Here is a 57,671-nt window from a genome sequence, read left to right on the forward strand (position 1 = left end):
CACAAAAACTAGCGTCTCTGCTTCTAAGTCTCCCACCTATCCTACACATGTAGGTTCAATGTTCAGTGCCAAGCTGTAGTAAAGGTTCACGGGGTCTTTCCGTCTAGCCGCGGGTACACAGCATCTTCACTGCGATTTCAATTTCACTGAGTCTCGGGTGGAGACAGCGTGGCCATGGTTACACCATTCGTGCAGGTCGGAACTTACCCGACAAGGAATTTCGCTACCTTAGGACCGTTATAGTTACGGCCGCCGTTTACCGGGGCTTCGATCAAGAGCTTCGTCCGAAAACTAACCCCATCAATTAACCTTCCGGCACCGGGCAGGTGTCACACCGTATACGTCATCTTGCGATTTTGCACAGTGCTGTGTTTTTAATAAACAGTCCCAGCCACCTGGTCACTGCGGCTCCCGTCCGCTTAGAGAGCAAGTCTCATCACAGATAGGAGCGTACCTTCTCCCGAAGTTACGGTACGATTTTGCCTAGTTCCTTCACCCGAGTTCTCTCAAGCGCCTTAGTATTCTCTACCTGACCACCTGTGTCGGTTTGGGGTACGATTCGGTATAATCTGAAGCTTAGAGGCTTTTCCTGGAAGTATGGCATCAGCAACTTCATCACCTTGGTGACTCGTCTCGTGTCTCAGCCTAACAGCAACCCGGATTTACCTAAGTCGCTAGCCTACTCACTTTCACATGGACAACCATCGCCATGCTTGCTTAGCCTTCTCCGTCCCCCCATCGCAATTATACCAAGTACGGAAATATTAATCCGTTTCCCATCGACTACGCCTTTCGGCCTCGCCTTAGGGGTCGACTTACCCTACCCTGATTAACATGGGATAGGAACCCTTGGTCTTCCGGCGTGCGGGTTTTTCACCCGCATTATCGTTACTCATGTCAGCATTCGCACTTCTGATACCTCCAGCAACCCTCCCGGGTCACCTTCAACGGCTTACAGAACGCTCCCCTACCACTCATCCTAAGATGAATCCGCAGCTTCGGTGCATAGTTTAGCCCCGTTACATCTTCCGCGCAGACCGACTCGACCAGTGAGCTATTACGCTTTCTTTAAAGGATGGCTGCTTCTAAGCCAACCTCCTGGCTGTCTGGGCCTTTCCACATCGTTTCCCACTTAACTATGACTTTGGGACCTTAGCTGGCGGTCTGGGTTGTTTCCCTCTTCACGACGGACGTTAGCACCCGCCGTGTGTCTCCCGGATAGTACTTTACGGTATTCGGAGTTTGCAAAGGGTTGGTAAGTCGGGATGACCCCCTAGCCTTAACAGTGCTCTACCCCCGTAAGTATTCGTCCGAGGCTCTACCTAAATAGATTTCGGGGAGAACCAGCTATCTCCCGGTTTGATTAGCCTTTCACTCCTAGCCACAGGTCATCCCCTAACTTTTCAACGTTAGTGGGTTCGGTCCTCCAGTTGATGTTACTCAACCTTCAACCTGCCCATGGCTAGATCACCGGGTTTCGGGTCTATACCTTGCAACTATTCGCCCAGTTAAGACTCGGTTTCCCTACGGCTACCCTAAACGGTTAACCTCGCTACAAAATATAAGTCGCTGACCCATTATACAAAAGGTACGCAGTCACCTAACAAGTAGGCTCCTACTGCTTGTACGTACACGGTTTCAGGTTCTATTTCACTCCCCTCACAGGGGTTCTTTTCGCCTTTCCCTCACGGTACTGGTTCACTATCGGTCAGTTGGGAGTATTTAGCCTTAGATGATGGTCCACCTATATTCAGTCAAAGTTTCACGTGCTCCGACCTACTCGATTTCACTCAAAATGCGTTTTCATGTACGGGACTATCACCCTGTATCGTGGCACTTTCCAGAGCCTTCCATTAACACATAATCAGCTTAAGGGCTGTTCCGATTTCGCTCGCCGCTACTATCGGAATCTCGGTTGATTTCTTTTCCTACGGGTACTTAGATGTTTCAGTTCTCCGCGTTCGCCTCGTTAACCTATGTATTCAGTTAACGATACCTGCAAGCAGGTGGGTTTCCCCATTCGGAAATCCTAGTCTCAAGCGCTTTTTACTAGCTTGACTAGGCTTATCGCAAGTTAATACGTCCTTCATCGCCTCCAACTGCCAAGGCATCCACCGTGTACGCTTAGTCACTTAACCATACAACCCAAACGGGTCTTTGTTATGTGACAGTTTAACTTCGCCAGAAGTTAATATTGAATACTAAAGTAGATACCAATTAATCATTCGATTGAATAATCAATGGCATTTTTTACTTTTGAAAACTCTTGATAAATATAAATATTTATCAGAATTTTATTATCAGCTTTTCCAAATTTTTAAAGAGCATATTAATTAGTTAAGCCAGTGGCTTAGCTAACTAACAATCATCTGTGTGGACACTACGAACAAATAAGTTCTAAATCGTATAAGGAGGTGATCCAGCCCCAGGTTCCCCTAGGGCTACCTTGTTACGACTTCACCCCAGTCATGAATCACTCCGTGGTAAACGTCCTCCCGAGGGTTAGACTATCTACTTCTGGAGCAACCCACTCCCATGGTGTGACGGGCGGTGTGTACAAGGCCCGGGAACGTATTCACCGCGTCATTCTGATACGCGATTACTAGCGATTCCGACTTCATGGAGTCGAGTTGCAGACTCCAATCCGGACTACGACGCACTTTAAGTGATTCGCTTACTCTCGCGAGTTCGCAGCACTCTGTATGCGCCATTGTAGCACGTGTGTAGCCCTACACGTAAGGGCCATGATGACTTGACGTCGTCCCCACCTTCCTCCGGTTTATCACCGGCAGTCTCCTTAGAGTTCTCAGCATTACCTGCTAGCAACTAAGGATAGGGGTTGCGCTCGTTGCGGGACTTAACCCAACATCTCACAACACGAGCTGACGACAGCCATGCAGCACCTGTATCAGAGTTCCCGAAGGCACCAAACCATCTCTGGTAAGTTCTCTGTATGTCAAGTGTAGGTAAGGTTCTTCGCGTTGCATCGAATTAAACCACATGCTCCACCGCTTGTGCGGGCCCCCGTCAATTCATTTGAGTTTTAACCTTGCGGCCGTACTCCCCAGGCGGTCTACTTAATGCGTTAGCTTTGAAAAACAGAACCGAGGTTCCGAGCTTCTAGTAGACATCGTTTACGGCGTGGACTACCAGGGTATCTAATCCTGTTTGCTCCCCACGCTTTCGTACATGAGCGTCAGTGTTGACCCAGGTGGCTGCCTTCGCCATCGGTATTCCTTCAGATCTCTACGCATTTCACCGCTACACCTGAAATTCTACCACCCTCTATCACACTCTAGTTTGCCAGTTCGAAATGCAGTTCCCAGGTTGAGCCCGGGGCTTTCACATCTCGCTTAACAAACCGCCTGCGTACGCTTTACGCCCAGTAATTCCGATTAACGCTCGCACCCTCCGTATTACCGCGGCTGCTGGCACGGAGTTAGCCGGTGCTTCTTCTGTCAGTAACGTCACAGCTAGCAGGTATTAACTACTAACCTTTCCTCCTGACTGAAAGTGCTTTACAACCCGAAGGCCTTCTTCACACACGCGGCATGGCTGCATCAGGCTTGCGCCCATTGTGCAATATTCCCCACTGCTGCCTCCCGTAGGAGTCTGGGCCGTGTCTCAGTCCCAGTGTGGCTGATCATCCTCTCAAACCAGCTAGGGATCGTCGCCTTGGTGAGCCATTACCTCACCAACTAGCTAATCCCACTTGGGCCAATCTAAAGGCGAGAGCCGAAGCCCCCTTTGGTCCGTAGACATTATGCGGTATTAGCAGTCGTTTCCAACTGTTGTCCCCCACCTCAAGGCATGTTCCCAAGCATTACTCACCCGTCCGCCGCTCGTCATCTTCTAGCAAGCTAGAAATGTTACCGCTCGACTTGCATGTGTTAGGCCTGCCGCCAGCGTTCAATCTGAGCCATGATCAAACTCTTCAATTAAAAAGTTTTTATGTTCCGAAGAACAGCTCAATGAATTCTGAATTTATTTAATATCTTTCGATATTGAATTGACTGTGCTGCAATTCTTTTCTTAAGTAAAACCTAAGTAAGTTATTGCTGTTGGTCACTCAGCTTCAATTGAGACTCTAAATTTGTTTGCCTCACTACCTAAGTAGCTTGGCTGTTAGAACTCAACCTGTACGAGTGCCCACACAGATGATTGCTTTATATTGTTAAAGAACGTTGCGATTAAAGCGTTAAACTTTATCTCGCTAGGGCTGCGCATCTTACGCTTTCCTATTTTTTTGTCAACACTTAATTTTGTTAAACTTAAAAGTTTTTAAAACTAAGTTTTACTCGACTCACTGATTGACTCTTGCCTCGCTAAGCGTTGCTGTCTGCCGTCTCAGTGGGGTCGCATTATAGGGAGATCCGAAAACAGATCAACCCTTTTTTGAAGAAAACTTGAAATAAATGACTGTTCGCTGAGTATTTGAGCTAAACGCTCAAAAACCCTACTAAAAGCAGACTTAAACCGGCTAAATAAGCGAGTTAAAGTTAAATATCTTTGTGTGATTGGCAAGTTTGCTTTATTACTATCTAAATTATACTGGACACTATAAAGCCTGAGGCATGTGTTACACATCTTATACGCTCAACTTATAGCGCTAGCGCTTTATTAGGCTTTTTAAAAATGCAGACTTTATAACTACATTAGCTTAATTAAGTCGGTTTAACAGAATAAGGTAATAGGTAATAGGTAATAGGTAATAGGTAATAGGTAATAGGTAATAGGTAATAATTAAGTAACTATTTGGAGGGATGTCAAATTTTAGGCATTAAAAAGCCGAGCATTGAGCTCGGCTTTTTGGTGTCTCTTTAAAGACTTACTCTGCAGACTGCGCGTCTTCTTGAACTTCTTCGTTAGTCGCTGGGCGACCTACTAGTTCAATATAAGCCATTGGTGCATTATCACCAGCACGGAAGCCACACTTAAGAATACGAGTGTAACCACCTGGACGGTCTGTATTACGAGGACCGATTTCGCTGAACAATTTACCAACTACTTCATTATCACGCGTGCGAGCAAACGCTAAACGGCGATTTGCTACACTGTCAGTCTTAGCCAGTGTGATTAAAGGTTCAATTACACGGCGTAACTCTTTCGCTTTAGGCAAAGTAGTTTTGATGATTTCATGTTTCACCAAAGAACCTGCCATATTGCTGAACATCGCTTTACGATGGCTACTGTTACGGTTTAATTGACGACCACTCTTACGATGGCGCATGACCCTATCCTTCTAACTAAACTAATATAGTGATTTAGATTATTCAGCTAGGCTTGCAGGCGGCCAATTTTCTAGGCGCATACCTAGAGAAAGACCACGTGAAGCTAGCACGTCTTTTATTTCAGTTAGAGACTTCTTGCCTAGGTTAGGCGTTTTAAGAAGCTCAACTTCAGTGCGCTGCACTAAATCACCGATATATTGAATTTGCTCGGCTTTCAAACAGTTTGCTGAACGTACTGTTAGTTCAAGATCATCAACTGGACGAAGTAGAATAGGATCGAATTCTGGCTTCTCTTCTTTCTCTTCTGGCTCAGTTACATCACGTAAATCTACGAATGCATCTAATTGCTCAGCTAAGATAGTAGACGCACGGCGGATCGCTTCTTCAGGATCTAAAGTGCCGTTTGTTTCCATATCAATGATTAACTTGTCTAAGTCTGTACGTTGCTCAACACGGGCTGATTCAACCGAGTACGCAATACGTTCAACTGGGCTGAATGATGCATCAAGCAGCAATCGACCAATTGGACGCTCATCGTCATCAGAGGATAAACGACTAGATGCCGGCACATAACCACGACCACGCTCAACACGAATACGCATGCTGATCTCGCTGCTATCTGTCGTTAAATGACAAATAACGTGATCTGGATTAGCAATTGTTACATCGCCATCGTGCTGAATATCAGCCGCAGTCACAGGGCCTACACCAGATTTAGTCAGGGTCAGAAAAACTTCATCTTTGCCTTCTAACGTTACTGCTAGACCTTTTAGGTTTAGTAGTATTTCAATGATGTCTTCTTGTACGCCTTCTTTCGCGCTGTACTCATGCAATACACCGTCGATTTCAACTTCAGTTACTGCGCATCCAGGCATAGATGATAGCAGTATACGGCGTAAGGCATTACCCAGAGTATGACCAAAGCCACGCTCTAGTGGTTCTAAAACTACTTTAGAACGCGTTGGGTTGATAGCGTCGATATCGACTAACCTTGGTTTTAGAAATTCTGTAACAGAACCCTGCATTTTATCCTCTCTTAACTCTTAACTTTACTTAGAGTAAAGTTCGACGATTAGTTGTTCATTAATGTCCGCAGACAGATCTGAACGCTCAGGTAGGCGCTTAAAGCTACCTTCCAATTTCTTACCGTCAACTTCAACCCAAGTCGGCTTTTCACGTTGCTCAGCCAACTCTAGAGCAGCGATGATACGTGCTTGTGTTTTAGACTTCTCACGGATTACTACAGTATCTTCTGGAGTAATTACGTATGAAGGAATGTTCACAACACGACCATTAACTAAAATCGCTTTGTGGCTTACTAACTGACGTGCTTCAGCGCGTGTGCTAGCAAAACCCATGCGATATACAACATTGTCTAAACGTTGCTCTAAAAGCTGTAACAAGTTTTCACCTGTATTACCTTTAAGGCGAGCAGCTTCTTTGTAGTAATTACGGAATTGCTTTTCTAATACACCGTAGATACGACGTACTTTTTGCTTTTCACGTAATTGTAAACCGTAATCAGATAAGCGACCTTTACGAGCGCCGTGCTGACCAGGTGCAGTCTCAAGTTTACACTTAGAGTCGATAGCTCTTACGCCGCTCTTAAGGAACAGGTCAGTACCTTCACGACGACTCAGCTTGAGCTTAGGGCCCAAATATCTTGCCATGTTATTTCTCCTAACCTATTGTTAAACGCGACGTTTCTTCGGTGGACGACAACCATTGTGTGGTATTGGCGTCACGTCAGTAATGTTGGTAATACGGTAACCAGCAGCATTCAAAGCACGTACAGCAGATTCACGACCTGGACCTGGACCTTTAATGAAAACTTCTAGATTTTTTAAACCGTATTCTTGAGCAGCAGTACCTGCACGCTCTGCAGCAACCTGAGCAGCAAATGGTGTAGATTTACGTGAACCACGGAAACCTGAACCACCGGCAGTAGCCCATGATAGTGCATTACCTTGACGGTCGGTAATTGTTACAATAGTGTTGTTGAAAGACGCATGAACATGAGCCATACCATCAGCAACTTGCTTTTTAACCTTTTTACGACGAATTGGTGTCTTAGCCATAATACTATCCCCTTATCGCTTAATAGGCTTACGAGGACCCTTACGGGTACGCGCGTTAGTCTTTGTTCTTTGACCACGTAGTGGTAAAGAGCGACGGTGACGTAGGCCACGGAAACAACCAAGGTCCATAAGGCGCTTGATATTTAGAGTAACTTCACGACGAAGGTCACCTTCTACAGTGTACTTGCCAACTGCATCACGCAGTACGTCAAGAGTTTCGTCTGAAAGTTCACCGATTTTTGTGGTCTCGGCGATACCAGTCGCTTCTAAGATAGCCTTAGAGCGAGTCTTACCTATGCCATAAATAGCTGTTAAACCAATAACTGCATGTTTATGATCAGGGACGTTAATGCCAGCGATACGGGCCACTAACACATCTCCTATATTTGAATTTGGTAATCAAAAGTTTGAAAAGCCCGTAAGGATACTCAAACGAAGACCAAATCACAACTAAAAACACAGGCCGAGAAACCTCAGCCTGCACGACTGTTTACTTAGCCTTGCCTTTGCTTATGCTTAGGCTCACTGCAAATTACGCGTACTACACCAGCACGTTTAATAACTTTACAGTTACGGCATATTTTCTTAACGGAAGCACGTACTTTCATTGCTCAACTCCGTAAACTGACCTTATCGACCGTAGCCTTTAAGGTTCGCTTTTTTCAGCACAGAATCATACTGATGTGACATCAGGTGAGTCTGTACTTGTGCCATAAAGTCCATGATTACTACAACGATAATCAAAATTGATGTACCGCCGAAATAGAATGGCGTTTGCCATGCCATAGTCATGAATTCGGGCACCAGACAGATAAAGGTTATATACAAAGCACCTGCCAATGTCAGGCGTGTCATCACTTTATCAATGTATTTAGATGTCTGCTCACCTGGACGAATACCTGGGATAAATGCGCCAGATTTCTTCAGGTTGTCTGCTGTCTCACGAGGGTTGAAAACCAACGCTGTGTAGAAAAAGCAGAAGAAGATGATAGCTGCTGCTAATACCATCGCATACAAAGGTTGACCTGGAGTCAACGTTGTTGCAATAGCTTGTAGTACATCAGCGACCGGACCTTCACCCTGGCCGAACCAGCTTGCAATTGTACCAGGGAACAGAATTATACTGCTAGCAAAGATTGGTGGAATAACACCCGCCATATTTACTTTTAGTGGTAAATGCGTGCTTTGAGCAGCAAATACTTGACGACCTTGTTGGCGTTTAGCGTAGTTAACAACAATACGACGTTGCCCACGTTCGAAAAACACTACAAGATAAGTAACAGCGAATACTATAACCGCAACCATCAACAGTACAAAAACATTCAAATCACCTTGGCGCGCCATTTCGGCTGTCGAACCAATAGCAGACGGCAGGTTAGCTACAATACCAACAAATATTAGAACTGAGATACCGTTACCGATACCGCGCTCAGTTATTTGCTCGCCCAACCACATTAGGAACATAGTACCCGTTACTAAACTCACCACTGCGGTGAAGTAGAAACCGATACCAGGGTTAACAACTAACCCTTCCATCATGCCCGGTAAGCTAGTTGCAATACCGATTGATTGGATAGTAGCAAGCACAAGCGTGCCGTAGCGTGTATACTGGCTAATTTTTTTACGCCCTTGCTCACCTTCTTTCTTAAGCTCTATAAACGGAGGATACATATGCGTTAATAGTTGCGTAATAATCGAAGCCGAGATATACGGCATAATACCCAGTGCTAACACTGAAGCTCGCTCAAGCGCACCACCGCTAAACATGTTGAACATCTCAACAATGGTGCCCTTTTGTTGCTCGAAGAAATCGGCAAGTACAGCGGCGTCAATCCCAGGGATTGGCACAAATGAACCTAGACGGTAAATAATGATAGCACCTAAAACAAATAGTAATCGACGCTTCAATTCCGAAAGTCCACTTTGTGCACTTTGTGTATCTTGACCTGGTTTAGCCATTAGTACTTCCTTAGTCTTCTACCTTGCCTCCGGCAGCTTCAATAGCTTCGCGAGCACCTTTAGAAGCCTTAAGGCCTTTAACGGTAACAGCGCGTGAAACTTCGCCAGATTTAACAACTTTAACGAACAGAACGTTCTTTTTAACTAGACCAGCTGCTTGTAACGCGTTTAGGTCTACCACATCGCCTTCAACTTTAGCGATTTCAAAAAGGTTTACTTCTGCAGATACTAACGATTTGCGTGAAGTGAAACCAAATTTAGGTAGACGACGTTGCATAGGCATTTGACCGCCTTCAAAACCAACGCGTACTTTACCGCCAGAACGTGATTTTTGACCTTTGTGACCACGGCCACCAGTCTTACCAAGACCAGAACCGATACCACGACCAACACGTTTTGGAGCAGTTTTAGAACCTGCAGCAGGTGAAAGTGTATTCAAATGCATGAAATTAACCCTCTACCTTTACCATGTAAGAAACTCGGTTGATCATACCACGTACACATGCTGTGTCTTCTAACTCAACAGTGTGGTTGATACGACGTAAACCAAGACCGCGTAATGTAGCTTTATGCTTCGGTAAACGACCGATAGAGCTCTTTACTTGTGTTACTTTTACAGTTTTATTTGCCATGGTTACCCCAGAATTTCGTCTACGCGCAGACCACGTTTAGCAGCGATTGACTCAGGAGAGTTCATGTTCTCTAGAGCTTGAATCGTTGCACGTACTACGTTGATCGGGTTGGTAGAACCGTAACATTTAGAAAGTACGTTCTGCACACCAGTAACTTCTAGTACTGCACGCATAGCACCACCTGCGATGATACCAGTACCTTCAGATGCTGGTTTCATGAACACTTGTGAGCCAGCATGACGTCCTTTAACAGGATGCTGTAATGTGTTGCCATTTAGGTCTACATTGATCATGTTGCGACGTGCTTTTTCCATTGCTTTTTGAATAGCAGCTGGAACTTCACGAGCTTTACCATAACCAAAACCTACTTTACCTGCGCCATCACCAACTACAGTTAGTGCAGTGAAGCTAAAGATACGACCACCTTTAACTACTTTAGACACACGGTTTACCGCGATTAGCTTTTCAGCTAAATCAGGCTGTTGTTGCTTTGCTTCTACGTTAGCCATTGTCTACTCCTAGAATTGCAAACCGGCTTCACGCGCAGCATCAGCTAGCGCCTTCACACGGCCGTGATATTTAAAGCCACTGCGATCAAAAGCAATCTTTTCGATGCCTTTGTCAGCCGCACGTTCTGCAACCGCTTTACCAACTGCTTGTGCAGCTGAAACGTTGCCTGTGCCTTTAACTGTTTCGCTAATAGCTTTCTCAACAGTAGAAGCAGCAGCCAGTACAGTACCCTCAGCATTAACTACTTGAGCGTAAATGTGACGTGGCGTGCGGTGGATAACAAGACGCGTTGTGCCTTGTTCAATATAATTTCTACGAGTGCGTTTAGCACGACGTAGACGAGCTGTTTTTTTATCCATCGTCTTACCTTACTTCTTCTTAGCCTCTTTACGGCGTACATTCTCATCTGCGTAACGAACACCTTTACCTTTATATGGCTCTGGTTTGCGGTATGCACGAATGTTAGCAGCTGTTTGACCAACTAACTGCTTATCTACGCCCTTAACTAGAACTTCTGTTTGGCTTGGAGTTTCAATCGTAATTCCTTCAGGAACTTCGAAATTAACTGGGTGCGAGAAACCAAGTGTTAAGTCTAAAACTTTACCCTTAGCTGCAGCACGGTAACCAACACCTACTAACTGAAGTTTCTTCTCGTAACCTTCATGCGTACCAACAACCATGTTGTTGATAAGAGCGCGAGCAGTACCTGCTTGTGCCCATGCATTAGCTACGCCTTCACGAGGTAAAGTTGTAATAACGTTGTCATTAAGTTGTACTTCAACTGCATCGTTGATAGTACGCGTTAATTCACCGTTTTTGCCTTTAACTGTGATGTCCTGGCCTTTTAATGTAACTTCTACACCGGCAGGAACATTGATTGGTGCCTTTGCTATGCGAGACATAGTTCCCCTCCGATTAAGCTACAAAGCCAATGATTTCACCACCAACACCAGCACTACGTGCTGCGCGGTCTGTCATTAGGCCTTTAGAAGTTGATACGATAGCGATACCAAGACCACCCATTACCTTCGGTAATTCGTCACGTTTCTTATAGATACGTAGACCAGGGCGGCTAACACGCTGGATATTTTCAATTACAGCTTTGCCTTCGAAGTATTTCAACTCGATAGAAAGCTCAGGTTTCGCTTCGCTGTTTACTGCGAAATCTGCGATGTAACCTTCGTCTTTTAATACTTTAGCTACTGCTACTTTCAGCTTTGAAGTTGGCATCGTTACAGATACTTTCTTCGCTGATTGACCGTTACGGATACGTGTGAACAAATCCGCGATAGGATCTTGCAAGCTCATAGTCTTACTCCCGTGATACTATTACCAGCTAGCCTTTTTAAGGCCAGGAATTTCACCGCGCATAGCTGCTTCGCGAACTTTAATACGGCTCATGCCGAATTTGCGAAGGAAACCATGTGGGCGGCCCGTAATGTTACAACGATTACGTTGACGTGCAGGGCTAGAATCACGTGGTAAAGCTTGAAGCTTAAGTACCGCGTCCCAACGATCATCTTCTGATGCGTTAACATCGCTGATGATAGCTTTTAGTGCTGCACGCTTTTCAGCGTACTGAGCAACTAGTTTAGTGCGCTTTGCTTCGCGCGCTTTCATAGAATTCTTTGCCATAACCCTACCCTTATTTCTTGAATGGGAAGTTAAACGCTTCTAACAACGCACGGCCTTCCTCATCAGATTTCGCAGAAGTTGTGATTGTGATATCCATACCGCGTACACGGTCTACTTTATCGTAATCAATTTCTGGGAAGATGATTTGTTCACGTACGCCCATGCTGTAGTTACCACGTCCATCAAAAGACTTAGCACTCACACCACGGAAGTCACGGATACGTGGGATAGCGATTGATACCAAACGCTCAAAAAAGTCCCACATACGCTCGCCGCGTAAGGTTACTTTACAGCCAATTGGGTAGCCTTCACGCACTTTGAAGCCTGCAACAGATTTGCGAGCTTTAGTGATTAAAGGTTTCTGACCAGAGATAGCTTCTAGATCCGCAACAGCGTTATCTAAAATCTTCTTGTCAGCTAGGGCTTCGCCCACGCCCATATTTAATGTGATCTTTTCGATCTGAGGGACTTGCATGACAGAGCTGAAACCAAACTTCTCTTGAAGCTCAGCAACTACTTTGTCTTTATATACTTCATGCAGTTTCGCCATCATTCTACTCCAACTATTAGATAGTTTTACCAGTAGATTTAAAGATACGTAATTTCTTACCATCTTCAATCTTGAAACCTACACGATCTGCTTTACTCGTTTCCGAGTTGTAGATCGCAACGTTTGATACGTCGATAGACGCTTCTTTCTCAACAATGCCGCCAGCTTGGTTCAATTGTGGAACCGGCTTTTGGTGTTTCTTGATTAAGTTAATGCCTTCGACAAATACTCGACCAGACTCAGTAACAACTGAAAGCACTTTGCCGCGCTTACCTTTGTCTTTACCTGCTAGTACGATTACTTCGTCATCACGACGGATTTTTGCTGCCATGATAGACTCCTTACAGTACTTCTGGGGCTAGTGAAACAATTTTCATGAACTTGTCATTACGAAGTTCACGAGTCACAGGGCCGAAGATACGAGTACCAATTGGCTGCAAGTTATCATTTAAGATAACAGCCGCATTGCTATCGAAACGGATCAGAGAACCGTCCGGACGACGAACGCCTTTTTTGGTACGCACAACTACCGCGTTTTTAACATCACCTTTCTTCACTTTACCGCGAGGAATAGCTTCTTTTACAGAAACTTTAATGATATCGCCAACTGCCGCATAGCGACGGTGTGAACCACCAAGGACTTTTATACACTGCACTTTGCGAGCGCCGCTGTTATCAGCAACTTCCAGCTGAGTTTGCATTTGGATCATGTTAATGACCTCCGGTGTAGTAATTACAACTTGCCTTAAATTTGTTTAAAATCAAGACACTTCGATTAAATCCCACTCAAAAAACAACAGTGTTGTCTCTTAAGGGCGGGCAATTGTACCAGCATTGGCTAGTGAGTGGTAGGTTATTTTTTAATTAATTTAATAGAGGAGCAGATTAAAACTGAGTAAAAACCGCTATGTAGCTATTTTACAAGTGGTTATAAAACAAACAAGGCGCAATTAGCGCCCTGTTTCTTTTTTCTGGAGTAAATGGCTTTAGCCAAATAGCCCTTTTAATTTATCTTTTACTTTGTCTTTGGCTTTCTCTTTTGCCTTTTCTTTGGTGTCATCGAGTTTTTGTTTTGCTTCATCTTTAAGTGCATTGCTTACATCTAGCTTAAAGCCAACGTCATGGAATGGGCCTTTTATTCGCAGTGGGATTTTAAAGCCCGTGCTATCATCTGTTGTACCTTGCCCTTCAATTGAATCAACAATACCTGTTACTAACCGATAATCAACACTGGTTTTGGGTAAATCTACATCGCCCTCACCTGTAATACGAATAAGTGGGCTCATCAGGGATAGATCATTATTATGTCCCACGCCATTCGTAAAATTAAAGCTACCAGTGAGCGCAGAAAAGTCAGTTTGCTCAGATTCTTCAAAGCCCGTATCTAAGCCCTCACTTACAGCGCCAAGATTACCGGAAATAAGCTCTTTGCCTTTACGAACCATTTCAGCGATGTTTGCGCCCTTGACTGCCCCATCAGTAAATTCAAAGCCAATCTTGCCGTTTAAAGCATCAATAAAGGTTTTTTGACTCTGGCCGGTCGTGGTTAAGTTCCAATTTAATGACCCTTTACCCATAAGTTTATCAAAGCCAGCCGCATCAGTGAGTAACGGTTGCGCGTCTATGTCGGCTAAATCAAAATTTGTGCTTATTTTATACGGTGTTTGCTGCGCATTTATATTAATGACCCCTTTACCAGTGCCCTCATAGGCTTTAAAGCTATCTAAGCTTAATTTAGCAACGCTGTTGTTTAAGTCGACTGTAAATTGATTAGCACCTAGCTCAATATCATTCGCTTTTAAACCGCTTGAGCGAATAACTACATTTGCATCTAGTGCATTTAACGCACTTAAATCGATTTTAGTGTCATCCCAAACAATAGGCTGTGCTGCTTTAGGTTCTTCACTCTGGGGCTCTTCTTGCTTCGCTACTGTCTCTGGTAGATATGGGTTTAAATCGAGCATACCTAAGTCAATATCAGCGTTTACAACTAAGCGATTACCTAGGTTAAGCTCACTTTTACCTTTTATCTCTAGCTCATCTAACGTAGCAATTAACTTTTCAAGATTAAATGTTTCACCCGCTAGGTGCATTTTACCGTTAACACTAAAGGCATTAAACGCGTTTTGTTTAGCATTTAAGTCTACGCCCTGCCAAGCTGCTAGATCTTTAACAGAGTCGCCACTTAGCGCTAACTCGCCTTTTATATCTTTACCTTGGCGAGCAATACTGCCGTTAAAAGTAAGATCGACCAAGCGAGAGTCTACGCTTTGAGTAACCTCAAACGTCGCCCCTTCAATTGCTTTTGCTGGCGTATCTAGTTTTACATCAAGCTCAAAGCGCTCTTGCATATATGTAATGCCGCCTTTGATCTCTAGTGTTTTACGTAGTGAAGGAAGTAAAATAGCCAATTCCAAATCACTAATTTGTTGTTTAGCGCCTGTTTGCCCATCTAGGTAAGTAAACGTACCACCGTAAATAGCCACTTCACCTAACTCTATATCAAAGTTCTCTGGTAGTTTAACAGCCTCACCTGATTGAGTTTGCTCTTGCGGCTGCTCTGCTACAGCATCAAACAACTGCCAGTTAGCTTTACCGTTTTTATCAGTTTCTAATAAAATATTGGGCTCGTTAATAACAAACTTATCTAGTTTGAATTCGCCGCCAAATAACGATAACCAGGGTATATGCACAGCTAATTGCTCCATACTTGCCATGTCGTCGCGCGAGCCTGTCTGCATGTTTGCAAAGTGCACATCGTTAAGCTCTAACTTTAATGCAGGAAATACACTAAGCGTTTTATCACCTTTAATAGTAAGTGTGCGCCCTGTTGTTTTTTCAACCTGCTCAGATACTTTATTAAAAATAGTATCGGTTGGGATTAAAAACGGAGCGGCAATAATTAACGCAATACAAAGTAAGAGTATTACACCAACAATTTTGAGTAAGGTCTTCATGATCATCCTTTCAAACGTGCAAATAATGTTCTTATCATAGCGAGTGTTAGCTTTAAAATCATTGTCGTTGTGACAAAAAAGCTGTTTATTGTAATTTATTTGATTTGAAATGAATTTATGCTTAAAAGTAAACTTTGCGAAATTGGTAACTAAAAGTAAAGCTCATCAAGTTTAAATCTAATCAAGTATTAAACCCTACAACATTGCATCCCTTGAATTGTTAGGTATGATGCACGGCCCTGTTGCTATTGGCGTATTTGCGCTAAAATAAAGCAGCTAAAAAATGTATCTACTCGGAGACTCTACAAGGCATGAAAAAACTGCTAATTTCACCGTCAAAAATGGCGCTAGGCGAACAAGAAAGTCAAATTTACCAAAACATCTTGAAGCAAGCTTCAGAACTAAGCCTAAACCTAATGGCCGTGAAAGTAGAAAACCACCCAGAGGATTTTTTAGGCTGGTGTTATGAGCTGCTAAGTGCAAGTAAAGACCGTATAAATTACGATTTACTAGAGCCACAACAACTCCCCGTTTTAAAAAAGCTGCACGACCAGCTAACCTCAGCAATTAGCTTTTTACAGCTTAAAACACTACGTGTAGCACCTTGGCCTGTTATTAGTATGTTTGTAGAGCAACATAAAGAAGTTATTGCACTGGAAGAACAGCTTCGCCTTACCACGTATTTGCACACTATTCGTGAGCAAGCATTAAAAGATATGATCCCAGAGGATTTACTGGCATTTAGTGGTAAACACACTGCCACGCTCGACCCGAGCACCTATACCTTTGATGTTGAGTGGTTTGCATCAACAAAAAGTGCAAAGGGTTTTCATCAAATGCTAGCCGACTTACCTGGTGCGTTTGACGATGCTCTTGCCAACATCCCGCTTGAAGGTGATGTGAGCCAAGATGATTACCAACAGTTTGTTGTTGCTTATTTACTTGCCTTTAACGGCAGTGATGAAAAACCAACCCTTGCCCCTGCTACCCGTTTATTAGCAATGCGCCGCCCCGATGTATTTACACCAATTAGTAATAGCCGTCTTGATGCATTATGCGCAGCTTTAGGTATTACAAAACTAAACAATCGCGACTTTGAGCGCTACTGGCAAGATATAGTACAAAGCATTCATGCTATGTCGTGGTTTAAAATGGCTAATGGCAGCAATGAACTAGAAGAGCAACTGGTCAGTATAAAAGCATTACTACCGTGCTTTTTTTACTATGCAGATGCCAGCACGGCCGACAATTCAAATTATATTAAGTTATTAAACAAACCTAAACGCAGCACAACAAGTGCGGGAAAACCACAACGTAGAGGCAAAGAGTCAGCCGAAATACTTGTAGACCGCGCACTTGCAGCCGATGACATTCCCGAGCATATTCGTAGCAAACGCGACTCTATTATTAGCGAAGTACAAAAAGGCCGCGGAGTAAACGAAACAATTAGTCTTATGCGCACTATATTTGGCTAAATTTACCTAACCTAACTGTATTTTTCTGGTGCAGTTAGGTTAATTTATGCACCAGCAGTGTGCGTTTTTTTATTAACCCTCTCAATCATTCCCTCTTCTAAAACTTCTCAACATATTGTTTTATAAAAATAAAAAAACAGTTTTATAAAAATTATTTTAAGCTGGCACATACAGTGCAATTGCATTCCCAGTTAAACAATAAAACACCGCCAGTCAAAGGGTTGCCAATAAGAGAATAAAAACCTAGGCGATAAAAATCATATAACGGGAAATGGACATGCTAAAACTAAAAAAAACCATCGCTATCAGCGCAATAGCATTAATGGGTGCTACATCTTTAACATCAACAGCCGTACATGCTGAGGTAACAGCAAACGCAGCGGCTACGTCTAACTACTTATGGCGTGGTCAAGAGCAAACTGGGGGCGATGCTGCTATTTCTGGCGGTATTGATTACGCTGATGAATCGGGCTTTTATGTAGGTACTTGGGCATCAAATGCTTCATGGGCCGATGAAATGACTTACGAACTTGATGTTTACGCGGGTTTTGGTGGCGATATTAACGACACTTTTAGCTACGATGTAGGCTATATTTATTACGCTTACCCAGATGCAGCTTCTGAGGCAGATGCAGATTTCTCTGAGATTTACGGTAGCATCAGCACAGGAGGTTTCACCTTTGGTGCGGCAATCCTTGCCACTTCAGCCGCAGATGGTGATGGCACCGACTTTGGCGATTCACTCTACCTAAATGCCGATTACAGCTTTGCTGTTGGCAGTAATGGTACTGAGGTTGCGCTGCACTTAGGTCACTACTCTGGCGACTTTATTGGCGATGACAATATTATTGATTACGGTATTTCTGTATCAAAAGATGGTTTTACTTTTGGCGTATCTGACACCGACATGGATGAGTCAGATGTTAAAGTTTACGTAGGCTACGCGGTAGACTTTACGCTTTAAAACAAAATGTGTTACTTGCTGCAACACTAAGGGCCTTTTGGCCCTTTTCTCGTTTTTAGGGCAGCCTAATACTCATAACGTCCTGTGAGGTTAGCAGCTAATACGCTCTACCATGCGCCTCAGTTAATCAATCACTATCTCCTTGCTATTAAATCATTTACCCGCAATGCCAACTCGCTTAATTTACTAATCTATTTTGAGGCAAGAGAAACGTGGCGAAACCTAGCCGAAAATTCGCTATTTAGTTGTTCTAAACCAGAGGCTTTAACGCAGCCAGCTGCTACGTTTAGCTCTGAAGTGATTAAGTATTATTGAGAGCTAGTGTTATACACATTAGCTAAAACAAAAAAGGCCGCACTAAATGCAGCCTTTCAGCTAGGGCCTGTTGACCTTTCAGGATTTAAATTTGTTCTATCTAGGGGCTATTTAATCGCGGCGCGAGGTTTGTAACCTAGTGGGCTAAGTAAAAACCGAACAACAAAGAGTAAATAGCCCCTAGGACGAACCCAACGGGCAGCGCGTGTTTGGTATTTATACTACGTTATCGCCTATTTATGGGGAATAACCACACTACATAAGCTCTGCCTTGCCTAAATACCAAACACACTGCTGCAAATTCAACCTCGAAAGATAAACAGGCCCTAGTAGCTAATCATTAAAACTTAGCTAAATTATTTTTATTGTCTTTATCGACCAGCTTAATGTAAGGGTCTACCCCTGCGTACACTGGCTTTTCTTTTACTTTTAGCTCAATAGTATTAGTACCAGAGACTATTTGATGCTTTTGCGAGTAAATAACAAAGTCTTCAGCGAGTAAGTTTTCAGGATCATCGCTAAATAATGCAATATCAATTAGCTCATCGAGTGGTTGCTCAGTTTCTTCACCTTGTCCATCGGCATGCTGCTTAGTTGCTTCAACGTTCAGCATTACTGTATAAAAACCTTCGCTATCAACATCATCTGTAACCGACACTGCTTTCATTTCAAGCTCATAAAGCGTTATATATTTAAACTGATCATCAATAAAACGTTGTTCAGCTTGTGTTGCATCTCGCTTTAAATAACTAAGTAAATCAAGTGTGGTTGGGTATGGCGTTGCTTGGTATTTAAACTCATTCAAAAACGCTTTAAGTGCGGCATTTAAGCGCTCTTCACCTAATCTGTCATACAAAGCCATCATTGCAACTGAGCCTTTATTATAGTGAAGATACAGCTGAGACTGCGTTTTATACAGCGGCATCTCTTCGAAGGCTTCACCTGTGCGGCCCATTAAGTATTTGTCTAACTCGTACTTTAAGAATTTACGAAGCTTCTCGGCGCCAAAGCGCTTTTTTAGCACCATAAGCGCACTGTACTGGGAAAGTGTTTCAGAAATAACAGCACTACCCTCTACATTAGCTCCCGATACTTGATGCCCCCACCATTGGTGCGCAATTTCATGTGCGGTTACATAGTAAGGTAGGTCAACTTTACTCTCATCTCTTAGGTCTGTAATAAAGCCAATACTTTCTGAGTAAGGCACCGTATTGGCAAAACTTTGCGCAAACGAGCGGTACTTAGGAAACTCAATAATACGTAACTGCTTATGCTGATATGGCCCAAAGGCTTGCGTGTAGTAATCTAGAGAGTCTTGTACCGACTCAATCATACGGTCAACATTCCATGCATGATCTTTATGGTAGTACACCTCAATATTTATACCGTTATGCTCAACCTTTTTGCTTTCAAGCTCTGCCGAAAGCACAGAATAAAAGTTTAAAATGGGGGCATCCATTTCATAAACAAAAGTACGTCGTCCGTCTTTTACACTCTCACTTTTTAAGTAGCCTGGTGTAATAGCAAATTGCGACTCATCGGTGGTTACCGTTGCCTTGTAGTTTATAAACCCATTAGCAGGACCAAACTCATTTTGCGTATAAAAACGGCTATCTTCTAGTTTATGTGCACGTTCAAGTTCGGGTAAGTCGTGCTTACGGCGCTCATATTTGTCGGCAATTTGAAAATACTTTTGATAACCAAAATTTGGCAATAATTCTCCATTATTTACAAATGTACCGTTATGCACGAGCTGAGTATCTGAATTCCTATCAACAAAACCGTTATGCTCACGGGAGACTAAAAGCTCACCTTCGCGCACTTCATTAGGCATTAGTGGTTGTTCAAACTCAAACCATACCATGCCAAAATCGGTTAAACGCTCTACTATTTTTCCGCCTGCCATTTTTACATCCCAGCTTTTAGACTGGCTAGGCTCGTTAATTAACACACGGGTTATTGGCTCGTTTGCGGTATTGGTAAACTTAATTTTAGCCACAGCGTTTAAAGCACGCTTTTTAGGGTAAAGATCAATGTGTAAGTCAACATCGGTTATTATAGGCAGTGGCAAATCTTTGTATTGTGAAAACTCTTGCTCATACCTTACTTGTAGTGCTTCGGTCTCATCACTTGTTACAAACTCATTGATTACACGGGTGTTGTAATAAATGTTATAGCCCGCGCCCACAAATACCAATAAACTTATAACCGCTGCAATCTGGCCTTTTAAAGACATGTTGTAACGCACTAAAGATAAACGAGTACGCAATGTTTGCGATGGGCCGCGATGCCATAAAGCAAACCCAACAATAGCTAAAAACACACTCAATGCACCCCAATATAGGGTATACCAATGTGCGCCTTGTAAAAAATGCCCGTAACCGTTTATATCAGAATACGGTACGCTACTGCTTTGCGAAAAATGATACATATGATGCTCAAACCCGTAAGCACCCATTACCATTTGGGCAATGTAATACAAAATAAACAAGCCCATACCTATGTATTTATTAGGGCTAATTATTTGTAAAAAGAAGGCCAAAATAGCCATCATAATTAAAGGCAGTAATGTAAGGTAGCCTAACCTAAATAAGTACTGACCAAGCTCTAGGTTAAATTGCCCCTTAAATAGTTGCACTGCAATGGTAAACATCATGCCTACTAAATAAAGACCACAAACTGCAGTGATTAGCGCAATAATTTTAGATACCCAAAACACACTATTATGCACTGGGAAACTGTCAACAATATCGCCCATACCACTGTGGCGTTCTCGCCAAACCAGCTCTGCGCTGTAATAAGCAATAATAATAAACATAAACAAAGCTGAGGAGTTTTGAATAATGGCCACCATGTTTTGTGTGAGCGGCCAATCCGTTGTGCCATATGCGCCAATAGGCGCAAAAAGTGGTGCGAGTAACATAGTAATACTGACACCCGCTAAAATCATAAAAGGGGCACTTAATATAACTTGCTTAAGTTCAAATAAGCTGCGCATTAGTAATTGCGATTTCGTATTGACCCCTTTTGACTTGTAGTTTTTTGCGCTGCTAATCAGTGCTGCTTGTTTATTTTTTACAAACGTAGAAACAGCAAATTGCTTTTTCTGTTTTTTACTTACTACGCGATTACCTAACTTTCCGAGGCCAAAAAACATCGCTAAGCTTATTGCGACCCACAAAATACGGTTAATTAAAAAGTCGCCCGAGAGCGTTAACACTTCGGTATTTTTATCACTTACAGTCCAGTAACGTGTTAAATCGATTAACGAACCTAAGCCGAATGGGTCTGCGTAAACAACAATATTTCTAAACGCTAAATCATCAAAATAGATACTCGCCAATTGGTAGCTTATATAGATCACCACGGCCGTTACATATACGGCCATCATGGTTTTAAAATAAACCGCTACACTATTAAAAATAGCACTAAGCACCAATAAGCTTGGCACTGCTAAATATAAAAAAGGCGCTGCGTAATATATAAACTTATTAGGGCCTACTAGCTCACTATCGAGCCAGCCAACCAACAACCCAAATTGAGTTCCCAAAAACACGCCTAATGGCACAGTTAAAAAAACAACGAGCACAACCAAGTAAGCACCAAAAAAGCGTCCTGATTGATAAGCAAGCGGGTTAACGGCCTTACTAAACACCAGCTCATCCATTTTGGTCTCACTATTGCGAATCGCTGAGCTTGCAACAAAGTTAACCACTAAAAACATAGCAAGCGTACAAAAGGAAACCGTTAAAAGCATAATGGTATAAGGCGAGTTCATATGAACATTAGCCCCACCTAACGGAAACTTACTGCTGGAGCTTATAAAAAACGCCATAAAAAAGAAGATTAATGAGGTCACATAAAACGAAGGCTGGCGCACAAAATAGCGCAGCTCAAACGCGAGCATATTAAAAAACATAGCGCCCCCTTATGCTACTTGGCTGTTACGATGATTAAGCAACGTAGAAAAATACACATCTTCTAGGTTTGCACTGCTGAGCTCAAAACCTTCTGGGGCTTCATTGGCTAATACATGTAATATGGTTTGCCCAGCAAATAAGCGTTTTGAAATAACAGGCAGTTGCGGTTCAAGCTCTAGCGCTTCTTCTTGGCTCATAGCTTTGCGCCAAATTTGGCCTTGGAGTTTATCGGTAAGAGCAATGGGGTTACCCTCTAATAGTATTTTTCCGCCTGCCAGTACGGCCATGTTTGGGCACAGCTCTGCTACATCTTCAACAATGTGGGTCGATAATATAACGACTTTTTGCTCACCTAAGCTTACTAACAAGTTATGAAAACGATTTCGCTCCTCAGGGTCTAGCCCTGCTGTTGGTTCATCAACGATTAGTAAGTCAGGGTCACCTAGTAAGGCTTGTGCAATACCAAAGCGCTGGCGCATACCGCCCGAAAAGCCACTTACCGCTTTTGAGCGATGTTGATACAAATTAGTATGTGCAAGCAAGCCTTCCACCGACTCTTTACGCTCGCCTTTATTATGAATGCCCTTTAAAACAGCCATATGGTCCAGCAAGTCGTAAGCACTAACACGTGGATACACACCAAAGTCTTGCGGGAGATAACCTAAACGTTGGCGCAGAGCCTGTGGGTCTTTAAAAACATCAATACCATCAAAAGTAATTGAACCCGAATCGGCAGATTGCAACGTAGAAATAGTACGCATTAGTGATGATTTACCCGCGCCATTTGGCCCAAGTAGCCCAAACATTCCTTTTCCTATTGATAAATCAACACCTTGTAGTGCATGTACGCCATTATCGTAGGTTTTAGATAACCCTGTTATTGATAGCATTTTTACTTCCTTGAATTTTAATAGTTTTTTTATTGCGCTTTTTATACCACATTAAAAAAAGGAACATAAGTTACACCGCGGTTAATTTTGTAACAATAAATAAACAGATAGGTAATAATACTTGCCTCGCATTTATTCAATCGGTATAAAAACCACACACACTATTTATAAGAAGCGTAAAGCCATGCAAAAACATCAAAGCCAGCCACTAAACGACTTTATAGAATACCCTCACGATGAAATGCTAGAACGTGCAAACGAATTTTTACAAACCAGCCAGCGCCGCCATAGCATTCGCAACTTTAGCGACCGACCCGTGCCTAAAAATATAATTGAAGCCTGTATTAAAGCCGCTGGTACTGCGCCTAGTGGAGCTAATCATCAACCGTGGCATTTTGTGGCTATAAATAGTAGCGATGTAAAAAAACAAATAAGAGAGGCCGCCGAAAAACTAGAGCGTTCTTTTTACGAAGGCAGAGCAGGAGAAGAGTGGCTTGATGCGCTAAAACCATTAGGTACCGACGCCAATAAACCCTATTTAGAACACGCGCCTTGGCTTATTGCAGTATTTAGCCAAAAAAAGGGCGGCGTAAACACCGATGATAAAAACACCAATTATTATGTGCATGAGTCTGTTGGCTTAGCTACCGGCTTTTTAATTCAAGCTCTGCACCGTAGTGGTTTAGCAACGCTTACCCATACCCCAAAACCAATGAGCTTTTTAACCGATATATGTAAGCGCGACAAAGACAACGAACGCCCTTACATGTTACTTATTGCAGGCTACCCAAGTGACGATGCAACTGTACCTGCCCATGCACTTGATAAAAAGTCGCTTGATGAGATTGCCACTTTTATTTAAAGCAAACTACTCAGCCGTACTTTGCTTACAAAACCATTCATAAAGTAACGTAATAATCGACTCAACTTTTGGGTCGATTAACGAATAATAAATAGTGTGCCCATCACGACGAGTAGCCACTAGCTGCGCTTTACGTAAACTCGCTAAATGCTGAGACAAAGCAGACTGCGCCAGCGGAACACTTTGATTTAACTCACCCACACTTTGCTCACCTTGCACTAAACTGCATAAAATCATTAAACGGTTTTTATTTGCCATTAATTTTAAAAATTGCTCTGCCTGCTGAGCGTTGACTGCAAGTTGTTCAATATTCATTGTGATACTTATTTATTTTGCGTGTTTTAATTATAGACTTTTACATTAGTAAGTTCTAATATAATTAACATTAGAAAAAACTAATATTAAGGTCAATTCATGAAAATAAGTGACGCCATACTCTTAATTGGCGGTAGTGCCGTTACAATCTCAGTGCTTTTAAGCTACTTTGTTGATAGTAACTTTCAATTTTTAACGTTATTTATTGGCGTTAACCTAGTGCAATCAGCTTTCACTAAATGGTGCCCGTTAATGTCTTTTTTGCGCAAAAGAGGATTTACAGACTAATGCTTACTTCAATTCCTGATTTACTAAAAATTATCACACCTAACCAGCGCCGCATTGATGCAGCGCAAGCAAAGCAAGAGCTTGAGCAAAATAAAGGGCTGCTTATTGATGTGCGCGAACCTGCTGAGCATGCCAATGTAGCGGCGGTTGGAGCTATAAATATTCCACGCGGATTACTCGAAATGAAGCTAATGGAAATTGAAAAAGATGCAGGGCGCCCTATTTACTTACATTGTGCCAGCGGTGCCCGCGCCACCTTAGGTGCAGAAGCGCTCACCCGCGTAGGCTACGAAAACGTCACGGTTATTACGTGTAATGCAACGCAAGTAAGTGAAGTTTTTTAATTGCTTCACAAAAAAGTAACCTAAATTGCCTACACTTTGCTTTTTACACTTTACAGGTACAAAGCAATGGCGTTTACACGGAGAAGTTTTTTAAAAGCATCGGCAGCAGGGTTTGGCGCTGCCGTATTATCACTTGGTTTAACAGGTTGTAGGTTTGATGACGATGACGACATACCCGTTAGCTTTGATCACGGCGTTGCAAGCGGCGACCCGCTGAGCGATAGCTTAATTATTTGGACCCGTGTAACCCCACTTGATGTAACAACTAAATCGTTAAAAGTACAGTGGCAAGCCGCCACCGATAAAAGTTTCACTAATATTGTGCACGATGGTGTAGCAAACATAAGTGATACCACCGACTTTACCCTTAAAGTTGATTTACAAGGGCTCGATGCCAACACCGTTTATTACTATCGCTTTAATGCACACGGTAAAACCTCCCCTATTGGACAAGGTAAAACACTTCCTGTTGGTGAAATTGATAAGGTGAAATTAGCCGTTGTATCGTGCGCAAATTACCCTGCAGGATATTTTCATGTGTATGGCGAAATTGCAAAGCAAAGCGATTTGGATGCGGTACTGCACTTAGGTGATTACATATACGAATACAGTAATACAGGCTATGCAACCGAAGACGCAGCACAATTAGACCGACTCCTCCCCCTTGATAACAGTAGTGAAATTATAGCGCTTATCGATTACAGAAAACGCTATGCAAATTATCGCCTCGATACCGACTTACAAGCAGCCCATAGCCAGTGTGCATTTATAACAGTATGGGACGACCACGAAATTACCAACGACACATGGCGCGAGGGTGCAGAAAACCATAACGAGGGGGAAGGCGAGTTTAGTCAACGCAAGCTTAATGCGCTACAAGCTTACTTTGAGTGGATGCCAATTCGTAATGTAGCCGATAAAGAGCGTATTTACCGACGTTTTGAGTTTGGTAATTTAGTCTCTTTATACATGCTAGATACCCGCGTATTGGCCCGCGATGAGCAGCTTAACTATAGTGATTTTGATCTCACAACCCCTGCGGGGCAAAGCTCATTTGCCGCAGCAGTAAGCGCTAGCGACCGTGCATTATTAGGCAGTGAGCAACTTACTTGGCTTAGCGATGCAATCACTACATCAAGCACACAGTGGCAAGTATTAGGGCAACAAGTACTGATGACAAAAATGCATTTACCTGTAGAAGTAATGCTGCTACTAGCCAGCTTACAAGCTACGCAGGCAAATGGTGGAGATCCAAGTGCTTTACTCGCACAGGCTAATGTATTATTTGCAGAGCTGGCGCAAATAAAAGGCCGTGTATTAGCGGGTGATCCAAGTGTAACTGAGGCAGAGCTTGCCCGTGTTCAAACCACCATACCGTATAACCTTGATGCGTGGGATGGCTACGCCTACGAGCGAGAAGTGTTATTAGGCACCGCTATTGCAACACAAAAAAACTTAGTAGTTTTAGCTGGAGATACCCATAACGGGTGGGCGGGACAACTTAAAACTGACGCCAGTAACCCTATTGCACCATCGCAAAATGCCGGGGTAGAATTTGCAACGGCATCAGTTTCATCGCCAGGACTTGAAGAGTACTTAGCGCTAAATACGCAAGATGCGCAAACCGTAGCGCAAATAGAGCAAGTAATTGCCTTGTTAATTGATGACCTTGCTTATAATAATTTAGTGGAGCGCGGCTATTTAACCGTTACATTTACACCAGAAAAAGCCAGTGCTAAGTGGAACTATATAAGCACAATTAAAGCCCGCGAATATCAGGTTATTGAAAGCCGTAGCAAAGAGCTAAGTATGCTTGCGGGCCAAGCTAAATTACAAAACGCTTAACGCTTCGCCTCTAAAGCAGCCAAACGCGTATCTATGCGCTCTACTACCTCAACTAAGCGAGCAAGTAATGCTTGGTTGAGGTGATCTTCAGCCAGCTCTTGTACTTTAGGGACTTGCGCAACTAAGTTATCTTTTTGCTCAAGTATGGCTTCTCTAAACTCACTGGCATTTTCAACACCAAGTAATGACACCAATGCACCATGGCCAGATTGCCCTGCAGTTTCAAAGCTTAACCGGTATAAGCCAAATAAGCGCATCAGCGGTCCTTGGCTCAGCCCCACATCGGTTATTTTTTCAAGTGGTATCGATTTTTCTTCTTTAAATAATATGCCACGTTTAACTACCAGCTTTTGCGTGAGTAGCTGCGCCGACATAGCCGCTAAAATTTTACCTGCCACCAGCCACACAACAAATAACACCACAGGGATTAGCGGAATAGTCACCAAGGCTATGGCGCTAAAAAAGCATGCCATGGTCATCCAGTACTGCTTAACTTTAGGATCAAAGTTGGCACTTTTTAAAATAGGGTTACTCATTGGTTATCCTCATACCCACTTTATTAATCTAATCAAACGTGTGCCTTTATTTATTGAGACAGTTAAACACGCTCGCTGTATTTAACTTACGTGATCAACGGCTTCAATACAATTTAGCCACTTACATTCAAATAAACTTTCACACATTCTATTACAAACACCAACAGTAAATATAGCTACACTAAAGCCTATTAGTTTTGAGATGCACTTTAATTGTCTCAGTAATTTATCGTTTTTACTTATTTAACACCTAAGGCTTTTAATGAACACTTATATTAAAAACTCAATACGGATATTAATTAGCACTCTTACGCTATGCAGTATTGCTGCTCAGGCTGAGTCGCAGTTTTCATTAGGGGGCGGCGTTATTTCTACCAGCTCTCCTTATGCCGGAACCGACAGTGAAACACTTTTTTTACCTATCATTACCTACGAAGGTGAAAGACTTAGTTTTAGAGGTTTGTCACTTGATTATAAATTAGTGGAGGAGCAAGGTTTTAATTGGTCATTAGTTTTAGAGCCAGGCGATAACTTTGATACCTCTGATTCAGACCTTGCAGCTATTAAAGCCTTAGACGACAGAAAACTGTCTCTTTATGCTGGCACTAAGGTTAGCTACTATGCGGGTTTTGGTAAAATAAGCGCCAGTGCTACTCATGATGTAATAGGCCACGGTAATGGCGCTAAATTTAAAACTAATTACAGTTACCCTATTAAGTTATCTAAGCAATTAATGCTTATTCCTTCTGTGGGTGTTGAGCTAAATAGCAGTGATGTATCTAACTATTATTATGGTGTAGCACCCGGTGAATCTAGCACCTATGCGCCTTACGAACTTGGTTCTACAGTAAACTACAATGCGGGTTTATTTTTAATGTATTACATTAATAAAAACTGGAACGTAAACGCTATGGTTAACTATCAACAGCTCGACTCTGACATTGAAGACTCACCTATTATTGATACCGATAACACCACTACCGTTATGATGTCGGTTAACTATCGTTTTTAATATTATTAGCGTGTGACAAATTATCACACGCTAATAATTACTTTAACAGCAAGGGCAATAAATATAATTCCCAATATTTTATCAAGCCATGGGTTTTGCTTGGTAAAACCAAAGCGGTTTTTTGAAACCTCTGTCAGTAACGCCACCAGTAAATACCAGCCGGTATCAATTACAAATACCGTTAAGCACATAATAATACCAATGCTTAAAGTAAGGTTTTGAGGGTCAATAAACTGTGAGAACAAGGCTAAAAAGAAAATAGCGAGTTTTGGGTTTAAAAATGCAATGGCAAAGCCATCTTGTAATGCTTTAGCTGCACTTGCCTCACTTTTTTGTACTTCAAGTTCGTTGTTACTTGGTTTTGCTAGCAATATTTTTATGCCTAAATACGCCAAATAGGCCGCTCCTAAGTAAACGAGTATTTGATAAACAGTTGGAAACTGCGTCATTAAAGCGCCTAACCCTAATAACGATGCTCCGGCATACAAGCCAACACCGGTACCATGGCTGAGCGCGGCAAGCATACCATTTTTCATATTGCCGTTAAGTGAATGCTTTAAAACCACCGCCAAACTTGGCCCTGGCGACATTGCGCCCATCATGCAAATAGCCGCTAGGCTTAACCATACTGAAAATGTCATTTAAAGCTCGTCAGTTTCAATAAGTAACGTATAACCGTGCACTTGCCCATAAAAGCCTGTCAATGGCACTGCGTTTATTACTTTCCAGCCATCTTGGTTTAATTCCTGTATGCGATCATTTAGTGCAGCTATATCTACGCCACCCAAAAAACGGGTCTTTCTAAATTCGATTACTTTTTGCATTTTAATCCTTGTGTATTTTATACCAATTCGCTTATTTAAGTGATCTTTTTTGAGGACGGAAAAACGTGTTGATAGCTAGGCGAAAAATTCGCTATTTAGTTGTTCTAAATGAGAATTTTTTAACGCAGGTAGCGACACGTTTAAGCCCGCAAAATGATTAAGTAATATTGCGGATTGGTATTATAAGGTGTATTCAAAATCGTAGTAGTGAATCCCTTGCTCAATACGTATTTTCATACTGCCCGTTAACCCTTCTAGCTCATGAGTGCCTGAATCGGGAATGACATTTAAAATTAGGCTATCTTGGCCTTTATCCATAGTACCAAAATGCTGTAATACAAAGCTGCCTTTTTTACCTTCAAGCTCGCCAGTTACTTGCTCTATAGCAACATAACCGGCACTGCCTTGTGTAGGAGTCATGGCGCTTAGCATTTCGCCTTGGCTGGTGGCATTTAAGCTACCTTTAAAAGTTTTATCTATCGACATACGCCCTAAATTAACGCCATTTTGGCCACTTGCGTAGCCTTCTATAGGGGCTAGATTTACATTAAACTCTCCACTTACGGTTGCAGTAGTCATAACGATTCCTTATTGATGCTAATGTTTAAAAGTATTGATTTTTATTATCTTAGTGCCATATCTATACCTTAACCTTTAAAAAGAATCCACTATGTCAAAAACAACACCTAAGCCCGAAAAAGCCGCCTTTAGTAGTTTATTACCTATTTTTGCGTTTATTAAACCGTATAAATGGATGGTAGTAGCGGCGCTTGCTGCCCTTTTAGTCACAGCAGGTGTTAACTTATCATTAGGGCAAGGCGTTAAATTTGTCATAGATCATGGTTTTATTGCAGGCTCTCAAGCCCAGTTACAACAGGCTGTATTGGTGCTTATTGGTTTAATTAGTTTATTGGCCGTGGGCACGTTTAGCCGCTTTTATTTAATGTCGTGGATTGGCGAACGCGTTAGTAACGATATTCGTAAAGCCGTGTTTAATCGCATTGTTACCTTGCACCCAAGCTACTTTGAAGAAAACCGCAGTGGCGAGCTTATGTCGCGTTTAACAACCGACACCACCTTATTGCAATCGATTATTGGCTCATCGTTTTCAATGGCGCTGCGTAGCGCATTAATGTTGGTCGGCGGCTTAGTAATGCTGTTAGTGACTAACTTAAAGCTTACGCTCGTAGTGGTTGCTTGTGTGCCACTAGTATTAGTGCCGATGATGGTATTTGGCAAAAAGGTGCGAAAACTTGCAAGTTCTAGCCAAGATGCAATAGCCGATATAAGCACCTATGCCGGCGAGATCATACAAAATATTAAGGTAGTACAAAGCTATAGCCACGAACAGCGTGAGCAACACGCCTTTGCTCAAGAAACAGAAAAAGCCTTTAACGTTGCCAAAAGCCGTATTAAGCAGCGCTCTTTTTTAATTGCCGCGGTAATATTTTTAACCTTTAGTGCGATTAGCGTTATGCTCTGGGTAGGCGGTAGTGACGTATTAGCAGGTACAATGACTGGCGGTGAGCTAGGAGCATTTGTGTTTTACGCCATTATGGTGGCCATGTCGGTGGCAACCGTTGCAGAGGTTTACGGCGAGCTACAACGAGCTGCTGGGGCGGCAGCGCGCTTACTAGAGCTACTTGCAGTTAAAAGTGAAATAGAAAACCCTGTCACTCCACAAGACGAAAAGCTATTAATAAAGACTGACAGCCCCGCCATTTCACTTGAAAATATTAGCTTCAACTACCCATCTCGCCCCGACGTAAGCGCGCTTAACAAAATAAGCTTAACTATAGAGCAAGGCAAAACCGTTGCCATTGTAGGCCCCTCTGGCGCAGGTAAAACTACGTTATTTGAATTACTACAGCGCTTTTACGACCCAGCTCATGGCGCGATTAAATTTCATGACGTAAATATTAAAGACATATCGCTTACCACCCTGAGGAACAAAATGGGCACGGTGGCACAAAACCCTATTTTATTTAGCTCAGATGTAATGCATAACATTCGTTACGGCAACCCAAACGCCACTGACGAGCAAGTTTATGCCGCGGCAAAACATGCCCATGCTGATGAATTTATTAAACAATTACCACAAGGCTATAACAGCTTTTTAGGTGAGCAAGGCGTAAGGCTTTCGGGTGGGCAAAAGCAGCGTATTGTATTGGCACGCGCTATTTTAAAAGACCCAGAAATACTGCTTTTAGATGAAGCAACCAGTGCACTCGATGCGCAAAGTGAGCACCACGTACAAGCCGCGCTTGAGCATTTAATGCAAAATAGAACAACGTTAATTATTGCCCATAGACTGGCCACGGTTAAACATGCTGATGTGATCGTAGTAATGGAAAATGGAGAAATAAAAGCAACGGGCACCCACCAAGAATTAGTGGAAAGTAACCCGCTGTATCAAAAGCTGTGTGAATTACAGTTTAATAAGGATTAACTTTCTGTGTTTGGCACTATTTGAATTTCTACACGGCGGTTTTGAGCACGGCCGTTGGCGCTATCGTTAGTGGCTATTGGGCGGGTTTCGCCGAAGCCTGTAGTGCTAATACGTGCAGCCATAATTTGCTGGTTCACTAAGTAATTTTTAACGCTTTGCGCACGCTCACGCGATAGGTTCATATTGTAGCTGTCTTTACCTGTGCTATCTGTGTGGCCTTCCACGCTTAGGTAGGTTTTTTCGTACTTGTTCATTACTTTAGCAATAGCGTTTAGGGTATCGTTAAAACCTGATGAAATATAAGATTGGTCTGTCGCAAAGGTAATGTTAGATGGCATAACTAAACGTAAGTTATCGCCTTCACGTACAACTTCAACCCCAGAGCCTGCTAGTTCATCACGAAACGCTTCTTCTTGCTTATCCATGTAATCACCTACAGCTGCACCGGCTAGTGCGCCAATAGCAGCACCAATAAATATACGCTTGTCTTTATGATTACCCGTTGCTTTACCTAATACGCCACCCGCGGCTGCACCAATTGCGGCACCTTTGCCTGTATTGTTCATTTCGCAACCACTTAGCAATACAGCTACTACGGTTACGCTTAAAAGTGATTTAGTTAAAGTCATGTGATGTCCTATTCATTAAGAATTATAAAGCGAGTATGCAAATACATGTATGAACAAACTATGAAGAGCATGTTAAAAGCAGTTCGCTTTATACCAATCCACTTAATTAAGTGGATTGGTATAACTTGTAGATTACGAATTAATGTATGCATTTAATAAAAGTGTCATACTCCTTTGTGACAATTTAATGAACCTTAAGGAGGATATGAGCTCAATGTTAGTCGCTATTTTTAGACAGTTTTTTTTACTTGGCTGCATGAGTTTTGGTGGCCCTGCCGCACATTTAGGCTATTTTAAACGCCACTTTGTAGATACATTAAATTGGTTAACCGATACTCGCTATGCCCAATTAATTAGTTTAAGCCAAGCATTGCCAGGGCCAGGCTCTAGCCAAGTTGGGTTTGCTATAGGCGTAGAACGAGCAGGCCTATTAGGGGGTATTACCGCATTTATTGCATTCACCCTCCCTTCTTTTTTAATCATGTTATTACTAGCTGTAAGTGCACATCAATTTGACGCTGTTTATTTTGCGGTTATTGCGGGATTAAAGTTATTTGCAGTGGTTATTGTGGCCGATGCCACATTGGGCATGGCTAAAAGCTTTTGTACTAATTATGTTTTAAAGCTATTAGCAGTACTAAGCACATTGGCGCTAATACTTATGCCTATGCTGAGCACACAAATAGCTATTTTAGTTATTGCAGCCACCGTTGGCACTATTTGGCCTATGCTCAAACTTGCTCAATCAAATACCCCTAGTACTAATAAAAGTAAGGTAAATTGGATTGCTTTAAGCATATTTGTACTCTTACTAGCTGTTAGCTTTATACCTTTAGGTCAAAATGCCAATGTGTTTGCTGCTTTTTATCAGGCCGGTGCAATGGTGTTTGGTGGCGGACACGTTGTATTGCCAATACTACAAGCGGGCTTACCCACACTAAGCGACGATCAATTTTTAAGTGCATATGCCAGTGCTCAAGCAATTCCAGGCCCCATGTTTACAATAGCCACTTACCTAGGCGCGCAACTCACTACAGAGCAGCCATTAATAGGGGCCATAGTTGCAACCCTACTTATTTTTACACCGGGCTTTTTATTAATGCTGGCGTTTCAAAAAAGCTGGTTAAATTTGGCTAACAAGCCGCGTTTTGCAAGCTCTATTGCCGCGCTTAACGCTGCCGTAGTTGGCTTTTTAGCGGCGGCGTTGTACTCGCCTATTTGGACATCAGCCGTTCACAACCTATGGCAGGTTGCACTGGTTATTGCAGCTTTTGCATGGCTAAGAATGAAAAAGCCACCTATTTGGTGGCTATTAGCTTTATTTATTAGTGTGGGCCTTGTTCAGCACTATTTGCCATTACTTTAAATGTCGGCTTATCGGTTTGCTGTGCATTAGGCGGGCTTAGTTGCCCGCTAACACTTTGATACGCTCTTAGACCAAATACTGGCAACACAGCCAATAAGTGATCCATAATCTCGGCTTGTAAATGCTCGTAAGAAATCCAGCGTTTGTCTTCACTAAAGCAATAAAACTCAATCGGCAAGCCATGGTTCATTGGTTGAAGCTCTCGTACCATAAGCGTAAGTGAGGTATTTATTCTATTGTGCTGCTTTAAATAGCCCTCGGCATAGCGACGAAACAAACCCAAGTTAGAAACTGGGTTTGGCAATGAAGCAACACGTATATACTCGTGCAGCGGGATAGCCGCATCTATTTGTTTTCTAAATTCGTCACTTACTAAACAAATGCTGTGCATGTCTATATTAAGCGAGCGCTTAATACGTCGGCCGCCAGACTCTTGCATTCCGCGCCAGTTCTTAAACGACCCCGCTACCAACATATAGGTAGGTATAGTGGTTATAGTGTTATCCCAGTTGCGTACTTTTACCGTATTTAGGCCTAAATCGATTACTTCACCGTCGGCACCATAATTTTCTACTTGGATCCAATCGCCGTATGTAACCAGCCTGTTTGCCGCAATTTGAATACTGGCTACAAAGCCTAAAATGGTATCTTTAAATACTAACAAAGTAACTGCGGCAATCGCACCAAAGCCAGAGAGAATATAAGTAGGAGACTTTTCAAGCACTATGCTCACAATTAATATTGCACACACAATAAAAGTAATAAGCTTAACTACCTGCAATAAGCCCTGAATTGGCACTTCGCGAGCAAAATCTAATTGGTTATAAATAGCGCCGGCAATGCTTACAATACTGCTAAAAATAAAGCCTACATGAATAATAAGTATACCTTGGCCAATGGTTTTTAGTATTTCTGCGGTTAGTTCATTAACTGGGTAAACACTGTCGAAGGTTGCTAAAAAAAGTACGCTACATAACATGCCTGCTATGCGTTTATTTAGTTTTGTAAGCAACGGCGAAAGTAAACCTATGCGTTCAGGAGATAACTTAGTCACCACTTTTTGGATACCAGGCAGCATTAATCGGCGCGTAAATAAGTACACCACCAATAACGAAAACACACCTATAGATGCTGCAGTAATTGCACTTAAAAAATCTGCGTCAGGTACTTTTTCAAACCAAGGAGCGATCAACTCCTGCAAGTGGGTATTGGTCATAGTGTTTCTATTTCCTTACTAATGTGTGACTCAGGTAAATCGTGTTGCGCATATATGCTGGCAAGTTGCGCGTCTTTAGCAACCCATAGTTCATTAACGTATTTTTGAAAACGGCTTCTAAATGCTTTGTCGTGTTGATAACTACCCAACATCTGTTGGTTTATAGCAATCACATCAATAGAAACATAAATTGAGTCAAGCTGACCCTTTAAAATATTACGGCAAACATGACTTGTACTACCGCTGTACACCACACTTGTATTTAGCATGGCGTCAAATTGCTCGCCAAGCACTTCAAGTGCAAAGGCAATCCCGCCCGCTTTGGGCTTTAGTAAATGTTTAAACGGGCTTTGCTGGCTTGCATGCTTTGCGTGGGTGTAACGGGTGCCTTCAACAAAATTAATAATGGTGGTGGGGTTATTCTTAAAATTACGACAGCTTTGTTTAGTGCGCTCAACATCTAAACCCTTTAACTTGGGGTTTTTAGCAAGTTGCGCTTTAGTTACGCGCTTCATAAAAGGCATACCCATAGCCCATGCGCCAGAGCCAATAAATGGCACGTACTTTAACTCGTCTTTTAAAAAAAACTTTGGGGCAGGTAATACATTAATTGAGCTAAGCACTACAATATCCAACCAGCTCATATGATTACAAACTAGTAAGTACCAACTTTTTGAATTTACATCGCCGTTAATGTTTACTTTTATGTTGGCGCAGCCTAGCCACAAGCCAAACCGGTTACCATTACACCAGCCTCGGTACACGCTATGCAGTATGGTGTTAATTATAGAAAAAGGTAGTACAAGCTTTATTAAGCCAAGCAGTAGCACTAAGGTGCCAAAAACTATTACATTTGAAAAAAACACGCAGCCTACAATTAAGCCATTGAGCCAATTTGGTAACCACTTTTTTAGCATAATTGTAAGCCCATTTTTTATTGCCTTATTATTTATGGTTGTGTTCGAGCTGTTGTAGTGTTTGCTCTTTTTCTTCCCATAAACGGTTTAGTTCACTTTGAAAACCCACTCTAAATTCAGAGTCGCCAGTGTAATCACCAATCAACTCTTCGCTTACAGGGCGAATGTCTACATGCACATTAATTTGCTTAACTTTGCCCCCGGCAAAATCCATAAATGTAGGGATGCCATCGGGGTAATGAATGGTCACATTTACTACTTTAGAGATTTGCTCACCCATAGCCTGCATTACAAATGCGATCCCACCCGCTTTTGGCTTTAATAAATGCGGAAAAGGGCTATTTTGGCGAGCATGTTTTTGCGTTGTAAAGCGCGTGCCTTCTACAAAGTTAACAATACTTACCGGCATTTCTTTAAATTTTTCACAGGCTTTGCGGGTTGTTTCTATGTCTTTACCACGTAGCTTTGGATTCTTTTTTAACTGTGCTTTGCTAGTGCGGGTCATAAACGGAAAGTCGAGCGCCCACCAGCACACGCCTAATATTGGCACGTAAATGAGCTCTTTTTTCAAAAAAAAGTTTAAAAATGGAATTTTACGGTTAAATACGCGTTGTAGTACTAATATATCAACCCAACTTTGATGATTAGCAATCACTAAGTACCAGTCTTTTAATTTGGTTTCTTCAAGACCGGTAACATTAATTTTTGTTGGCGTGAATAAGCGTTGGTTAATGCTATTAACCGACACCCAAATAGTGGCGCACTGTTTAGCAACCCAGCTTAAAAGCTTTTGCATAGGCTTAATAGGAATTAACTTTAATAGCCCACAAACAAAAATAGGAACAAACCAAATTAGTGTGTTTATTGTATAAAGTAAGATACTGAATACACCGCGAATTACTGACATTTATTTATTTTCCTTTAAACAATGCGCGCCAAACAGCGACGCTTTTAATTCTATGAAAGTTAATCTTCAAAGTAAGTATAACCTTCAAGCCCAGCATTAAGCTCGGCTAAATACCCAGCTTTAAACTGCTCAGACACTGCTAGTTTGTTGACCAATAATTCAAAGTTTTGTGCCAAAATGGCGCTATCATAGTCAACAAACTTTAATACATCCTTAACGCTATCACCTTTAATAGCATTGGTTAATACATAACCGTCGTCGGTTAGCTCTACATGCACTGAGTCGGTGTCGCCAAATAAGTTATGTAAATCACCTAAAATTTCTTGGTAAGCCCCTACCATAAACATTGCTATATGGTATTGCTCGCCATGTTGGTACTCAGGTATAGGTAAACTGGTTTCTATGCCCGCGCCTTCAACGTACTCCCGAATTTGCCCATCTGAGTCACAGGTAATATCTTGAATAATGGCGCGCTGGGTTAGCGGTTTATCTAAATTTTCGATTGGCATCACCGGAAACAGCTGCTCAATGCCCCACACATCAGGTAACGACTGAAACAGTGAAAAGTTAACAAATAGCTTGTCGGCTAGCTTTTCGTGTAAATCGTCAAGTACCTCGCGGTGCGCACGCGCGTTATTACTAAGTGATGCGCGCACCCGATGCAAAATAGTAAAATATAACTGCTCTATTTTCGCCCACTCGAGCATGCTTACTAAACCATGTACGTACTGGTCGTGCGCTTCGCTAAATAAGTGCATCGCATCGTGGTAAATCTCTAGCGCCATACGCGGGTTTAAACGTTGTAAACACTGCCACATTTCATCAAGCACTAACGCGCTATTTTGTAGTGGTGGCTCAGGGTTTGGGTGATTTGGCGCTTTTTCTACATCTATTACATCAGTAATTAACACCGCGTGGTGAGCTGTTAAAGCACGCCCTGATTCAGTAATAATAGCGGGATGCGTTAAGCTATGCTGGTCACACACCTCAGCAAAGGCATTAACCACATTACGGGCGTATTCTTCAACGGAGTAGTTCATCGAGCAAGCGCTGCGTGAGCCTGAGCCTTCGTAGTCAACCCCTAAACCACCGCCTACATCAACTGTATTAAGCGGCACACCTAGCTGAGTAAGCTCAGCAAAGTGGCGCGCACATTCGCGCAGGGCACGGTGTATGTCACGTATGTTGGCAATTTGAGAACCAATATGAAAATGCACCATTTGCATTAAATGCAATTTATTATGCTTTTTAAGTACCTCAACAGCGCTGAGTACTTGGCCTGCGGTTAAGCCAAATTTGCCTTTTTCGCCCCCGGTATTTTGCCACTTGCCTTTACCTACCGAGTTTAAGCGAATACGAATGCCAATAGCAGGCTCTATGCCTAGGTTATCTATTTCTTCAAGTAAGGTAGTTAGCTCTGAGAGTTTTTCGACCACTATTTTAACGCTGTGCCCCATGGCTTGACCAATACAGGCTAAACGCAAAAATTCACTGTCTTTATAGCCATTGCACACAATAGTAATGGGTTTATCGGCTACCCCTAAAATAGCCATAAGCTCGGGCTTTGAGCCTGCCTCTAGGCCGACTAAACCACTTGGGTGCGCTAATAATTTACTCACCACCGAACGCTGCTGATTAACCTTTATTGGGTATACACACGTGTATTTACCTTTGTATTCACGGCTACTTTGAGCAAGGGTAAACGCATTGGTGAGTGTATCTACGCGGTTTTTTAAAATATCGGTAAAGCGAACTAATACAGGCAATGTTAAGCCTTGCTGCTTAAATTGCTCGGTGAGCTGCGTTAAAGAAATTGCATTTTTAGATTGGTCACCATCTGGGTAAGCAACTAGTTCGCCTTGTGCGTTAATATCAAAATAGCCATCGCTCCAATGAGCAACATTATATGTAGCGCGTGCTGTTTCTAAACCCCAAGTCATGGCAACTCTTCTTTAATCAATTAGCTATAAAGGCGCATTTTAATACGTCACTATCCCCTACGCTAACAAAAATTGAACTTTAACTCGATACTGGCTAACTTTATTGCCAAAGCAGTTAAAATTTCATTGAGCAAAACGCCAAGCACTGGCAGAATTGCCCCTTTTTCATACTTAACTTAAAAAGTGTAAAAACAACTATGGCAAATTTAGATCAAAGTAAGTGGTTTACAGAAATTAGCGACCGCGATGGCAGCGCATTTTCATTACGTATTAACAAAAAGTTGGATGAAAAACAGTCTCCTTTTCAAAAAGTAGAAATGTTCGAAACCACAGACTTTGGTAATTTAATGATCATCGATGGCTGTACTATGGTTACAACCCGCGAAAACTTTTTTTACCATGAGATGATCAGCCACCCTGCACTTTTAGCGCATCCAAACCCTAAAAACGTCGTTATTGTTGGCGGCGGAGACTGCGGTACATTGCGTGAAGTATTAAAACACCCAAGCGTAGAAACCGTAACGCAAATAGATATAGACGAAGTAGTAACGCAAATGTCGTTAAAATACTTTCCAGAACTTTGCGAATCAAACAACGACCCTCGTGCTAACGTTATGTTTGATGACGGCATTAAATACATGCGCGAAGCCGCTGGCGAGTCTATTGATGTGGTAATTGTTGATGGCACAGACCCTGTAGGCCCAGGTGAAGGTTTATTTAACCATGCGTTTTATACAAGCTGCCTAAATGCACTTCGCCCAGGCGGTATTTTAGTACAGCAAAGCGAGTCGCCACTTATGCACATGCCGCTGTTAGTAGAAATGCGTGAAGCTATGTTAAGTGTAGGGTTTAACGATTTACAAACACTGCCATTTCCACAGCCAATTTACCCAAGCGGTTTATGGTCGGTAACGCTTGCACGTAAATCACAAGCATTTAATGGTTTTAGAGAAGCCGATGCCGAGCAAGTTGCACAGCACAGCGAATACTACAATAGCGGCATTCATCACGGTGCACTTGCTACACCAAACTTTATGAAGCGCGCATTTAATAAAAAATAATTTGCACTTTTTAAATCAAAAGGGAGCTTTTAAAGCTCCCTTTTTTGTACTTTAAAAGCGCCACTGCGCGTTAACCATTAATTGTTGCTGCGAAATTCGCTGAGCAAAGCCGCTACCAGTTCTATTTTGTACAAAGCTATGTAGTGCAGACCCTTCAACGCCTATTTGTAATTTATCTGTAAGCTGATAACGCCAAGTGGCAGTAACCCCCTCACCGTTACTGGCATTAGGATCAAACGTGGTAGTGTCATCGTCATCTACTTTAAAATAATCATACCTTAGCGATATCCTGTGCTTACCGGCTTTATGGCTGAGCATTAAATAATGGCTATAAAAGCTATTATAAATAAGCTTATTAGCGCCCATTTCGGTTTTACCACCCATCAACTGAGCAATAAAGCGAGTTTTACCTGTAAATTTATATAACCACGCTAAGCTGCTAAAGCGAGTATGCCAAGCGTACTGACCTGTGTCTGCATTAAACACGGTTGGATCTGCGTTATTATCATAATAATAAAACCTAAACTGCGAGCGCTTTAAATAATCCCAATGCACGCCTGCGTAATAGCCAAAACGACCATCGACTTCTTCAAATGGCAGTACTTGGTTAGCTTGCCAGCGTAATTCGTAACTATTTAATGCTGCTATAGGCGCAAACTGTACGCTTTCGTTAAAAGTTGTTTGCCTGTCATGCAGCGCAAAACCCCGCCACGAAAGTAACGTCCCTGTTGGGTCGTTTCCTTTGTAAATAGCAGCGCTCATACTAAAGCTGTGCTTGGAATTAAAGCGTTTTCCGGGGCGCTTAATTGTAACCTCACCACCGACAGTGCGAAGCTCTTCACCTATCCAGCTATTAATTGCCGAGTTTGTATAGTTATAGGGTGAAGTCCAGCCTATATCAGGGTTTTCGAGCGACATACTAGGGTAAAAACCACCTACCTTTACATGCCATTTATAACGGCTGTTTACTAGCGGCTGATACTGTAAATACGCTTGGCTTAAACCTAATGTAGTTTTCGGCTCTTGGTTTGCATTAAGCACAGCATGGGCGCTCCAAGCACTATTTAAATCGGCCTTAAAGTCTATAATACCTTGCGATAGCAAAATGCTATCACTGCTATCCCCATGGCGATATAAACCAACGCCGCCACCTTGAAAGCTCTGCGTATCGTCACTTGCAACCGCACGCACCTGAATAAGCCCTTTAACTTGCGAAAAAGTTGGTAGGCTGATGAAAAGTAAGCCAAGTAATAGTGTATTTTTGCGCTTAATAGTCATCAAATTCATCCGTAGCAAAGTCTATTTGCTCGGCTATGGCCTGCTTTACGGTATAATGTAGAGGTGCTTCACTCACATTAATGCTTTGGGTTTCTACGTTACTTATATCACTAAACCCAGAATGCCATACACTCAAAGTGTATTGCCCATTAGGAACTGTTAAATTTACTGTGCCGTTGTCGTCAGTAATGGCAAAAACGGTGCTATCCACCACCACAATATAACCCAGCATCCAGTCATGAATATTACAACCAAGCTCCACCACACCTGCTTGATCAAAAATTATAGGCGCTTTAGGTTGCTCTTTATAAAGCTTCAGTTCAAAGGTTTTAGCCTCAGAAAACGAATAAACGTGATGCATGATAGAGTCTACATTAGGAAACTCTACTCTTGCGTTTTTCGGGACAACTAACGTACGTGGTGTAAACTCGCGGTTTTTTTGACTCATTGCGTAGGTTTTACTCACCTGATTATTAGCCTGAGTAGATGTTCCGCTTAGCCACACCACCGCGTTTACTAAAGGCTGGTTGTTTGCATTTTTTATCGTTATTGTTGTCGCCGCTGCGCAAGTACTCATACTTAGCAGTAGCAAACCTAGTAAGGGTTTTATCATGAAGCTAATCGCTATTATCAATTTGTTTACATTATAGACCGATTTAACCATAAAATTCTTTCTATTTTTTAAAACATTGAATACGTATGTAGCATGTCGTATTAACAACTCAGTGTCATTATCCTTAAGGGTCACCACCGACTCATCAAAGGACACACAATGAGAACCACACTTTTACTATTAGCGTTTGCCAGTAATAGCTTTGCACAAACGGCTGTAGTTGAATCACCAAACTCACAAATAAAATTAACTATTTCTGATGAAAGTAGCACACCTAGTTACGCAATTAGCTTTAAAGACAAACCAGCTATAAACACATCGCGCTTAGGTTTTGAGTTTAAAACCCAAGCCGCGTTTAACGATGGTTTTAAAATCACACATATAGAAAAACAAAGCGTTAACACTCAGTGGCAACAACCTTGGGGCGAGCGACAAACAGTTACTGATAAACACAACGAAGTAGCGGTCACGTTTACAAAAGATGATCCCCAAGGTGCAACATACACAGTGCGTTTTAGAGCTTTTGATAGTGGCGTTGGGTTTAGATACGAAGTACCAAGCCAAGCTGGCTTTGAGCAAACACACATCACTAAAGAGCTTACCGAGTTTGCAATTAATAATAGTAACGATGCCACGGCATGGTGGATCCCCGCACGCGGCTGGAACCGATACGAATACGTTTATAACACCACCGCATTAAATGACGTACCGCTTGCGCACACTCCATTTACTTTAAAAACCAATGATGGTACTCACATCAGCATTCACGAAGCTGCCCTTGTTGATTACGCAGGTATGGTGCTTAATCAGCGTCGCCCAGGTACATTTAATGCCGATTTAACACCGTGGTCAGACGGCATTGCCGTTAAAAAACAAGGCGCGTTTAATACCCCTTGGCGTACTATTCAAATTGCCGACAGCGCCGTTGGCTTAGTCAATTCAGACATAATATTAAATTTAAACGAGCCAAATAAGCTCGGTGATGTGTCGTGGGTAAAACCAGGTAAATACGTAGGCATTTGGTGGGGCATGCACATAAACACACAAACCTGGGGCAGCGGAGAAAAACACGGCGCCACAACTCAAACCACTAAATACTACATGGACTTTGCCGCAAAGTATGGCTTTGATGGCGTATTAGTAGAAGGTTGGAACATAGGTTGGGACGGCGACTGGTTTTTTAATGGCGATGTATTTAGCTTTACACAACCTTATGATGACTTTGATATAGCCGCCCTTACTCAATACGGCAAACAAAAAGGTGTGCAATTAATTGGCCACCACGAAACATCGGGTAATGTAAGTAACTACCGTGACCAAATGGACGATGCCTTTGCTCTTTACGAAAAATCAAACGTAAGCCAAGTTAAAACAGGTTATGTAGCGGATGGCGGTAACATAAAACGCATAGACGAAAATGGCATTGCCCGTCATGAGTGGCACGACGGCCAATTTATGGTTAACGAATACCTTTACAACGTAAAGCTGGCTGCTAAACATAAAATCAGTATTAACACCCACGAGCCAATAAAAGACACCGGCCTGCGCCGTACTTACCCAAACTGGATTGCCCGCGAGGGTGCACGCGGCCAAGAGTTTAATGCATGGGGCACACCACCTAACCCACCAGAGCATATTCCTATGCTGGCATTTACCCGTATGCTAGCAGGGCCTATGGACTTTACCCCTGGCATTTTTGATATGAGCTTTAATGGCTTAGGCGATAATACAAACCGCCCGCAAACAACGCTTGCCAAGCAGCTTGCGCTGTATGTTGTGCTGTATAGCCCGATTCAAATGGCTGCCGACCTACCTAAAAACTATTTAGCTAAGCCTGATGCATTTCAATTTATTCAAGATGTACCAACCGATTGGCAGCAAAGTATTGCGCTTGATGGCGAAGTGGGCGATTTTATTGTATTTGCCCGTAAAGAGCGCAAACGCGATAAATACTCAGGAAACGACTGGTATTTAGGTGCCGTAACCGACGAAAAAGCCCGTACTATTGAGGTAAAACTCGACTTTTTAGAAAAGTGTAAAAAATTTGAAGCGCAGATATACCAAGATGGTAAAAATGCAGAGTGGAAAAACAACCCGTACGATTTAGTTATCGAAAAGCGCATAGTTAGTGCAAACGACAAGCTAACTTTAAAACTAGCAACAAGTGGTGGTACAGCAATCCGCTTTAAGGCACTTTAAGTTTTTGTTATTACGCCTGCACGACTTACAGAGCAGGCGTAAGCTTTACAACTTACCCATGCAATTACAGATAATTTATCATTTCAAAAAAGCGAGCTAACTAAAAATATTCTCTAACCGTTTATATACCAATCTGTTTAACTAAGTAGTCTATTTTGATGCAGTGAAATCGTGCTGATAGCGTAGAAAAATCGCTATTTAGCTGTTCTAAAAGAGCAGTTTTTAACGTAACTAGCGTTGGGTTTAACTTCTCAAAATGGTTAAGTATTTTACAGCTTGCTATTAACTGAGTTAATTTAAAGACCATAAAAACCCCTAGTTATTCTTTTAAAAGTTGAAATTAACAAATATTAAACAATAATTAGTGCAATATAAGTGACCATCCTAATTAATAAAAGTAAAGGGCGTAATATTACGGTGGATATTAAAGCAAAACTCATTGTGCTTTCAGCCCTAATTGGTTGTAGCAACGTATGCTCTGACACTCTTGACATTGCTGCACTCGATTTCTGTCCATACGTTTGCAGTGATACCTCAGGTAATGAGTCGATGGGTTTTGTATTAGAACTAGAAAAACTAATTTTAGAACGGGCAGGCCACCGAGTAAATTTTCATATAGTCCCCTACTTACGTTCCTTAAAAGGTACAGAGAGTGGTGAGTATGATGCTGTAGCTATAAGTAACGACAGCAGTTCAAAAGTAAATATATGCTCAAAAAATACAATCGGCCCAATGATATACACTTTTTATGTTAAAAAAGATATGCAATGGCGATACTCTGGGTTGGCATCTCTCGGCCTAGTAAGGTTTGGCGTTATTGCAGGTTACGATTTTTCACTAATCTCCCCTGAAGTTCAAAACTACTTTAAAGAAAACCGTGATAACGAGCAGCTTATTCAAGTTCACCATGGCTCAGAAGATCTCATTTATCGCTTGTTTAAAAAGCTCGAATTAGGGCGAATCGATACATTTAGTGAAGCCGCCTATGTAGCTGATTACAAAATGCAAAAATATGATCTGCAAGATAAATTTGAAAAAGCGGGGCAGTTTGACAAAACTTTGTGGGGCAGAATGTGTTTCTCACCTAAAAACCCCAAGGCGCATGAGTATGCTCAACTTATTGATACAGGCATGAAAGAGCTCAGAAAATCTGGTGAGCTCAAAAAAATAATGCAAAGCTATGGCTTATCGGTTTGGGAGCCACAGTAATACTAGTTGTTTATATTTAAAAGCACTCTACAGGCCAGTGCCTTTCAAGAACTCTTTAACTAACTTACATTGACGTTACAGGTGCTATTACTTTTATCGGCAAATAAATTTGAGCACTTAGGCCACCCTCTGGACGGTTTTCAAGCTTAACTTTACCATCGTGCATATCAATAATACGCTTAATAATGGCAAGGCCTAAACCACTACCTTCGCTGCCACGCGCTGCATCTCCTTGCTTAAAGGGTTCAAACACTGATTCAAGTTCGCTTTCAGGAATGCCTGGCCCGTTATCGTTTACCGCTATCACAACGTATTTTTTGTTTGAATTAAAGTAGCTTAATACTTCTATATCGCCCTCGGAATAACGCAGCGCGTTTTCAATCATGTTAGTAATTACGCGCTTAATAGCCACACTACTTAACGGAACAAGCCCCACGCTGGGGTTACCTTTAAAGGTAATAACACGTTGATGTTTAAGCTCACAATTAACCACCTCAGCAACTAGCGCGTTTATATCTTCGCAAGCAAGCTCATCTGTTTTGTGGTGGCGTAAATACTCAATAAATTGATCGATAATACCGTTCATATCTTCAATATCGTAAATAATGCCTTCACGAAGGTATTCATCCTCATCGCTCATCATTTCGGTTGCCAGACGAATACGCGTTAGCGGGGTACGTAAATCGTGAGAAACACCAGCCATGAGTAAACGACGGTCGTTTTCAAGTGCAGCAATGCCGCGCGACATTTGATTAAATGCCCGAGTCACTTCTATTACTTCACTGGAGCCCTCTTCTTCAAGCTTAGAGCTAAAATCGCCCTTACCCACTTTCACAGCAGCTTGCTGCAACGCCTTTAATGGCCGGTTTAAGTGCCTCGCAAATAGCCAGCCGCCTAATACACTTAAAAAACCAATACTTGATAAGTAAAAGGTTAAAAATTCGAGATTGTTTTCTTGATACCCAGTAAGTGGCACCTTTACCCAATACCCTGGCGCTTGTGGGGCTTCTACCCAATATATTAGTGGGTCGGTTTGGCTAATGCGCACCCGCGCCGAGCCATTTAATTGCTCAGACATACTACGCGACAGCATCGAGTATTCTCTGGTTTGACCAAGCCCTTGGCGCATTGCCTCGCGCTGCGTCATCACTTCTATACCGGTAATTTCAAAAAATTTTTCAGATACTTCGTCGTTTATTTCTACGCCGTCTTCCCAGTCTATAAACACCGTTTTAATTTGCTTTGCAAGCATGAGATTTACTTGCTCTATGGTCGGTTTTACAACGTAAAAGCTTACCGTAACATACGACACTATTTGGTTAATTAGCAGTAAAGCGGCCACTAAAAATACAGTTTGCCCAAACGCACTTCGCGGAAAAAATCCCATATAAACTACTTTTCACCGTCAGGAACAAACACATAACCTAAACCCCAAACCGTTTGAATATAGCGCGGGTTGGCGGCATCTACTTCAATCATGCGGCGAAGTCGCGAAACTTGCACGTCAATACTGCGCTCAAGGGCGCTGTAATCTCGCCCTCGAGCAAGGTTCATTAATTTATCGCGACTAAGTGGTTCGCGCGGATGCGATACAAGAGCTTTGAGTACGGCAAATTCTCCGCTGGTGAGCGAAATAGTTTTATCGCCTTCGCTCATTTCACGGGTGGCTAAGTTAAGTGTAAATTGGCCAAACGCAATGAGGTTTTCTTCTGCAGCTGGGGCGCCAGGCACTTCTTTAGCACGGCGGCGTAAAATAGCTTTAATGCGAGCCAGTAATTCGCGCGGGTTAAACGGTTTAGGGATGTAGTCATCTGCGCCTAATTCAAGGCCTATAATACGGTCGACCTCATCGCCTTTTGCTGTAAGCATAACAATAGGGATTTCGTTTTCTTTTTGGCGTAGCCGGCGGCAAATTGATAAGCCATCTTCGCCTGGTAGCATTAAGTCAAGCACCATTAAGTGAAAATTTTCTCGCTCAATGAGTCTATCCATTTGCTCTGAGTTTGCGGCGGTTCTAACAATAAACCCCTGCTCTACTAAATAACGCTCTAGTAAACTGCGCAGGCGCATATCATCATCTACAACTAATACTTTTGTGGTTTCGTGTCCCATTGCGTGTTTCTTATTTTTATTTCCAATTAATAGTTAATATAAATGAAAAACTTAATAATCAAAATCTAATTGCGCGCTTAGATTGTTACTGAACATTTCAAAACTTAATTTTAATAAATTTACGCTCGACAAATTTTGGCAAGTTTAATAACGTGCACAGCATTAGAGTTAATAAATAAACGCCGATGAAAACAAATTTAATTACCCGCGAAGGCTACTTGCAACTACAACAAGAGCACGACCATTTATGGAACGTTAAACGCCCTGAAGTCACAAAAATAGTAAGTTGGGCGGCAAGCCTTGGCGATCGCTCAGAAAATGCAGATTATCAATATAATAAGCGTTTACTGCGCCAAATTGATCGCCGCGTTCGGTATTTGCGCAAACGCCTACCCGATTTAAAAATTATTGATTACTCACCGCAGCAAGACGGTAAAGTATTTTTTGGCGCGTGGGTAGAAATAGAAAACGAGCAAGGCGAGATAAAAAAATTTAGAATTGTGGGGCCTGATGAAATATACGACCGCAAAGACTACATATCAATTGACTCACCTATGGCGCGCGCCCTGATAAAAAAACAAGTAGACGATGATTTTGAGGTACCTACACCGCAAGGTAAAAAAGAATGGTATGTAAATAGTATTGAATATCAAAAATAATCCCCCATAACATTATTAATAAATAACTACTTTGATTCAGATCAGGTAAATTTTTTATTGTGTAATATATCTCATTAGGATATATATTAAGCTCGCAGGTTTATTTTTAACCTGATATTTAAGGTAATGGCTATGTCAAACTTAGTACAGCGCATATGTAGTAATGCCGTATTGTTTGCACTTTTAATGAGTGTGAGTTTGACTTTGCACGCCAATACCACCGAAGTAAGTATAGATAACGCCAGTGTATCTAATCATTTTATCGCTTGTGAATTTCCTGACCAAGCAACCCCCGACATTGACTTAGACTCTCATGTTAATGCATTTGCTATTAGGTTGTTTCAACCGCTACCTAATGCTGTTTCATCTTTTTACCAAAGTACAAACCTAAGCCGCCCTTTTAGTACGGCGTATCAACGTGGCCCACCTAGCTATTTAATTTAATTCACAATTTTACTTTTTGATTAAATTTTATAACTAATAAGGTGACTATCATGTCTAACTTTAAAGAATTACGTACCCAAAACATTTCTAATGCTGTTATTGCAAGCACGTTTGAAGAGCAACAAGCCGCTATTAATTTAACGTCTCCGGCATTAACCGTAATCAATAACTTTACCCAAAAAACACCTATTCGCGCTCAATACGACACAACAATTAGCGATGCGCTTAAACAGGTATTAGCAGAGCATTCTGACTATGTATTAGTAACTGATGAGGCGCAAAAATTAATTGGTATTGTTTCAAGTGCCGACTTACAAAGCGCTAAAATTACGGCCATTGCACAACGGTTAAATACCACTCGCAATGAGGTGAGCCTACGCTACATTATGACACCTATTAGCCAACTTAGTGGCGTAAGTATGCAAAGCCTAAGCTATGCAAGTATTGGCGATGCACTACAAACAATGGAACATCAAGGCAGTATGTTTTTATTAGCAACGACCACTAATAACGAAATATGCGGGTTAATTTCGGCGCGTCAAATAGCTAAAACGCTACACATTCCAGTGCATATTACCCCTATTGCTCACACGTTTAGTGATGTTTTAGAAAGTGTAGAGCACCCTCACTAAAGCGCGCTTTTTCACTTTGTAAGCTCAGCCAAGCCAACCATCTTAAAGCAAGCAAAATTGCTTGCTTTAAGAGCTTTTTATTACAACCTGCTGTGATATTATTCAACTAATATATACCTACCAAACTCATTAAATAGCAACTTTAATAAGCTGGGTATAACAGTACCAGAGGGATTTTCTGGTTTTATTTTTTGTATTAAAAGGTTTATGCATGAGCGATATCTCTGCACGTTTAGCCACTGAGCTAAATGCACAACAGCAACAAGTTGTTGCTGCTACAAAATTACTTGATGAAGGCGCAACGGTTCCTTTTATTGCGCGTTACCGTAAAGAAATTACCGGTGGATTAGACGACACGCAATTACGCCTTTTAGAGCAACGTTTGTCGTATTTGCGCGAGCTTGAAGAACGCCGCAGCTTTATTTTATCAACCATCGAATCGCAAAATAAACTAACGCCAGCGCTAAGTGCCGATATTACCAGCGCGCAAAGCAAAACTGAGCTTGAAGATTTATACCTTCCTTATAAAGCGAAGCGCCGTACCAAAGGTCAAATAGCTATTGAAGCAGGCCTTGAGCCACTTGCCGATGCGCTATTTAACGATGCAAACTTAGACCCTGAGCAACACGCTCAGCAGTTTATTAATGCCGACCAAGGTATTACAGATACCAAAGCAGCCCTTGATGGTGCTAAATTTATTTTAATGGAACGCTTTGCAGAAGATGCTAAGTTATTAGCAAAGTTTAGAAGCCACATTAGCCAACACGGTGCCATACAAAGCACACTTATTGACGGCCAAGAGCAAGCTGGTAGCAAATACCGCGACTATTTTGATCATCAAGAACCTCTTAAAAAGGTCCCTTCGCACCGTGCACTTGCTATGTTACGCGCGCGAAACGAGGGTATTTTACAGCTAAGTATTAACCCAGAGCCAAGCAGCGAAAATGCAGCCCAGCTATGCGCGCAAATGATTGCTGATCACTACCGCTTAGACGTGAAATATAAAGCAGCTAGCGCATGGTTGTTAAGTGTTGTGCAGTGGGCTTGGAAAATAAAGCTTGGCCTACACCTAGAAAATGAATTTTTAGCGGCCATGCGAGAAAAAGCCGAAACCGGCGCTATAGATGTATTTGCTAAAAACTTAAAAGACTTACTTATGGCCGCGCCTGCTGGGCCACGAACAACGCTTGGCCTCGATCCTGGGTTACGTACTGGCTGTAAAATTGCCGTAGTTGATGGCACAGGTAAATTGCTTACAACGCAAACTATTTTCCCCCACGCGCCACAAAATCACTGGGAAAAATCGTTGCGTACATTAGAGCAACTATGTCGCCAGCATAAAGTAGAACTTATTGCGATTGGTAACGGAACCGCATCACGCGAGTCTGACAAGCTAGTAGGCGAACTTATTAAGGCCAATGCTGAGCTTAAATTAAATAAAATTATGGTAAGCGAAGCCGGTGCATCTGTTTACTCTGCGTCAGAATTTGCCGCGAATGAATTCCCTAATTTAGATGTGTCTTTACGTGGCGCGGTATCTATTGCGCGTCGCCTGCAAGACCCACTGGCCGAGCTTGTTAAAATTGAGCCAAAATCAATTGGTGTAGGCCAATACCAGCACGATGTATCGCAAAGCCAATTGGGTCAAACACTGACCGCAGTGGTAGAAGACTGTGTAAACTCTGTGGGTGTTGATTTAAATATGGCGTCGGTGCCGCTCCTTACTCGCGTATCGGGGTTAAATAAAACCTTAGCGCAAAATATAGTAAATTACCGCGACACTAACGGCACGTTTACTAAGCGTAGCGAACTTAAAAAAGTTGAGCGTTTAGGACCAAAAGCGTTTGAGCAAGCTGCAGGCTTTTTGCGTATTAATCAGGGTAAAGATCCACTTGATAACTCATCAGTTCACCCTGAGGCTTACCCTGTTGTTAAACTTATTTGTGAGCGTAACAACCTTGATGTAAATAGCTTAATAGGCAATAGCGAGTTTTTAAATAAACTAGTTGCTAATGACTACACCGACGAGAAGTTTGGTTTACCTACCGTTACCGACATCATTAAAGAGCTAGATAAGCCTGGGCGCGATCCTCGTCCTGAGTTTAAAACGGCTGAATTTAAAGCCGGTGTAGAAAAAATCACAGACTTAAAACCTGGAATGATTTTGGAAGGTGTGGTTTCTAATGTAGCTAACTTTGGTGCGTTTGTTGATGTAGGTGTACACCAAGATGGCCTAGTGCATATTTCGGCAATTACTAATAAGTTTATCTCTGATCCGCGCGAAGTAGTAAAAGCCGGTGACATTGTAAAAGTAAAAGTGGTTGAGGTAGATGCCCCACGTAAACGCATTAGCTTTACTATGCGCTTAGATGATGAAATAGACACAAGCAATAAACCCGCTGCCGCGCCGCAAAAGCAACGCAGTAATCAGGGCCAGCAACCGCGTGCAGCAAAACCAAAACGCGATAATGGTAACGCCATGATGGGTAATGCCTTTGCCGATGCATTTGCTAATGCAAAGACAAAAAAATAAACACCCACTAAAAACGCCGCTCATTGAGCGGCGTTTTAGTTTAGCTTAACTAGTTTTAACCAAAGGCAGAAAAAACACTCTCGTTTTGGGGTGAGCTAGCCATTTGATAAAAATTAGCAATACGGCCAGCTCGGGCGTCTACTTCTGGGTCACGTGCTTGCTCTGTATTAGTATCGCTTTGCGACTCAGCGGTGCTGGTTTCGTTTATTGATAACGCACTTTGTGGCTCTTGTGCTTGCGCTTCCTCGTCAGCAGGGGCTGATAATTCCGCTTGGGCAGCCGCCATTTTTTGGGTTGCATCAGCTGCGATTGCCCTGTCGGCACTTGATGGCTCTGCTGGGGCAAGTGCGGCTGCACGTACCGTTTGCATTTTATCTATAGTGGCTTGCGGATCGCCGGGGATTACAGATACATCAATTTGTACCTCACCGCCCACCGCGTAATTAGTGCCATCTGGTCCACGTTGGTATTCATAACTTGGTGAGCCTGCATACTGCCCACCCACCGATGCATGCGCTTGTTCGTGTACACGCACTTCAGTATCGCGCGCTTTAAGCTCTTTAATTTGTTGTTGTTCTAACTCTAGCTGTTGCTGCTCTTGTTCTTCCTCGGGGGTGTCTTCGCTTGCTTGTTGATTTTGTTGCTGTTCGTTATTTGAATCTTCGCTGCCTTGCTGACGCTGCTCAACAGTTTGCTCATCACTAAGCTTACCGGTTGCATCATAGGTGGCGGCTTCTGTACTGCTTGGTAGTTTTGCTTTATCAGCATCGCTTTGCGCTTTGGTTTCGGTATTGCTGGCGCTATTAGGGGCTGGAGCAGGAATAACGTCGCGCAGCTGGTTGTCACGCCGAGCGGTTTCCGTATAAACATTGGCGGTGTTTATATTGATAGACGGAAATGGCGTGACAATATTCATTACATTTATACTTTAATATCGATTAGTGTACCAAGCACTTCATCAGCAGTTTGAATTGATTGCGTGTTTGCCTTGGCATTAAACTCTTCAACTTTTAAATTAACAAGCGCTTCGTCAACCCGAGCGGGCTGTGCAACAGGCGCTGTAACTGCTTCTTCAGGTCGCGCAGCTGTTAACTGGCGCTGTTGGGCTAATTGCGTATCATCTTGCTCTTCAATGGTGGCACGGTTTATCTCTGCACTTGCTCGCTCTATACCTTGGCTTGCACGATTAAACCCTTCTACACCACTATTAAATACTGAACCAATAGCCATGCTGTACCTCCAAAAAATAAATATTGCTTAATTATCGCTCACTTTATGGGCAAAATAAAGCTTTAAACAGTAGCTTTCTTTAGGCTATTTTAAAGCATTGATTTAACGGCAGATAAAAACTCTTTTTTATGTGAAATAAACGGCGCATGCGAGGCTTTGTCTAATACTTCGTATTCAAACTCAGTATTTAGTGCTGCCATTTTATTGATTACTTTGTAAGGCACCAGCGCATCTAAACGGCCAAATATCGCTTTTATGGGCACTGGGCAATGCGCAAACACATCACGTAAATCGTCATTTTGCAAAATATTTAAGCCGGTACTCAACGCCTCACTTTTAGGCGCGTTATACTGATTTAACAATTGCTTTAGCTGCTTTATATCATCGCGTGCCGACTCGCTACCCATAGCCTGAATAGCCAAAAACCGCTCGATGGTTTTTTCTCGATGATTAATTAACTGCTCTTTAAATTGCTCAAGCACACTGGCTTTTATTCCAGGCCAATTATGCTGCTCAGCAAAAAACGGGGTTGAAGCGACTAAAATGACTTTTGAAACTTTTTCAGGCCAATGCTTTGCAATATACAATGCAAATAAGCCCCCTAGCGACCAGCCCATAACAATAGAGTCAGGGCTAAGCTGCTCACTTACGATTTCAGCTGCGTCGTGTAAATTATAAGGACTTGGGCAGCTACTGCTATTGCCAAAACCTGGCAGGTCTATACTGCGCACAGGCCCACTGTGTAAAAACGCCAGCTCTGGCTGCACTAACTGCCATACGCCCTGATTCATTCCCCAACCATGTAATAACACTAACTCGCTTTGCATATTTGCCTAACCTTAACCACACTTTGTCACATCATAGCGCTTACATAGACGAAAGCAACGCAAGGGGTTACCAATGCAACATACATTTTTTAATTGGTTATTTCCCTCTTATTGCGTGCAATGCCAAGGAGTGGTTAGTGCTCAAGAGGGATTGTGCGAATATTGCTTGGCAGATTTAAGCGTGTTTGATTTAAATAAGCACAGCAATTTATTGCACCGCCCTGATATAGTGGACATGTTTCCGCATTGCGAATTTGATAAGCTCTTTGCCTGCGCTTTTTATCAACCCCCTTTTGAACACTGGCTTAAACGGCTCAAATTTAATAATCAAATTCACTATAAAAAAGCACTGCAACAAGTAATTAATATGCAATTAGATGTGTTTTTTGAAAATTTTACGACTCAGCCCGACATAGCGATTATTTTACCTTTGCACCGAGGACGCTTTTTAACACGAGGGTTTAATCAGGTAAGCCAAGTATGGCAATCATGTTTGGCAAAACATGTTTGTATAAGTAATGCGTTAATACGAAATAAAGCCACACAAGCACAGTCAAAACTATCAAGAGCTAAACGGATTAAAAATGTAAAAAATGCCTTTGTATGCACACAAGATATGAGCGGTAAAACGGTGATTATTGTAGATGATGTAATGACCACAGGTGCAACGCTTAACGCTGCTACACAAGTATTAAAGCAAGCGGGCGCTAAACAAGTGTGGGCTTTTGCTACCTGTTTAACGCCACTTTAAAGGTGTCGTTAATCACCTCTTACTCTAAATGTGTGACCAAAAAATAAAGCATTACTGAGTAATCGGCTTGTGCCGTACCAGTATCCTCTAAATACGGGGTTATCAGTCATAGCAATAACACTGCCACGCCCGTATGAGTGGGCAATCATGGCTGCTGCACCGGCAATTTGCTGCTCATTTACGCCATCAGTAAACCCTGCTAGTAGTGGTTTTTGTGGGTAAGTGAGTATGTTTACAAACGGTGCATCTGATTTTTCTAATAACCAAGTGCTATTTTTAAATACCGGCAATGTTTCGCGATTAAGCGAAAATGTGAGTGGATGCGTGGTGTCCACATCGGTATTAAAAATAGCGCCGGCTATGCGTTGTCGCCCTGATAAATGGTCTTTATCTGCGTAATTTAGCCCTTGAGTATTAAAAGCGCTGGCTACATCTTGTCTAGATAAATAATTAGCTTTAAGTAATTGCTGATCAGCTAAAAATTTAGCACCGCCTTTGTGGCCCCAAATTACGCCGCCTTTTCTTACCCAGCTTTTAATGGCAACTTTATCGCTATCAGGTAAGCCCGAGTAATTGCCATTCGCTAGTACAATGTGACTGTAATTATTTAAGTCTAGGCTACCTAAACGCTCCATTTCTACTATGGTCGGAGAAATATCGACAAAACGGTCTAGGTAATACCATACTTCACCCGCTTCGTATTGGCTTACGCCTTTACCGCCCACAAGCAGTACTTTTGGCTCGTTTAATACCGCCATGGTGCGCGACCCTAAGTCGGCACCCTTACTTGTAAGGCCTGTAGTAATAGGCTTTATTGCAATACCAAATTGGGTTTGCGCATCGTTTAAAATAGCCACCCAATCAGGGTTCGTTTGCAGCCCTGCAGGGATAATAATACTGCCAGGTGCAAAGTCTATTTCTGTGGTACTGCTTTTAGCTGTTAAGGCGCTTAACGCTACACGTGCTTTAATACCTTGCTTTAGCAAGTTATTTAGCATTTTAGGCGCTAAGTAATCGTCCCAAGCAAAGCCAAATGCATAGCTTTGCTTTAACGCAGCAAATGATGGTTTAACGGCTTTTTGCCACGCAGTACTGGCTACTTCTAAGCCCCAACTACTTTTTACCTGTGCAAACTCTAAATTAAAAGCATGGGCGAGTGTCCAGCCCGACACATCGTAAAATGTGTTGTCGGCAAAGCTTTTTTGCTCGCTAAAAATGGCTTTTACTAAACGAAACTGTGGCTGAGCTAACGGCACAAAATAACTCTGGGTACTAAAGTTTTTGCCATTGGCTTTTAGCGTTTTGGTAAGTGGGTAAGCATTTATTTGATGCTGCTTTAGTAGGTTTAAAAATAGTTTGATTCGGGTACTGTCTTTCGCGCCTTCCACTACGTAACCTTCAAAGCTTTCATCATGTGCTAAATCAACGGCTTGGTTATAAAATTTTGCCTGATAGGTTAATAGCGCCTCGCGGTTATCTACCGCGGCTTTAAAGGTTGATAGGCTTGTTAATAACTGATTTTTAATAGTAAAAGGAAAGGTAAGCGTACCGTTTATGGTGTCTTGTACATGCCCACGTGAGCTGGCTTGCTCAAATAAAATACCTATACCGCCGTTTACATCGGGGTAGGTTGACCCCTTGCCGTAATAAAAGTCATCAAAGCTTTCTTCGGTAAAATAAAGGGCATTATTTTTATCTAAGGTTTTAGCATGGTAATTGGCTATGGCTTTAGTAAGCGTTACGTTTTCATCTGGGGTAATTGGGTGCTTGCGACTAGCAATACCAGGTTGAAAAAAATAGCTGCTGTTTGGCCCCATTTCATGAAAGTCGGTAAGAATATTTGGCTTCCATTGATGAAATTTAGCAATGCGTGCACGCGACTCTGGGTGTTGTAACAATAACCAATCGCGGTTTAAATCAAACCAATAGTGATTTGTACGGCTACTTGGCCAGCTTTCTACGTGCTCACGCGTTTTAGGGTCGCTTGATAAGTTCATCCCCCGATTACTATTAGCCCAATTGGCAAAGCGAGCCAAGCCATCGGGGTTCAGTGAAGGGTCGAGCAAAATAATGGTATTATTTAACAGCTTTTCTATTTCTGGGCCTTGCGCTGCAGCAAGGTAATACGCAACCAATAAAGCGGCATTACTGCCTGACGACTCATTACCGTGCACACTGTATCCCATCCAAACTACAGCAGGCTCAGTTTGTGTGTTTTTAGCTTGCTCACTGTTTGCTAAACGGGCTAAGTGCGCTTGGCGAATTTGCTCTAAATTAGCGAGCTTTTCAGCGCTACTAATACTTAGCATCACAAGCGGGCGTTGCTCGTGTGTGCGCCCTATTACTTCAAAATTTATGCGATCACTTTTTTGCGCTAGAATTTCCATGTAACGCACAAGTTGGTCGTGCCTTACATGCCACTCACCTACTTCGTAACCAAGTACGTCTTGTGGGGTGGGTATTGTTTTATCAAACTCTACATCTTGTTCAAAATAATACGAAAGTGGTTTTGCCATACTTGAAAAGCTAAGCATTGCCACCATTATAGTTACTATCCAGCGCATATAAATCACTCTAAAAATGTTTGTTATTTGCACGCTAGCATTGCTTAAAATAGATGCCAACTTTTTACGCTCAACACTAGCCGCAACACGATGAGCGGAGTATGATATGCAGTATCCGAGTAATTTAGTCAAGTATAGACGGTTTTATGATTTCTATTTCCGAAACAGCACAAGCGCATTTTGCTAAACTTTTAGCAGATCAAGCACAACAAACTAATATTCGTGTGTTTGTTGTAAACCCTGGTACATCACAAGCGGAATGTGGTGTTTCTTATTGCCCAGAAGACGCCGTAGAAGACAGCGATATTCGTCTTAACTTTAATGGTTTTGATGCCGTAGTAGATACAGAAAGCGCTCCTTTTTTAGAAGAAGCTGAAATTGATTTTGTTACCGACAAAATGGGCACTCAGCTAACGTTAAAAGCGCCTAATGCAAAGGCACGTAAACTAGGCGATAACGCATCGCTAAATGAGCGTGTTCAACACATGCTAGAAACCGAAGTAAACCCACAGCTAGCTAACCACGGTGGTCAAGTAAGCCTAGTTGAAGTAACCGCTGAAGGTATTGCAGTACTTCAATTTGGTGGTGGTTGTAATGGGTGTTCTATGATCGATGTAACGCTTAAAGAAGGCATCGAGAAAGAAATGATTGCAAAGTTTGATGAAATCACCGGTGTTGCCGATATTACCGAGCACCAAGCGGGCGATCACTCTTATTATTAAGCAATAATGTTAAAGCCGCTTATTTATCGCTTAGGGAGCAACCCTAAGTTGAGTTTAACGCGCTTTTTTCGCGGCTTAGCACTGTTTGTGCTAGCCGTGATATTTATTGCCCTTGGCTACTACACTCACTTTAGTTTGCAAATTATAGGTGTGGTAATTTTAATCCCGGCTTTATTTTTTGCTGCATGGGGTTATAGCGGTATTTTTGCCAATCGTTTCTCGCAAGTTTTAAAAGACATGGGGCCAAAAGATCACGACCCCGACCTCTGGA

At 42.3% G+C, this 57,671-nt stretch carries 57 protein-coding genes and 2 rRNA genes (2 of these 59 running past the window's edge); 19 read left to right on the plus strand and 40 right to left on the minus strand.

Annotation, left to right across the window (positions count from 1 at the left end):
- The 20 genes from QUE46_RS15370 to QUE46_RS15465 all read right to left on the minus strand — a co-directional run.
- A 23S ribosomal RNA gene (locus tag QUE46_RS15370) occupies positions 1-2,138 on the minus strand (it extends 749 nt beyond the left edge of the window).
- Positions 2,139-2,407: 269 nt separating this feature from the next.
- Positions 2,408-3,941, minus strand: a 16S ribosomal RNA gene (locus QUE46_RS15375).
- Together the 16S and 23S rRNA genes form the textbook arrangement of a ribosomal RNA operon.
- Before the next feature lie 887 nt (positions 3,942-4,828).
- A complete protein-coding gene (rplQ, locus tag QUE46_RS15380) occupies positions 4,829-5,230 on the minus strand; it encodes a 50S ribosomal protein L17 (RefSeq protein WP_004589197.1) in 402 nt (133 codons plus the stop codon).
- A gap of 39 nt (positions 5,231-5,269) precedes the next feature.
- Positions 5,270-6,256, minus strand: a complete 987-nt coding sequence (locus tag QUE46_RS15385) for a DNA-directed RNA polymerase subunit alpha (RefSeq protein ID WP_004589198.1) — start codon at positions 6,254-6,256, stop codon at positions 5,270-5,272.
- Between the two features lie 24 nt (positions 6,257-6,280).
- A complete protein-coding gene (rpsD, locus tag QUE46_RS15390) occupies positions 6,281-6,901 on the minus strand; it encodes a 30S ribosomal protein S4 (protein WP_002959461.1) in 621 nt (206 codons plus the stop codon).
- 21 nt (positions 6,902-6,922) lie between these two features.
- The gene (rpsK, locus tag QUE46_RS15395) at positions 6,923-7,309 is read right to left on the minus strand and encodes a 30S ribosomal protein S11 (RefSeq protein WP_002959471.1); all 387 of its coding nucleotides are present in this window, start codon (positions 7,307-7,309) and stop codon (positions 6,923-6,925) included.
- 12 nt (positions 7,310-7,321) lie between these two features.
- Positions 7,322-7,678 (minus strand): 30S ribosomal protein S13, encoded by a 357-nt coding sequence (gene rpsM, locus QUE46_RS15400; RefSeq protein WP_004589200.1) that lies wholly within the window; start codon positions 7,676-7,678, stop codon positions 7,322-7,324.
- A gap of 125 nt (positions 7,679-7,803) precedes the next feature.
- Entirely contained in the window at positions 7,804-7,917 is a 114-nt protein-coding gene (gene rpmJ, locus QUE46_RS15405) for a 50S ribosomal protein L36 (RefSeq protein ID WP_002959476.1), read from the minus strand.
- A 22-nt stretch (positions 7,918-7,939) separates the two neighbouring features.
- The gene (secY, locus tag QUE46_RS15410; protein WP_055015418.1) at positions 7,940-9,268 is read right to left on the minus strand and encodes a preprotein translocase subunit SecY; all 1,329 of its coding nucleotides are present in this window, start codon (positions 9,266-9,268) and stop codon (positions 7,940-7,942) included.
- Between the two features lie 10 nt (positions 9,269-9,278).
- A complete protein-coding gene (rplO, locus tag QUE46_RS15415) occupies positions 9,279-9,713 on the minus strand; it encodes a 50S ribosomal protein L15 (RefSeq protein ID WP_004589202.1) in 435 nt (144 codons plus the stop codon).
- A 4-nt stretch (positions 9,714-9,717) separates the two neighbouring features.
- Positions 9,718-9,900: a 50S ribosomal protein L30 gene (rpmD, locus tag QUE46_RS15420; protein ID WP_004589203.1), complete on the minus strand. Its 183-nt coding sequence runs from the start codon at positions 9,898-9,900 to the stop codon at positions 9,718-9,720.
- A 2-nt stretch (positions 9,901-9,902) separates the two neighbouring features.
- Positions 9,903-10,409 carry a 30S ribosomal protein S5 gene (rpsE, locus tag QUE46_RS15425; protein WP_004589204.1) on the minus strand — a complete coding sequence of 169 codons (507 nt, stop codon included), beginning with the start codon at positions 10,407-10,409 and terminating at the stop codon, positions 9,903-9,905.
- Positions 10,410-10,418: 9 nt separating this feature from the next.
- On the minus strand, positions 10,419-10,769 hold the full coding sequence (gene rplR / locus QUE46_RS15430; RefSeq protein ID WP_004589205.1) for a 50S ribosomal protein L18: 351 nt from the start codon (positions 10,767-10,769) through the stop codon (positions 10,419-10,421).
- 9 nt (positions 10,770-10,778) lie between these two features.
- Positions 10,779-11,312, minus strand: a complete 534-nt coding sequence (gene rplF / locus QUE46_RS15435) for a 50S ribosomal protein L6 (protein WP_138541031.1) — start codon at positions 11,310-11,312, stop codon at positions 10,779-10,781.
- Positions 11,313-11,325: 13 nt separating this feature from the next.
- Positions 11,326-11,718 (minus strand): 30S ribosomal protein S8, encoded by a 393-nt coding sequence (gene rpsH, locus QUE46_RS15440; RefSeq protein WP_004589207.1) that lies wholly within the window; start codon positions 11,716-11,718, stop codon positions 11,326-11,328.
- Between the two features lie 21 nt (positions 11,719-11,739).
- A complete protein-coding gene (gene rpsN / locus QUE46_RS15445) occupies positions 11,740-12,045 on the minus strand; it encodes a 30S ribosomal protein S14 (protein ID WP_004589208.1) in 306 nt (101 codons plus the stop codon).
- A gap of 10 nt (positions 12,046-12,055) precedes the next feature.
- Entirely contained in the window at positions 12,056-12,595 is a 540-nt protein-coding gene (rplE, locus tag QUE46_RS15450) for a 50S ribosomal protein L5 (RefSeq protein ID WP_010392500.1), read from the minus strand.
- 16 nt (positions 12,596-12,611) lie between these two features.
- Positions 12,612-12,926 (minus strand): 50S ribosomal protein L24, encoded by a 315-nt coding sequence (rplX, locus tag QUE46_RS15455; protein ID WP_004589210.1) that lies wholly within the window; start codon positions 12,924-12,926, stop codon positions 12,612-12,614.
- Between the two features lie 10 nt (positions 12,927-12,936).
- A complete protein-coding gene (rplN, locus tag QUE46_RS15460; protein WP_004589211.1) occupies positions 12,937-13,305 on the minus strand; it encodes a 50S ribosomal protein L14 in 369 nt (122 codons plus the stop codon).
- Positions 13,306-13,581: 276 nt separating this feature from the next.
- Positions 13,582-15,552: an AsmA family protein gene (locus QUE46_RS15465; protein WP_286245505.1), complete on the minus strand. Its 1,971-nt coding sequence runs from the start codon at positions 15,550-15,552 to the stop codon at positions 13,582-13,584.
- A gap of 311 nt (positions 15,553-15,863) precedes the next feature.
- Here QUE46_RS15465 and QUE46_RS15470 point away from each other — a divergent pair, with 311 nt between their 5' ends.
- Together QUE46_RS15470 and QUE46_RS15475 are read left to right on the plus strand one after the other, a co-directional pair.
- Positions 15,864-17,027 (plus strand): hypothetical protein, encoded by a 1,164-nt coding sequence (locus QUE46_RS15470; RefSeq protein WP_286245506.1) that lies wholly within the window; start codon positions 15,864-15,866, stop codon positions 17,025-17,027.
- A 277-nt stretch (positions 17,028-17,304) separates the two neighbouring features.
- Positions 17,305-17,991, plus strand: a complete 687-nt coding sequence (locus QUE46_RS15475) for a TorF family putative porin (RefSeq protein WP_286245507.1) — start codon at positions 17,305-17,307, stop codon at positions 17,989-17,991.
- Between the two features lie 655 nt (positions 17,992-18,646).
- On the opposite strand, the gene QUE46_RS15480 is transcribed toward QUE46_RS15475, so the two are convergent.
- Both QUE46_RS15480 and QUE46_RS15485 read right to left on the minus strand, forming a co-directional pair.
- Positions 18,647-22,225: a M1 family aminopeptidase gene (locus tag QUE46_RS15480; protein ID WP_286245508.1), complete on the minus strand. Its 3,579-nt coding sequence runs from the start codon at positions 22,223-22,225 to the stop codon at positions 18,647-18,649.
- Positions 22,226-22,234: 9 nt separating this feature from the next.
- Complete coding sequence (locus tag QUE46_RS15485) at positions 22,235-23,116, minus strand: ABC transporter ATP-binding protein (RefSeq protein WP_029773142.1); 882 nt, start codon at positions 23,114-23,116, stop codon at positions 22,235-22,237.
- Positions 23,117-23,300: 184 nt separating this feature from the next.
- Between QUE46_RS15485 and QUE46_RS15490 the strand changes: the two genes are divergently transcribed.
- Positions 23,301-23,978: a nitroreductase family protein gene (locus QUE46_RS15490; protein ID WP_286245509.1), complete on the plus strand. Its 678-nt coding sequence runs from the start codon at positions 23,301-23,303 to the stop codon at positions 23,976-23,978.
- A gap of 6 nt (positions 23,979-23,984) precedes the next feature.
- Here the strand turns inward: QUE46_RS15490 and QUE46_RS15495 are convergent, their stop codons facing one another.
- Entirely contained in the window at positions 23,985-24,293 is a 309-nt protein-coding gene (locus tag QUE46_RS15495; protein ID WP_286245510.1) for a helix-turn-helix transcriptional regulator, read from the minus strand.
- Between the two features lie 99 nt (positions 24,294-24,392).
- On the opposite strand from QUE46_RS15495, the gene QUE46_RS15500 reads away from it, so the two are divergent.
- The 3 genes from QUE46_RS15500 to QUE46_RS15510 all read left to right on the plus strand — a co-directional run bounded on the left by QUE46_RS15500 (position 24,393) and on the right by QUE46_RS15510 (position 26,770).
- Positions 24,393-24,581: a DUF2892 domain-containing protein gene (locus QUE46_RS15500; RefSeq protein ID WP_286245511.1), complete on the plus strand. Its 189-nt coding sequence runs from the start codon at positions 24,393-24,395 to the stop codon at positions 24,579-24,581.
- Positions 24,581-24,925, plus strand: coding sequence for a rhodanese-like domain-containing protein (locus QUE46_RS15505; protein ID WP_286245512.1), 345 nt, complete (start codon positions 24,581-24,583; stop codon positions 24,923-24,925). Before QUE46_RS15500 ends, QUE46_RS15505 begins: the two co-directional genes overlap by 1 nt.
- A gap of 66 nt (positions 24,926-24,991) precedes the next feature.
- A complete protein-coding gene (locus tag QUE46_RS15510; protein WP_286245513.1) occupies positions 24,992-26,770 on the plus strand; it encodes an alkaline phosphatase in 1,779 nt (592 codons plus the stop codon).
- On the opposite strand, the gene QUE46_RS15515 is transcribed toward QUE46_RS15510, so the two are convergent.
- Complete coding sequence (locus QUE46_RS15515) at positions 26,767-27,306, minus strand: PH domain-containing protein (protein WP_286245514.1); 540 nt, start codon at positions 27,304-27,306, stop codon at positions 26,767-26,769. The genes QUE46_RS15510 and QUE46_RS15515 overlap by 4 nt on opposite strands.
- A 262-nt stretch (positions 27,307-27,568) precedes the next feature.
- On the opposite strand from QUE46_RS15515, the gene QUE46_RS15520 reads away from it, so the two are divergent.
- The gene (locus QUE46_RS15520; protein WP_286245515.1) at positions 27,569-28,318 is read left to right on the plus strand and encodes a MipA/OmpV family protein; all 750 of its coding nucleotides are present in this window, start codon (positions 27,569-27,571) and stop codon (positions 28,316-28,318) included.
- Positions 28,319-28,341: 23 nt separating this feature from the next.
- Here the strand turns inward: QUE46_RS15520 and QUE46_RS15525 are convergent, their stop codons facing one another.
- The 3 genes from QUE46_RS15525 to QUE46_RS15535 all read right to left on the minus strand — a co-directional run bounded on the left by QUE46_RS15525 (position 28,342) and on the right by QUE46_RS15535 (position 29,721).
- Entirely contained in the window at positions 28,342-28,959 is a 618-nt protein-coding gene (locus tag QUE46_RS15525; protein WP_286245516.1) for a LysE family translocator, read from the minus strand.
- Positions 28,960-29,142, minus strand: a complete 183-nt coding sequence (locus QUE46_RS15530) for a hypothetical protein (RefSeq protein WP_126008475.1) — start codon at positions 29,140-29,142, stop codon at positions 28,960-28,962.
- Between the two features lie 180 nt (positions 29,143-29,322).
- The gene (locus QUE46_RS15535; RefSeq protein WP_286245517.1) at positions 29,323-29,721 is read right to left on the minus strand and encodes a DUF3224 domain-containing protein; all 399 of its coding nucleotides are present in this window, start codon (positions 29,719-29,721) and stop codon (positions 29,323-29,325) included.
- 91 nt (positions 29,722-29,812) lie between these two features.
- On the opposite strand from QUE46_RS15535, the gene QUE46_RS15540 reads away from it, so the two are divergent.
- Positions 29,813-31,591 (plus strand): ABC transporter transmembrane domain-containing protein, encoded by a 1,779-nt coding sequence (locus QUE46_RS15540; RefSeq protein WP_286245518.1) that lies wholly within the window; start codon positions 29,813-29,815, stop codon positions 31,589-31,591.
- On the opposite strand, the gene QUE46_RS15545 is transcribed toward QUE46_RS15540, so the two are convergent.
- A complete protein-coding gene (locus QUE46_RS15545) occupies positions 31,588-32,220 on the minus strand; it encodes an OmpA family protein (protein WP_286245519.1) in 633 nt (210 codons plus the stop codon). The genes QUE46_RS15540 and QUE46_RS15545 overlap by 4 nt on opposite strands.
- Before the next feature lie 214 nt (positions 32,221-32,434).
- Between QUE46_RS15545 and chrA the strand changes: the two genes are divergently transcribed.
- Positions 32,435-33,586, plus strand: a complete 1,152-nt coding sequence (gene chrA / locus QUE46_RS15550) for a chromate efflux transporter (RefSeq protein WP_286247796.1) — start codon at positions 32,435-32,437, stop codon at positions 33,584-33,586.
- Here the strand turns inward: chrA and QUE46_RS15555 are convergent.
- The 4 genes from QUE46_RS15555 to speA are packed head-to-tail and all read right to left on the minus strand — an operon-like array spanning position 33,546 to position 38,566.
- Entirely contained in the window at positions 33,546-34,802 is a 1,257-nt protein-coding gene (locus QUE46_RS15555; protein ID WP_286245520.1) for a mechanosensitive ion channel family protein, read from the minus strand. The genes chrA and QUE46_RS15555 overlap by 41 nt on opposite strands.
- Positions 34,799-35,719, minus strand: coding sequence for an acetyltransferase (locus QUE46_RS15560; protein ID WP_286245521.1), 921 nt, complete (start codon positions 35,717-35,719; stop codon positions 34,799-34,801). Before QUE46_RS15560 ends, QUE46_RS15555 begins: the two co-directional genes overlap by 4 nt.
- A gap of 28 nt (positions 35,720-35,747) precedes the next feature.
- Positions 35,748-36,626 carry an acyltransferase gene (locus QUE46_RS15565; RefSeq protein WP_286245522.1) on the minus strand — a complete coding sequence of 293 codons (879 nt, stop codon included), beginning with the start codon at positions 36,624-36,626 and terminating at the stop codon, positions 35,748-35,750.
- A 59-nt stretch (positions 36,627-36,685) separates the two neighbouring features.
- On the minus strand, positions 36,686-38,566 hold the full coding sequence (speA, locus tag QUE46_RS15570) for a biosynthetic arginine decarboxylase (RefSeq protein WP_286245523.1): 1,881 nt from the start codon (positions 38,564-38,566) through the stop codon (positions 36,686-36,688).
- A gap of 197 nt (positions 38,567-38,763) precedes the next feature.
- Between speA and speE the strand changes: the two genes are divergently transcribed.
- Positions 38,764-39,627 (plus strand): polyamine aminopropyltransferase, encoded by an 864-nt coding sequence (gene speE, locus QUE46_RS15575; RefSeq protein ID WP_286245524.1) that lies wholly within the window; start codon positions 38,764-38,766, stop codon positions 39,625-39,627.
- Between the two features lie 51 nt (positions 39,628-39,678).
- On the opposite strand, the gene QUE46_RS15580 is transcribed toward speE, so the two are convergent.
- Together QUE46_RS15580 and QUE46_RS15585 are read right to left on the minus strand one after the other, a co-directional pair.
- Positions 39,679-40,905, minus strand: a complete 1,227-nt coding sequence (locus QUE46_RS15580; protein WP_286245525.1) for a hypothetical protein — start codon at positions 40,903-40,905, stop codon at positions 39,679-39,681.
- Entirely contained in the window at positions 40,895-41,518 is a 624-nt protein-coding gene (locus QUE46_RS15585) for a methylamine utilization protein (protein WP_286245526.1), read from the minus strand. The genes QUE46_RS15580 and QUE46_RS15585 overlap by 11 nt, the downstream gene beginning before the upstream one ends.
- 159 nt (positions 41,519-41,677) lie before the next feature.
- Here QUE46_RS15585 and QUE46_RS15590 point away from each other — a divergent pair, with 159 nt between their 5' ends.
- Entirely contained in the window at positions 41,678-43,717 is a 2,040-nt protein-coding gene (locus QUE46_RS15590; RefSeq protein ID WP_286245527.1) for a glycoside hydrolase family 97 protein, read from the plus strand.
- Positions 43,718-44,092: 375 nt separating this feature from the next.
- Positions 44,093-44,926 carry an ABC transporter substrate-binding protein gene (locus QUE46_RS15595; RefSeq protein ID WP_286245528.1) on the plus strand — a complete coding sequence of 278 codons (834 nt, stop codon included), beginning with the start codon at positions 44,093-44,095 and terminating at the stop codon, positions 44,924-44,926.
- 64 nt (positions 44,927-44,990) lie between these two features.
- On the opposite strand, the gene envZ is transcribed toward QUE46_RS15595, so the two are convergent.
- On the minus strand, positions 44,991-46,313 hold the full coding sequence (envZ, locus tag QUE46_RS15600; protein ID WP_286245529.1) for a two-component system sensor histidine kinase EnvZ: 1,323 nt from the start codon (positions 46,311-46,313) through the stop codon (positions 44,991-44,993).
- A gap of 5 nt (positions 46,314-46,318) precedes the next feature.
- A complete protein-coding gene (gene ompR / locus QUE46_RS15605; protein WP_089348882.1) occupies positions 46,319-47,038 on the minus strand; it encodes a two-component system response regulator OmpR in 720 nt (239 codons plus the stop codon).
- Between the two features lie 185 nt (positions 47,039-47,223).
- Here ompR and greB point away from each other — a divergent pair, with 185 nt between their 5' ends.
- From greB to QUE46_RS15625, 4 genes are all read left to right on the plus strand, one after another.
- Positions 47,224-47,697 (plus strand): transcription elongation factor GreB, encoded by a 474-nt coding sequence (gene greB / locus QUE46_RS15610; protein WP_286245530.1) that lies wholly within the window; start codon positions 47,224-47,226, stop codon positions 47,695-47,697.
- A gap of 132 nt (positions 47,698-47,829) precedes the next feature.
- The gene (locus QUE46_RS15615) at positions 47,830-48,141 is read left to right on the plus strand and encodes a hypothetical protein (protein WP_273606544.1); all 312 of its coding nucleotides are present in this window, start codon (positions 47,830-47,832) and stop codon (positions 48,139-48,141) included.
- Positions 48,142-48,191: 50 nt separating this feature from the next.
- On the plus strand, positions 48,192-48,773 hold the full coding sequence (locus tag QUE46_RS15620) for a CBS domain-containing protein (protein ID WP_286245531.1): 582 nt from the start codon (positions 48,192-48,194) through the stop codon (positions 48,771-48,773).
- Positions 48,774-48,984: 211 nt separating this feature from the next.
- Positions 48,985-51,306, plus strand: coding sequence for a Tex family protein (locus QUE46_RS15625; protein ID WP_286245532.1), 2,322 nt, complete (start codon positions 48,985-48,987; stop codon positions 51,304-51,306).
- A 55-nt stretch (positions 51,307-51,361) separates the two neighbouring features.
- Here QUE46_RS15625 and QUE46_RS15630 read toward each other — a convergent pair whose 3' ends face one another.
- From QUE46_RS15630 to bioH, 3 genes are all read right to left on the minus strand, one after another.
- Complete coding sequence (locus QUE46_RS15630; RefSeq protein WP_286245533.1) at positions 51,362-52,222, minus strand: putative metalloprotease CJM1_0395 family protein; 861 nt, start codon at positions 52,220-52,222, stop codon at positions 51,362-51,364.
- A gap of 5 nt (positions 52,223-52,227) precedes the next feature.
- On the minus strand, positions 52,228-52,536 hold the full coding sequence (locus tag QUE46_RS15635; protein WP_004588240.1) for a hypothetical protein: 309 nt from the start codon (positions 52,534-52,536) through the stop codon (positions 52,228-52,230).
- An 89-nt stretch (positions 52,537-52,625) separates the two neighbouring features.
- Positions 52,626-53,363, minus strand: coding sequence for a pimeloyl-ACP methyl ester esterase BioH (bioH, locus tag QUE46_RS15640; RefSeq protein ID WP_286245534.1), 738 nt, complete (start codon positions 53,361-53,363; stop codon positions 52,626-52,628).
- Positions 53,364-53,436: 73 nt separating this feature from the next.
- Here bioH and QUE46_RS15645 point away from each other — a divergent pair, with 73 nt between their 5' ends.
- Positions 53,437-54,114 carry a ComF family protein gene (locus QUE46_RS15645; RefSeq protein WP_286245535.1) on the plus strand — a complete coding sequence of 226 codons (678 nt, stop codon included), beginning with the start codon at positions 53,437-53,439 and terminating at the stop codon, positions 54,112-54,114.
- Positions 54,115-54,122: 8 nt separating this feature from the next.
- Here the strand turns inward: QUE46_RS15645 and QUE46_RS15650 are convergent, their stop codons facing one another.
- The gene (locus tag QUE46_RS15650) at positions 54,123-56,678 is read right to left on the minus strand and encodes a M14 metallopeptidase family protein (protein ID WP_286247797.1); all 2,556 of its coding nucleotides are present in this window, start codon (positions 56,676-56,678) and stop codon (positions 54,123-54,125) included.
- 146 nt (positions 56,679-56,824) lie between these two features.
- Between QUE46_RS15650 and nfuA the strand changes: the two genes are divergently transcribed.
- Both nfuA and QUE46_RS15660 read left to right on the plus strand, forming a co-directional pair.
- A complete protein-coding gene (gene nfuA / locus QUE46_RS15655; RefSeq protein ID WP_096042447.1) occupies positions 56,825-57,400 on the plus strand; it encodes a Fe-S biogenesis protein NfuA in 576 nt (191 codons plus the stop codon).
- Between the two features lie 6 nt (positions 57,401-57,406).
- A protein-coding gene (locus QUE46_RS15660; RefSeq protein WP_029774191.1) for a hypothetical protein crosses the window boundary here: on the plus strand, positions 57,407-57,671 show its 5' portion. It continues 5 nt past the right edge of the window; the window shows 265 of its 270 coding nt (coding positions 1-265); its start codon is at positions 57,407-57,409; its stop codon lies off the right edge, out of view.

The organism is Pseudoalteromonas sp. MM1, from assembly GCF_030296835.1.
Classification (GTDB): domain Bacteria; phylum Pseudomonadota; class Gammaproteobacteria; order Enterobacterales; family Alteromonadaceae; genus Pseudoalteromonas.

Excerpts from the sequence above, each read along its gene's own strand:
- rplQ (WP_004589197.1), bottom strand. The coding sequence starts at position 5,230 with ATGCGCCATCGTAAGAGTGGTCGTCAATTAAACCGTAACAGTAGCCAT.
- QUE46_RS15630 (WP_286245533.1), bottom strand. The coding sequence starts at position 52,222 with ATGAATATTGTCACGCCATTTCCGTCTATCAATATAAACACCGCCAAT.
- rpmJ (WP_002959476.1), bottom strand. The coding sequence starts at position 7,917 with ATGAAAGTACGTGCTTCCGTTAAGAAAATATGCCGTAACTGTAAAGTT.
- QUE46_RS15480 (WP_286245508.1), bottom strand. The coding sequence starts at position 22,225 with ATGTTTTTTAATATGCTCGCGTTTGAGCTGCGCTATTTTGTGCGCCAG.
- QUE46_RS15470 (WP_286245506.1), top strand. The coding sequence starts at position 15,864 with ATGAAAAAACTGCTAATTTCACCGTCAAAAATGGCGCTAGGCGAACAA.
- rplN (WP_004589211.1), bottom strand. The coding sequence starts at position 13,305 with ATGATCCAAATGCAAACTCAGCTGGAAGTTGCTGATAACAGCGGCGCT.
- rpsE (WP_004589204.1), bottom strand. The coding sequence starts at position 10,409 with ATGGCTAACGTAGAAGCAAAGCAACAACAGCCTGATTTAGCTGAAAAG.
- QUE46_RS15585 (WP_286245526.1), bottom strand. The coding sequence starts at position 41,518 with ATGATAAAACCCTTACTAGGTTTGCTACTGCTAAGTATGAGTACTTGC.
- rpsH (WP_004589207.1), bottom strand. The coding sequence starts at position 11,718 with ATGAGCTTGCAAGATCCTATCGCGGATTTGTTCACACGTATCCGTAAC.
- rplE (WP_010392500.1), bottom strand. The coding sequence starts at position 12,595 with ATGGCGAAACTGCATGAAGTATATAAAGACAAAGTAGTTGCTGAGCTT.
- QUE46_RS15560 (WP_286245521.1), bottom strand. The coding sequence starts at position 35,719 with ATGCTAAAAAAGTGGTTACCAAATTGGCTCAATGGCTTAATTGTAGGC.
- envZ (WP_286245529.1), bottom strand. The coding sequence starts at position 46,313 with ATGGGATTTTTTCCGCGAAGTGCGTTTGGGCAAACTGTATTTTTAGTG.
- QUE46_RS15615 (WP_273606544.1), top strand. The coding sequence starts at position 47,830 with ATGTCAAACTTAGTACAGCGCATATGTAGTAATGCCGTATTGTTTGCA.
- QUE46_RS15530 (WP_126008475.1), bottom strand. The coding sequence starts at position 29,142 with ATGCAAAAAGTAATCGAATTTAGAAAGACCCGTTTTTTGGGTGGCGTA.
- QUE46_RS15590 (WP_286245527.1), top strand. The coding sequence starts at position 41,678 with ATGAGAACCACACTTTTACTATTAGCGTTTGCCAGTAATAGCTTTGCA.
- QUE46_RS15515 (WP_286245514.1), bottom strand. The coding sequence starts at position 27,306 with ATGAGTAACCCTATTTTAAAAAGTGCCAACTTTGATCCTAAAGTTAAG.
- QUE46_RS15520 (WP_286245515.1), top strand. The coding sequence starts at position 27,569 with ATGAACACTTATATTAAAAACTCAATACGGATATTAATTAGCACTCTT.
- rpsN (WP_004589208.1), bottom strand. The coding sequence starts at position 12,045 with ATGGCAAAGAATTCTATGAAAGCGCGCGAAGCAAAGCGCACTAAACTA.
- QUE46_RS15485 (WP_029773142.1), bottom strand. The coding sequence starts at position 23,116 with ATGCTATCAATAACAGGGTTATCTAAAACCTACGATAATGGCGTACAT.
- QUE46_RS15620 (WP_286245531.1), top strand. The coding sequence starts at position 48,192 with ATGTCTAACTTTAAAGAATTACGTACCCAAAACATTTCTAATGCTGTT.
- QUE46_RS15635 (WP_004588240.1), bottom strand. The coding sequence starts at position 52,536 with ATGGCTATTGGTTCAGTATTTAATAGTGGTGTAGAAGGGTTTAATCGT.
- nfuA (WP_096042447.1), top strand. The coding sequence starts at position 56,825 with ATGATTTCTATTTCCGAAACAGCACAAGCGCATTTTGCTAAACTTTTA.
- QUE46_RS15465 (WP_286245505.1), bottom strand. The coding sequence starts at position 15,552 with ATGAAGACCTTACTCAAAATTGTTGGTGTAATACTCTTACTTTGTATT.
- secY (WP_055015418.1), bottom strand. The coding sequence starts at position 9,268 with ATGGCTAAACCAGGTCAAGATACACAAAGTGCACAAAGTGGACTTTCG.
- ompR (WP_089348882.1), bottom strand. The coding sequence starts at position 47,038 with ATGGGACACGAAACCACAAAAGTATTAGTTGTAGATGATGATATGCGC.
- QUE46_RS15500 (WP_286245511.1), top strand. The coding sequence starts at position 24,393 with ATGAAAATAAGTGACGCCATACTCTTAATTGGCGGTAGTGCCGTTACA.
- QUE46_RS15625 (WP_286245532.1), top strand. The coding sequence starts at position 48,985 with ATGAGCGATATCTCTGCACGTTTAGCCACTGAGCTAAATGCACAACAG.
- QUE46_RS15505 (WP_286245512.1), top strand. The coding sequence starts at position 24,581 with ATGCTTACTTCAATTCCTGATTTACTAAAAATTATCACACCTAACCAG.
- rpmD (WP_004589203.1), bottom strand. The coding sequence starts at position 9,900 with ATGGCAAATAAAACTGTAAAAGTAACACAAGTAAAGAGCTCTATCGGT.
- speE (WP_286245524.1), top strand. The coding sequence starts at position 38,764 with ATGGCAAATTTAGATCAAAGTAAGTGGTTTACAGAAATTAGCGACCGC.
- QUE46_RS15385 (WP_004589198.1), bottom strand. The coding sequence starts at position 6,256 with ATGCAGGGTTCTGTTACAGAATTTCTAAAACCAAGGTTAGTCGATATC.
- rplR (WP_004589205.1), bottom strand. The coding sequence starts at position 10,769 with ATGGATAAAAAAACAGCTCGTCTACGTCGTGCTAAACGCACTCGTAGA.
- QUE46_RS15565 (WP_286245522.1), bottom strand. The coding sequence starts at position 36,626 with ATGTCAGTAATTCGCGGTGTATTCAGTATCTTACTTTATACAATAAAC.
- QUE46_RS15475 (WP_286245507.1), top strand. The coding sequence starts at position 17,305 with ATGCTAAAACTAAAAAAAACCATCGCTATCAGCGCAATAGCATTAATG.
- QUE46_RS15540 (WP_286245518.1), top strand. The coding sequence starts at position 29,813 with ATGTCAAAAACAACACCTAAGCCCGAAAAAGCCGCCTTTAGTAGTTTA.
- rplO (WP_004589202.1), bottom strand. The coding sequence starts at position 9,713 with ATGCATTTGAATACACTTTCACCTGCTGCAGGTTCTAAAACTGCTCCA.
- rplF (WP_138541031.1), bottom strand. The coding sequence starts at position 11,312 with ATGTCTCGCATAGCAAAGGCACCAATCAATGTTCCTGCCGGTGTAGAA.
- QUE46_RS15555 (WP_286245520.1), bottom strand. The coding sequence starts at position 34,802 with ATGACCAATACCCACTTGCAGGAGTTGATCGCTCCTTGGTTTGAAAAA.
- QUE46_RS15650 (WP_286247797.1), bottom strand. The coding sequence starts at position 56,678 with ATGCGCTGGATAGTAACTATAATGGTGGCAATGCTTAGCTTTTCAAGT.
- speA (WP_286245523.1), bottom strand. The coding sequence starts at position 38,566 with ATGACTTGGGGTTTAGAAACAGCACGCGCTACATATAATGTTGCTCAT.
- QUE46_RS15525 (WP_286245516.1), bottom strand. The coding sequence starts at position 28,959 with ATGACATTTTCAGTATGGTTAAGCCTAGCGGCTATTTGCATGATGGGC.
- QUE46_RS15535 (WP_286245517.1), bottom strand. The coding sequence starts at position 29,721 with ATGACTACTGCAACCGTAAGTGGAGAGTTTAATGTAAATCTAGCCCCT.
- rpsK (WP_002959471.1), bottom strand. The coding sequence starts at position 7,309 with ATGGCTAAGACACCAATTCGTCGTAAAAAGGTTAAAAAGCAAGTTGCT.
- greB (WP_286245530.1), top strand. The coding sequence starts at position 47,224 with ATGAAAACAAATTTAATTACCCGCGAAGGCTACTTGCAACTACAACAA.
- QUE46_RS15580 (WP_286245525.1), bottom strand. The coding sequence starts at position 40,905 with ATGACTATTAAGCGCAAAAATACACTATTACTTGGCTTACTTTTCATC.
- rplX (WP_004589210.1), bottom strand. The coding sequence starts at position 12,926 with ATGGCAGCAAAAATCCGTCGTGATGACGAAGTAATCGTACTAGCAGGT.
- QUE46_RS15510 (WP_286245513.1), top strand. The coding sequence starts at position 24,992 with ATGGCGTTTACACGGAGAAGTTTTTTAAAAGCATCGGCAGCAGGGTTT.
- rpsD (WP_002959461.1), bottom strand. The coding sequence starts at position 6,901 with ATGGCAAGATATTTGGGCCCTAAGCTCAAGCTGAGTCGTCGTGAAGGT.
- chrA (WP_286247796.1), top strand. The coding sequence starts at position 32,435 with ATGTTAGTCGCTATTTTTAGACAGTTTTTTTTACTTGGCTGCATGAGT.
- QUE46_RS15645 (WP_286245535.1), top strand. The coding sequence starts at position 53,437 with ATGCAACATACATTTTTTAATTGGTTATTTCCCTCTTATTGCGTGCAA.
- QUE46_RS15490 (WP_286245509.1), top strand. The coding sequence starts at position 23,301 with ATGCAAAAACATCAAAGCCAGCCACTAAACGACTTTATAGAATACCCT.
- bioH (WP_286245534.1), bottom strand. The coding sequence starts at position 53,363 with ATGCAAAGCGAGTTAGTGTTATTACATGGTTGGGGAATGAATCAGGGC.
- QUE46_RS15545 (WP_286245519.1), bottom strand. The coding sequence starts at position 32,220 with ATGACTTTAACTAAATCACTTTTAAGCGTAACCGTAGTAGCTGTATTG.
- QUE46_RS15495 (WP_286245510.1), bottom strand. The coding sequence starts at position 24,293 with ATGAATATTGAACAACTTGCAGTCAACGCTCAGCAGGCAGAGCAATTT.